The sequence below is a fragment of the Aureimonas sp. AU20 genome (assembly GCF_001442755.1).
Taxonomy (GTDB): domain Bacteria; phylum Pseudomonadota; class Alphaproteobacteria; order Rhizobiales; family Rhizobiaceae; genus Aureimonas.
On record NZ_CP006367.1, the window covers coordinates 2,271,313 to 2,328,754 of the forward strand.

The window sequence follows — 57,442 nt, forward strand, 5'->3', positions numbered from 1 at the left end:
CGAAGACATAGCCGATCGTGGTGAAGATGCCGGCCCAGATGGCGGCGCCAAGGAAGTTCAGGATCAGGAAGCGGGGAACGCTGATCGAGGACAGGCCGAGCGCGATGAGGCCCGGCATTCTCAGGCCGTAGATATAGCGGTTCACGATGACGAAATAGGCCTGAAACCGGTCCACGAGGCGTAGCGCCTTGGTGAATTTCGGCTTGCGCTTCCAGCGCGAAACCCAGTCGCTGTTCGAGAAGTATCGGGCGAACAGGAACACGGCGAGATCGCCGCAGAACGAGCCGATAAAGGCGAGGCTGCTCATTAGCCAAAGCGGGTGGGTTCCGCGATAGGCCAGGAAACCGCCGATGATCGCGAAAACTTCGCCCTCGAAGAACGTGCCCACGAAGACGATGCCAAGACCGAAACGGTCGATCAATGCAAGGATTTCGTTCACGCAAGCTCCGGTGACTCGGCAATCCCGAAGGGATCATCTGAGAGACCGCTCATGGCCTCTCCGCCCTATGTCGGGCGCCCCGCCGAATTTGCAAACGCTAAGTGCGCTCTGTCGCGTTCGGTTCCCGATTTGCCGGTGCGGCTGTTGCCGTCGGGTCCCGGGCGGCGGATAAGGAGCGCGCGAACTGCCTCCTGCAGAGCACCGGGCCCATCTGCCGCCTTCGCGGGCGCTCGCGGAGACCCACTAAGCTCGCAAACCCCTCAAGGAAGGATCGAGCCGTGCCGACCGATCTGCCGCCGCTCACCGACATCGCCAGCGCCTTCGTCTTTGCCGGCGCGCTGTTCGTCCTGCGTTTCCAGCTGGCGCTGCATCGGCTTCGCCGCGAGAGCGGCATGAGGACGGGGTTCGATCTCGCCGATTTCGCCCGCGTGCGGCGCCCGGGCACGTTCGGCGAGGCGCACGAGCCGGAGCGCCGCCATGCCGCGCGGCAGCTCTATGTCGGCTTCGCCTTCCTGGTGATCGGGCTCTGTCTCTTCGCCTGGCATCTCGCCCAGCCGCTTTGGAGCCCGGCGATGCCGGGTGCGGGGCTCGCCTGAGGGCCGTCGCGCATTGCGGGACGGCGGACCATGCGCTATCGCGCGGAGCATGAGCGTTTCCGTCCGTTTCGCCCCGTCTCCGACGGGCTATCTCCATATCGGCAATCTGCGCCCCGCCCTGTTCAACTGGCTGTTCGCCCAGCGCGAGGACGGCCGCTTCGTCCTGCGCTACGACGACACCGACGTCGAGCGGTCCAAGCGCGAATATGCCGACGCCATTCTGGAGGACATCGGCTGGATCGGCATTCGCCCCGATCTCGTCCTTCGTCAGTCCGACCGGATCGCGCTCTACGACGCGGCGGCCGAGCAGCTTCGCGAGAAGGGCGTGCTCTATCCCTGTTTCGAGACGCCGGACGATCTGGAGCGGCGGCGCAAGCGCCGCATGGCGCGCGGCATGCCGCCTATTTACGGTCGCGAAGCGCTGAGCCTCACCGCGGAGGAGCGGGCCGCGTTCGAGGCGGAGGGCCGCCGTCCGCACTGGCGCTTTCTCCTGCCGAACTTTCAGGGCGATCCGCTCGCGCCAGAGCGAACCGAGGTGCATTGGGACGATGTCGTGCGTGGTCGCCAGACCGTCGATCTCGCCTCGCTGTCCGACCCGGTGCTGGTGCGCGAAGACGGGACCTATCTCTACACGCTGCCCTCGGTGGTGGACGATGGCGAGTTAGAGATCAGCCATGTCTTGCGTGGCGACGACCATGTGACCAACACGGGCGTTCAGATCGCTCTGTTCGAAGCGCTCGACTTCGCCGTGCCGGCCTTCGGGCATTTCAATCTCTTGACGACGATCGACGGCGAGGGCCTGTCGAAGCGCACCGGCGCGCTTTCGCTGCGCACGCTGCGGACGGATGGCTACGAGCCGATGTCCGTCGCCTCGCTGGCCGTGCTGACGGGTCTCTCGGGCTCGATCGAGGCGATGTCCGATCTCTCCAGCCTCGGCGGGCGGCTGGATTTCGGCGGCGTGTCGGCGTCGAGCTCTAAGTTCGATCCGGCAGAACTCGATCGGCTGAATTCCGAGCTGGTTCATGCCATGCCGCACGAGGCGGTAGCGGATCGGCTTGCCGAGTGGGATGTGCCGGAAGCCGATCGGGCTGCGTTCTGGAACGCGGTTCGCGGCAATCTGACCAAGGTGTCGGATGCGGCCGCCTGGGCAGCGGTGATCTATCGCGGGCTTGATGCCAAGCCGGCCTTCGCGCCGGAGGACGCCGACGTCCTGCGCGCGGCCTTCGATCTTCTTCCGGCCGAGCCTTATGACCGGGCGACTTGGAAAAGCTGGACCGACGCGGTGAAGGCGTCGACCGGGCGCAAGGGCAAGGGCCTCTTCATGCCGCTGCGCCTCGCACTGACCGGGCTCGACCATGGGCCGGAACTCGCCGAGCTTCTGCCTCTGATCGGCCGCGAGCGGGCCTTGGCGCGCCGCCCCTGAGGGGCGACGCATCGCACCTTTAAATGGCCGGTCGCGTCAGCGACCGGTGTCCGCCTGCTGCACAGCCTGCGCCACGGCGATGGCCGCCATGTTGACGACGCCGCGCGAGGTGACGGACGGCGTCAGGATATGCGCCGGACTCGCCGCGCCGAGCAGGATCGGCCCGACATGCAGCGCGTCGGTCATTACCTTCACGACATTCATCGAGATATTGGCCGCATCGAGGGTCGGGAAGAGCAGAAGGTTCGCCTCTCCCGTCAGCGTCGATTCGGGCATGACGCGCTGGCGCAACGCCTGCGACAGCGCCGCGTCGCCATGCATTTCGCCGTCGATCTCGAGTTCGGGCGCGCGCTGGCGAACCAGGGCCAAGGCCTCACGCAGCTTCAAGGCGTCGGGAAAATCGCTCGTGCCGAAATTGGAGTGCGAGAGCAGGGCGGCGCGCGGCGTAATGCCGAAGCGGCGCACCTCGTTCGCGGCAAGGCAGGCGATCTCGGCCAGCTCCTCGGCGTTCGGGCTTTCCTGGACATAGGTGTCGCCGAAGAAGACCGTGCCATATTGCGAGATGAGAAGGCTGAGGCCCGACAGGCGCTTCACGCCCGGCGCGATGCCGATCACCTGCTTGATGTCGCGGATATGGCGCGAGAACCTGCCGCCCAAGCCGCAGATCAGAATGTCGGCGTCGCCGCGCGACACCGAAACGGCCGCGATGACGGTCGTGTTGGTGCGAACCAGGGCGCGGGCGGTGTCGGGGTTGACGCCGCGACGGCCGACCTTCGAGAAGTAGTGATCGACATAGTCGCGATAGCGCGGATCGTCCTCGGGGTTCACCACCTCGAAATCCTGATCCTGCCGGATGCGCAGCGCAAAACGCTCCAGGCGGGACTGGATGACGCTGGGTCGGCCGACAAGGATGGGCTGGCAAATCTTCTCTTCCAGCAGCACCTGCGCGGCGCGCAGGACGCGCTCGTCCTCGCCATCGGCGAAGATGACGCGCTTGCCGGATTTGCGCGCGATCTGGAAGATCGGCTTCATCACCAGGCCTGAGCGGAAGACGAAGCGGTTCAGCTTGTCGATATAGGCATCCCAATCCGCGATCGGACGCGATGCGACGCCGGAGTCCTCAGCCGCCTTGGCCACCGCCGGCGCGATCTTGAGAATCAGTCGGGGGTCGAAGGGCGAGGGGATGAGATAGTCCGGCCCGAAGACCGGCGTTTCCGAGCCATAGGCCTTGGCGGCGACCTCGGACACTTCCTCGCGCGCCAGAGCGGCGATCGCGTCGACGGTCGCGATCTTCATCTCCTCGTTGATCGTGGTCGCGCCGCAATCCAGCGCGCCGCGGAAGATGAAGGGAAAGCAGAGGACGTTGTTGACCTGGTTCGGGAAATCGGAGCGACCGGTGCAGATGATGGCGTCCGGACGCACCTCGCGGGCGAGGTCGGGCATGATCTCCGGCGTCGGATTGGCGAGCGCCATGATCAGCGGGCGATCGGCCATCTTCTTGAGGAGTTCGGGCTTCAACACGCCGGCGGCGGAAAGGCCGAGGAAGATGTCGGCGCCCTCGATCACGTCGGCCAGCGAGCGGGCCTCGGTCTCCTGCGCATAGACCGCCATCCAGCGGTCCATCCGGCCTTCGCGGCCCTTGTAGACCACGCCGTCCTTGTCGGTGCAGAAGATGTTCTCGACCTTCGCGCCGAGCGAGACGAGGAGGTTGAGGCAGGCGATGGCGGCCGCTCCCGCACCCGAGGTGACGATTTTCACGTCCTCGATGCGCTTGTCGCCGAGCAGCAGCGCGTTGCGCACCGCCGCCGAGACGATGATGGCCGTGCCGTGCTGGTCGTCATGGAAGACCGGGATGCCCATGCGGGCCCGCAGCCGTTCCTCGACCTCGAAACACTCCGGCGCCTTGATGTCTTCGAGGTTGATGCCGCCAAAGGTCGGCTCCAGCGCGGCCACGACATCGACGATCCGGTCGATCTCCTGCGCGTCGATCTCGATGTCGAAAACGTCAATATCGGCGAACTTCTTGAACAGGACGGCCTTGCCTTCCATCACCGGCTTGGAGGCGAGGGGGCCGATATTGCCAAGTCCCAGAACCGCCGTTCCGTTGGAGACGACGGCGACGAGATTGGCCCGGCTGGTGTAGTCGGCGGCGAGATTGGGATCTTCGGCGATGGCAAGGCAGGGAGCGGCGACGCCGGGGGAATAGGCGAGCGCCAAATCGCGCTGGTTGCCGAGGGGCTTGGTCGCCTGGATCGCGAGCTTACCGGGCTTGGGATGGCGGTGATAGAAGAGCGCCTGTTCGTTGAGGTCCGCGGCGGCGGCCTGCCGCTTGGTTTCTTCGGCGCTCATGCTCTCTCCAATCCTCAGGGGCGTTTCCGGCCGGGGCGAGGACCTGGCGGGCGACGCGATCAAAACCAGGACGCTCGCGGGTTTCCGGTCGACCCGGGGCCGCCGAAACGGCGCGAGAGGCGGGCCGGCGGGTGGGCTCGACCCAAGCGTTCGTCCTTTGGAATGCCTGTAGGACAAATGCGGCGCGGAGAGCAATCGCCAAGGCGCACGCCGCGCGGCGTCATACGGCTGCAACAGGGTTAAGGCACATTAAGCCGTATACGGTCGAAGCGACGGACGGCACCCATGGAACAGTGGACGAACACGCGGCATGTGCGGACCTTGTTCCTGTCCGACATCCATCTCGGCTCGCGCGCCGCGCAGGCCGATCTCCTGATCGATTTCCTGCGCTGCCACGACGCCGAGAAGATCTATCTCGTCGGCGACATCGTGGACGGGTGGCGCCTGAAACGCTCCTGGCACTGGCCCCAGTCGCACAACGACGTCGTCCAGAAGCTCCTGCGCAAGGCGCGCAAGGGCACCGAAATTATCTATGTGCCGGGCAATCACGACGATTTCCTGCGCGATTTCGTCGGTTCGCATTTCGGCGGCATCGAGGTTCGTCTGAACGACGTCCACGTCACCGCCAACGGCAAGCGCCTCCTAGTGATGCATGGCGACGAGTTCGACGTCGTGGTGCGCCATGCCAAGCTTATAGCCCATCTCGGTGACTGGGCCTACGACATGGCGATCGCCATCAACGTCGCCTTGAACTGGACCCGCCGTCGCCTCGGCTTCGGATACTGGTCCTTCTCCTCCTGGGCCAAGGGCCGCGTGAAGCGCGCCGTCAACTTCATCGGCGCTTTCGAGGAGGCCCTGTCCGGCGAGGCCAAGCGGCAGGATTGCGAAGGCGTGATCTGCGGCCATATCCACCACCCCAAGATCGGCGACATGGGCGACATGCTCTATGTCAACACGGGCGACTGGGTGGAAAGCTGCTCGGCCATCGTCGAGCGTCACGACGGCACGCTCGAACTCGTCCATTGGACGGCGGTCGAGAAGGTCGATCCCGCGACCGACCCGCGCGTCGGCCTGCGCTTCCTCAAAGGGCGCGAGCGCCTGCCCGAGGCGGCGGAATAGTCCGCCAGGGCCGTTTGCCCGCGCGGAAGCGGTTTGGTAGGGAGGGGCGGTTCAAGCCCCGAAAGCGCCCGCCATGCCCTCGCTCCCGCCGGCCTCTCCCGAATCGAGACGGGCCTTCGACCGGCGCATGTCCTTCGTCTTTGCCGGCAATTTCGTGTCGCTCGGCGTCTTCTACCCGTTCTTTCCGGTCTGGCTCGGCTATCAGGGGCTGGATGGAGACGAGATCGGCCTGATCCTGGCGATCCAGATCGGGCTTCGCGTTCTCGTCTGCCCGCCCGTGCTGCGCCGGGCCGATCGATCCAGCGACCGCGCCCATCTCCTGATCGCCGCCGGCTTCGCCAGTCTCGCCGCCTCCTGCCTGTTCTTCGTCGTGGACGGGATGGCGCAAGTCCTGATCGCGACGCTGATCCTGGCGGCCGTCTGGTGCCCCGCGATTCCCTTGAGCGATGCGATCGCGCTGTCGGGCGTGCGCCGGCTCGGGTCGGACTATGGGCGATCGCGCCTTTGGGGTTCGATCGCCTTTATCGCGGCCAATGTCGCTGGCGGAGCCCTGCTCGGCCGCATCGGCCATGGCGGCTTTCCGATCGTCCTGTCGCTCACCTTCCTCACCGCCGCTCTCGTCACGCTTTTCGCGCCGCGAATGGGGCAGCCGCGTCAGGCATCGCCGCTGCCGCTTTCGCCGACGCAGGAGCCTTGGCTTCCCGCGCGGTCCCTGGCCGACCGGTTCCGCCGCCTCGCGCCGGCTCCCGATCTGCGCCGCTTGCTGCCGTTGCTGCTGGCGATCGCGCTGATCCAGGCGAGCCACGCAATGCTCAACGGTTTCGCCTCGTTGCAATGGGCGCGGCTCGGCTACACTCCGGTCGAGATCGGCGTGTTTTGGGCGATCGGCGTCACGGCGGAGGTGGCCCTGTTCCGGCTGGCGGCCAAGCCGCTGCGTCGCTTCGGCGTGCGCGCCTTCCTGATCGCGGCAGCCGTCACGGCGGCGGCGAGATGGTCGCTTCTATCCACCGATCTCGGGCTCATCGGTTTCGCCATTCTGCAGACCACGCACGCGCTGACCTTCGCCGCGACGCATGTCTCGCTGCAAACGCTGATCGGCTCGTCCGTCGCGGAAAACCGCTTCGGGGCGGCGCAGGGGCTGAGCTTCGCGTTGCAGACGGTGCTGATGGCCGGCGCGACCTTTGGCGGCGGTCTCCTCTACAAGAGCCTGGAGGCCGGCGCCTTCTACGCGATGACGGCCCTGGCCCTGATGGCGCTCGGCCTTCTCCTTGTCGCGCCTCAGCCCCATAGCGCGGGCTCCGGGGGCCAGACAAGCGAGCCCTCGTAGCGCAGGCCGTTCGGCCGGTCCTCGCGCAGCAGAAGCGGCCCGTCGAGATCGACCAGCTCTGCGCCCTGGGCCAGCAGCAGCGCCGGCGCCATGCCGAGCGAGGTGCCGACCATGCAGCCCACCATCACCCCGAACCCAAGCCGACGCGCCTCGGCTAGGAACACAAGCCCTTCCGTCAGCCCGCCGGTCTTGTCGAGCTTGAGGTTCACGTAGTCATAGCGCCCCACCAGCTCGTGCAGGTCGGCGCTGCCATGAACGGATTCGTCGGCGCAGATCGGAACGGGATGCGGGGTGTGCGCCAGGATGGCGTCGTGACCCGCCGGGAGGGGCTGTTCCACGACGAAGGCGCCGACGCCGGCGGCCGCCAGGAGGTTGGCTTTCAGATTGTTCGGCGTCCAACCTTCGTTGGCGTCGATGATGAGCCGCGCTTGCGGAGCCGCCGCGCGCACCGCTTGCATCCGCGCCGGGTCCTCGTCTCCGCGCCCGACCTTCACCTTGAGCACCGCGCGATGCGCAACGGCGCGCGTGGCGGCGGCCATTTCCTCGGGCGAGCCGAGCGAGATCGTGTAGGCGGTTTCCACCGGTTGCAGGGCGCCGATGCCGGCGAGATCGGCCGCGCGCGCGCCCTTTCGCTTGGCTTCCAGGTCCCAACAGGCGCAATCGAGCGCATTGCGCGCCGCGCCCGGCGGCAGCAGCGCCTGGAGGGACGCGCGGTCGAGCCCCGCGTCGATCGCCCCGCGCACGCTTTCGATCGCGCCCACGACGCTGTCCACGCTTTCGCCATAGCGGGCATAGGGGACGCACTCGCCGCGACCCATCATGGTTCCGTCGGCAAGGGTGCAGGCCACGACCACCGCCTCGGTCTTGGCACCGCGAGCGATCGTGAATTGCTTGGCCAGCGAAAAAGCGTCCACTGTGACCGAAAGACGACTCGTCATTTTAATCCCTTACCCGATCTTAACGTCTCTATTCGGCGTCTGGCGCGAAGGCTAGGTGTCAACACGCGAAGTGGAAGAGCCTGGCTGGGCCATTCCCGCTCCATCACGGACTGAAGCACCCGGCATGCTAGACAAACCAAAGCCTGACGAGCGAAGCGGACCGAGAGGCAACGAATCCTCTCCTCCGTCGATCGAGGCCGAAAAGGGCAAAGGCGGGATCATCCTCAAACTGGGGGGCGATTGGCTGGCGCGCACGATCGGCACGATCGAGGACAAGATCGAGGAAACGAGCCGCGCCGACCTCGGCGGCACGGTGACGCTGGACTGTGGCGGCATCGGCCGCATGGACACGTCCGGCGCCTTCCTGATCGAGCGGCTGGCCCGCGAAATGGGCGGCAAGGGCGGCAAGGTCGAGTTCCAGGGCGCCGAGAAGGACCAGACGCTGTTCGAGGCGGTGCGCAAGTCGCTCGACGTCAAGCGTCAGGCGCCGGCTCCCAAATCCACCAACCGTCTAACCGATTTCTTCGCCGCCATCGGCGAAAACATGTTCGCCATAGTCCGCGAAGTCGCGATGGGGCTGAACATCGTCGGTGCCGCGCTTTACGGCGCGGGCCGGCGCATGACCGGCCAGACGCAGATTCGGCCCGCCGCGATCGTCAACCAGATGGACCGCATGGGCGTTCGCGCCGTGCCGATCATCACGCTGATGAGCTTCCTGATCGGCGCTGTCATTGCGCAGCAGGGCGCCTTCCAGCTGCGCAATTTCGGCGCCGAGATCTTCGTGGTCGATCTCGTCGGCATCCTGCAGCTGCGCGAAATCGGCGTTCTTCTGACCGCCATCATGATCGCCGGCCGATCCGGCAGCGCCATCACCGCCGAGATCGGCTCGATGAAGATGCGCGAGGAGGTCGACGCTCTGCACGTCATCGGCCTTAACCCGATCGGCGTCCTGATCTTCCCGCGTCTCGTGGCGCTGGTGATCGTCCTGCCGCTTCTCGCCTTCATCGCCGACATCGCGGGTCTTCTGGGCGCGATCGTCGTCACCTGGATCTATTCCGGCATTCCCCCCGATGCCTTCATCACCCGCCTGCGCGGCGCCGTCGATGTCGCGACCGTCTTCGCCGGTCTCATCAAGGCACCGTTCATGGCCATCGTCATCGGCGTGGTCGCCTCCATGGAGGGCATGAAGGTCGGCGGCAGCGCCGAGAGCCTGGGTAAGCACGTCACGGCGTCCGTCGTGAAGTCCATCTTCCTTGTCATCCTGATGGATGCCGTTTTTGCGATTTTCTATGCCGCCATCGGATACTGACAAGCGCGCTTCGGCCGACGACAAGGACATCATCATCCGCGCCACGGATGTGACGGTTCGCTTCGGCTCGAAGACCATTCTGGAAGGCCTGTCGCTCGACGTTCGGCGCGGCGAAATCCTCGGCTTCGTCGGTGCCTCGGGCACCGGCAAGTCGGTGCTGCTGCGCACGATCCTCGGTCTCAACCCCAAGCAGGGCGGCAAGATCGAGGTGTTCGGCACCGACTACGACAAGGCGAGCGAGGCCGAACGCCTCGCCGTGGAGCAGCGCTGGGGCGTCCTGTTCCAGCAGGGCGCACTCTTCTCGTCGCTGACGGTCCTGGAGAACATTCAGGTTCCCATGCGCGAGTATCTCGACATCTCGCCCAAGCTCATGGAAGAGCTGGCGCGGCTGAAGATCGATCTGGTTGGGCTGGCACCGGATGCGGCGGAGAAGTTCCCCTCCGAGCTTTCGGGAGGCATGATCAAGCGCGCCGCGCTCGCCCGCGCCCTGGCGCTCGATCCCGATATCGTCTTTTTGGACGAGCCCACCTCCGGCCTCGATCCGATCGGCGCCGCCGATTTCGACGAACTCATCATGACGCTGCGCGATACGCTGGGGCTCACCGTCTATATGGTGACCCACGATCTCGACAGCCTTTTCATGGCGTGCGATCGAATCGCGGTGCTCGGCAATAAGAAGGTCCTCGTGGAAGGCCCGCTCGAGACCATGCTCGAGAACGACGATCCCTGGGTGCGCTCCTATTTCCATGGCAAGCGTGCCCGCACCGTCGTGCCGAAGGACGAAAACCCGCATTATGCGGCAAAGGACAGTGATGGAAACTAGAGCGAACTATGTCCTCGTCGGCATCTTCACGGTTGTCGTCCTCGCGTTGAGCTTCGGCTTCGTCTACTGGTCCGCCAATGTCTCCGACCGGGACCAGCGCACGACGCTGTTGATCCGCATCGAGGGTTCGGTCTCCGGCCTCAGTCAGGGCAGCCAGGTCCTGTTCAACGGCCTGAATGTCGGTACGGTGCAGAGCTTGCGCATCGACCCGAACAATCCGCGTGTCGTGATCGCGACGACGCAGGTCGACCGCACGACGCCCATCACCACCTCCACCACCGCGACGATCGGTTTCCAGGGCCTGACGGGCATCGGCTTCATCGGCCTCACCGGCGGCAACGTCAACGATCGCAACATCCTGGCGTCTGCCTCCGAGCAGGGGACCACGCCGGTCATCCGCGCCAATCCGTCCGACGTCACCGACATTCTGGCGACCGCGCGCGATATCGCGGACCGGGCCAACAACATTCTCGGCGAGTTCGAATCGATCGTGCAGGCCGTCGGCCCGTCCGTTCGCACCACGGCCGAGAACGTCGCGCAGACCTCGACCAATGTTCGAACCTTCACGGACAGTCTGGCCGCGAACGCCGACCAGATCGACGACTTCCTCGGCAGCCTGGCGCGCCTGTCCACCAGCGCCAACAATGTCGCCGAGCGCCTGCCGCCGCTGATCGACCGGGTCGGCAATTTCATCGCCGCCCTCAACGTCGGCGCGGTGAACGACTCGATCCAGAACATCGCCGCCATTACGCAGACGGTGCGCGGCCAGACCGACAATGTCGTCACCGCTCTTCAGTCGATCGGCGACACGGCCCGCAGCCTGGGCTCGATCGGCGAAGTGATCCGGCAGAACACGCCGAGCGTCAACGCTTTCCTCGGGCGCCTCGATCCGATCAGCGATTCGGCGAACCGCGTGGCGCAGCGCCTCGACACCACGCTCGAGAACGTCAACCGCATTACGGCGTCGGTGAACCCCGACCAAGTGCGCTCCGTGGTCGACAACGTCTCGGGTTTCGCGGCCGCGCTGAATGGCCAGTCGAGCCGCATCGGCACGGTGGTCGCCGCCACCGACACGGTTCTCGCCACGCTGAACAACGCACTGACGGGCCTCAACGGGACGCGGGCGCGGGTGGATGGCCTCCTTGCGGGCGTGCGCGCCAACGACATCTCGCGTGCGGTCAACAACGTCTCCTCGGCCACGACCAATATTGCGAGCGCGGCGGACTCGGTGCGCGCCGTCGCCGACGACATCGGCAATCGTCGCGAGGATATCAACTCGATCATCACCAACACGCGCGACACGACGTCGAACCTGCGCACGGCTTCGGCCCAGGCGCAGACGCTCATCAGCTCGGTCAACAACCTCGTCAACAGCCCGGACGGGCAGGGCCTGACGGCTGAAGCGCGCGACACGCTGCGCACCATCCGCCAGACAGCGCAAACCATCCAGGCGGCGGTCGGACCCATCTCGTCCAACCTCAACAGCTTTACGGGCCAGGGGCTGCAGGAAGCGCGCAACCTCATCCGCGAAGCGACGCGGGCGGTGACGCGGATCGAGCAGGCGGTTACCGATCTGTCCGCCAACCCGAGCCGCATCATTTTCGGCGGCGACGGCGCCGGTGGCGGCGAGATCCGCCAGTTCGATGGCCGGGCCCGGCGCTGACGCTCCATTCCATAATCGCTCCGCCGGCCGATACGAGTGGTCGGCGGAGCCCTTACCGTTCGAGCGGCACGGCCGCCTCTACCAACTCGCCGAGGATATAGGATGGCAGGCAAGGCCTCTCACAAGTTCGTTTCGGTCTCGCTCCTGGCCGTGCTCCTGTCGGGATGCGCGTCACTGAAGCAGCCGCCCGCGACCTTCGAACTTTCGGCTCCGGCGCCCGCCGTCAGCCGCAGCGCGGCGACGCGCGCTCAGATCCTCATCCCCGAGCCGACCGCCTCCAAGTCGCTCGACAGCCAGCAGATCGTCATCCGCCCGACGCCGCAGACGATCGAGACGCTCGGCGCCAGTCAGTGGAGCGACCGTCTTCCGCGCCTCGTGCAGCTTCGCCTGCTTCAGGCGTTCCAGAACACGGGCCGCGTGGGTGCCGTCGGCGTTCCCGGCCAAGGCCTCGCGATCGACTATCAGGTCGTCACCGAGCTGCGCCGCTTCGAGGTGAGCGTGGAGGGCGGCGGCACGACCGCCGTGGTTGAGATCGCCGTCAAGGCGCTGAACGATCGCACGGGTGTCGTGCGCAGCACGCGCATCTTCCGTGGCACCGCTCCCGTCACCGCCGCCGGCAACCCGGCCTATGTCGCTGCGCTGGATCAGGCCTTCGGACAGGTCGCCGACGAGATCGTCGCCTGGACTTTGAAGCTGATCTGAAAAAACGGAATTCGACATGAAAGAAAAAGCCCGCCTTCATGGCGGGTTTTTTTTGTACCCGGTTGCCGGGCTGATGCTGATTGCGCTGCTCGCCATTCGGACCAAGGCCTCGTTCAGAAGGATGCCGAGCGAGCGTTGGTTCTGGGTGCACCGATGAGTTGTTCGTCGGTCGGATGTTGATCTCCAAGACTCGTCTCAGAGACCGGGGGTCGTTTAGCGCGCCGAACTCCGTCGTCCGGGAGGCCTCGCTTGCAGTGGGTCGATTGTCTCTCGGATAGGCCGGTCAGTCTCCAAGCAGACCGACGTTTGATCCGCATCAGGAGCGAAGCGGTCATCCCGCGTCTTCCGCCGGATCAACGTGGAACACCACCTGTCCAAACGAAAACGGGCGACCTTTCGGCCGCCCGTTCTCATGATTGGTTTAACCTTCGACTTACTCGAAGCGGCCTGAGGCGTGGGCCAGCATCGTGTAGACCTTGCCGGTGTCGGAGGTCAGGTAGCTCTTGCTCTTCGCGTTGTCGGGGTCGTTGCGCGAGGCTTCCTGGAGCAGCATCTCGAAGTCGCCGATATAGCGATCGACCGCCGTCTTAAAGCTCGCGTCGCGCTGATACTTCCGACGAATCTCGTCGAAGGTCTGCTGGCCCTTCATCGTGTAGAGCCGGCGCGTGAAGACGTTGCGCTCGCCGTTGCGATAGCGGTCCCAGAGTTCGACCGAGACGTTGTGGTCGATCGCCCGGGCGATATCCACCGACAGAGAGTTCAGCGAGTCGACAACATGAGCCTGCGAACGCTCCGAACGGATCGGGGCTTCAGTTGCTACTGGGGTAGGGGCAGCGGCGTCGTCCGACGCGGCGTCCTCTTCCTCTTGTGACGCGCGGCGTAGAAGGTCGGAGACCCAGCCGCCCTGACGGTCGGCGTCATTGCCACCGGCATCCGCGCGTTCCGGCGCGGCGGAGGGGCGGAGGGGCGAATGGTCCGTGGCGCGGGGCGCGGGAGCTGGGACAGCGACCCGCGTTTCCACCATGCCGCGCGTGTCGCGGGCGAGATTGCCGTCACTCACGAAACCGCCGGCCATCTGGGCTTCGGTCTCGGTGCGCTGCGGCGCCTGAACCTGCTGCGTAGTGGCGGCAACCGGGGCGCGGGGCGCACGCGCCTCGCTGGAGCGCGCGGTCAGCGCGGCCGCCGAGCGCCCGGCGCCGGCATCCAGGGTGCGAACGTCCAGAGAGCGGCCCGATTGCGTGACGATGTCAGTGAGTTCGCGCAGGGCGCGGATCTGGTCCGACACGGCACGGCGCATGGCACGCGTGCTTTCCTTCGTCTCCTCGGGAAGCTCGAAGACGCCCTTGCGGATTTCCGAACGCGCGTTCTCGAGTTCGCGGCGGATGTCGGCTGCGGCGCGGTGCATGTCCGTCGTCGCGCTGCCGAAGCGCTGGGTCGCCTCTTCCACTACGCCCCGGATCGTCTCGCGAACTTGGCCGGCGGCGGCGGCAGAGCGACGCTCGGTTTCCTCCAGATGACGACCCGCTTCGTCCAGCGACGCGGTGAGTTCGCCGCTGATCGTCTCGACCACCGACTGCGAGCGACGTTCGGCTTCGGCGAAGAGGCGATCCACCACGCCCTCGAAGGAGAGGAGCATGCGACCGACATCGTCGGAGCGCGTCGCCAGACCGCTGGCCAGCTGCTCCAGACCCTCGCGGCGACCTTCCAGCGTTTCCTGCAGGTTGGACTGCGTGGAGTCGAGGAGAACGGCGGCCTCGGTCAGCATGCGCTCATGCTCGCCGAGCTTTTCGCCTAGCGTCGAGAGACGTTCCAGGGCCTGCGCAGTGGTGTCGTCCATGCGCACCACGTTCCGCTCCAGGCGCTCGGACGAGGCGGCGATCTCGCCGCCGACGCGGTCCGCCTCGTCGCGGAAGCGGGCGCCCGTTTCGTTGAGGGCCGATTCGGCGCGGCCCATATTCTTGGCTGCATCGTCCAGCAGGCTGCGCAGCGCCGAGTTGCCGCTTTCCAGACGCTCGGCGATGGCGCCGATGTCGCGGCCGAGAAGCTCGCGGGCATCGGAGATGGAGGAGGTGAGCGAACCGGAGCGATCATCCAGCGCGGCAAGCAAGCCAGAGGACGAGACGCCGAGATGCTCGACCGTCTCCTCGGCGCGGCGAACGAAGTCAGCCACTATCGCGTCGTTCTCGCTGCGCAGACGCTCGGCGACCTGACGCGCCGCGTGTTCCAGCGCTTCCACCGCCTGCGATCCCGTCGCGGAAAGGCGATCCACGATCGGACGGGTTTCGGTGTCGATGAGATGAGCGATCTCGGAGTTGCGGCTGGCCAGCAGTTCGGCCAGCTCGCGGGTGCGGTTGCCCATGGCGTCGCCCACGGCTCCGGCGCGCTCCACCAGATGGTTCTCGGTCTGGCTGACGCGCTGCGCCAGTTCGTTGCCGAAGAGGCTGGTCGATTCCGCGATCTGCTCGCGAATGCGATCGGCTTCCACGCGGATGGCTGTGGCGACGCCCGAAAGGCGCTGCGTGATCTCCGAGCCTTCCGCCATGAGGTTTTCGCGGGCGGCCTGCGCGTCTCGTAGGATGGTGCCCGAGAGCTCCGAAGCGTCGCCGCGCATCGTTCCGGTGACGGAGAGGATCTCGTTGCGGATCAGCTCTGCGGCTTGGGCGATTTCGGCCCGCAGCACCGAAGCCGACTGGGTGAGATCCTCGCGAACGCCATCCGTGGTTCCGTCCAGAACCTGCGACAGCTGAACCGACAGGCCAGCGAGTTCAGCCGCAAAGCGGGCCGCGCGTTCGTCCAGCGTCGAGGACGAGCGGTCCGTCTCGCCGCGAATGAGTGCGGCCGCATCCTGCACGCGGCTCGCGAAGCTCTCGGCATCGCCGGAGAGGCGATTGCGCGCGGCTTCCGCCTGCTCGCTCATTGAGAGGGCGACGGCATCGAGCTCTTCCGACAGACGCAGGGCCTCGGCGGCCAAGCGCTCGCGGGTTTCGCCGGCGCCGGTCTGCAGACGGTCGGTCGCCTGGGCGACCTCCTCGACGATGCGGCGAGCCTGCTCGGCTACTTCCTGCTGCAGACGGTCCGTTTCGCCGCGCATGGCACTGGCCACGGAGCCGACCTGCTCGGCGATCCTGCCCGCGTCTTCCAGGAGAAGGCGGCGCGACGTCTCGCCCGCTTCGTTCAAATGGCCGCTGGCGTTCTGGAATTCGGCGACGATGGCGGCGGCCTGTTCGGCCACCTCGCGGCGCACGACGTCCGAGTTCTCGCGGATCTGGATCGCGGCGCTCGCGACTTCCTCGCGAATCTGGTTGGCGTCGGCGGCGAACTGTTCGCGCGTCTGGTTTCCAACGATGCGCAGCTTGTCGGCCGCCCCTTCGAAGTCGGACGAGAGCGCCACGGCCTGATCGGCCACCACGCGACGAGCCGTTTCGGCGTCCTGGCGAAGCCGCTCGGCCATGTCTTCCAGACCACCGGCGAACTCGTTGGCGACGAGGGCCAGACGCTCGCGGGCGGCTTCGGCTTCGGCCCGCATGGCGAGCGACGCGCCGCCGATCTGCGTGGTGAAGCTGTTGCCTTCCAGAGCCAAGGCCTCACGGACCTCTTCGGCGTCGGTCCGCATGCGACCCGCCACATCGGCAACCGTGCGGCCCAGCGTTTCAGCTTCGCTGGCGAAGCGCTGACGCGCCTCCTCGCTGAGGTTGCGGATGGCCTCGGCGGAGGCGGCGATGCCTTCGGCGACGCGCTCACTCTCGCCCGTCAGCTCGCTGCGAGCCATGGCCGAGACATCCTGCACCGACTGGGAAACGGCGCGGATCCGATCCTCGAACTTCGCGACCTCCTCGGCGAACTGCCCCCGAGCCTCTTCGGAGGAAGCACGGAAAACGCTGCCGAGCTCGCCGATGACGATGGCGATCTTCTGTGTCTCGCTTTCCAGGCCGGAGCGGGCGCGGTCGGCTTCCTCGCCCATCGTGGCCGTCGCGGCGACGATCGAGTCGCGCAGCGTGTCGGCGATGTGGGCGGCGCGGCCGGTCAGGGTGCGCTCCACATTGGCGAGACCCCGCTCGAGGGTGGAGGTCATCGACTCCGTGCGCTCGTCGACGGCGAGCGCCAGCGTGACGACGCCGGCTTCCAGGGCCGCGACGATTTCCTCGCGCTTGGCTTCCAGCGAGCGAGTGACATTGCCCGTGCTCTGTTCCAGCACGCGGCGAACGTCGTCCGCCCGGTCGCCCAGCGTGGCCGCCAGCGAGCTGGCGACGTCTTCGATCGCGGAGGTCAGGTTCTCGCGGCGCTCGTCCATCGCGGCGGCGAGCTGGCCGTCGGATTCCAGGAGGGCTTCGCGCAACGATGCGATGCGCTGGTCGAGGGTCTGGGCGATGGCCGTGTGGCCCTTGTCCAACTCCTCGCCGAAGCGGACGGTGCGGTCCTGCAGATCGGTCAGGAGCGAGGACTGAGAAGCGTCGGCCAGCTCGCGCATGGCGATGACGCGCTCGTCCAGCCCGTCGAGCAGCGCGAGACGCGCGGTCTCGACGCTGTCGCGCAGCTGCGTGCCACGGCCGTCGAGGCCTTCCAGCAGCGAGGACAGGGCATTCTCGACCGCCGTGAGGATGGTCCGAGCGCTCTGGTCGGCCTCGGTGGAGAAAGCGCCACTGCGCTGCTCCAGGCTGCCGACCAAGCTGTCGCGCGAGGCGTCGATAACGCCGCGCAACTCGTCGACACGCGCCTTCAGGTCGTCCGCGATGCGCTCGACCGTGCCTTCGAAAGCGGCCTCGACGCCGGAAGTCTGGAGTTCGAGCCCGGCGAGGAAGGCCTGACGGCGATCGTCACCCATGGTGAGAACCGCTTCCAAGCGGCCGATCACGTCCTCACCGACGCGAGCGGTGTAGAGCTCCAAGGCTTCGGAGAGACGCTCGCCGCTGGCGCGCACGAAGGCCTCGCTCGCCGAAAGGCGGTCGGACAGGCCGGTGGCGATGGCGTTGGACCGTTCGTCAAGATCGTCAAGCAGGCGTGCCGAACGCTCGGCGATCAGATCCTGCAGAGTTGCGGTGCGCTGGTCGAACGAACCGGCGAGACCACGCGAATGCTCGTCTAGCACCACGTTGATCGCGTCGCGCTTCTCGGCGAGCAGGGCGTTGATGCGCGTGAGACGATCGTCGAGATCGGTGCCGAGCAGGGCACGGCCTTCCTCGAGCAGGCGACCGACCTTGTCCGCATGCGTCTCCAGCGACTGGCGGATTTCGATCGCCTTGCCGTCGGCGCTTGCGGCCAAGCGCGTGTCGGCCCCATCCAGGGCGCCTTCGATGCGCGTGACGCTGGTGTCCAGCGCCTGGGTGATGGCGTTGCCACGCTCCTCCAGCGTGGCGGCCAGAGACTGCTGCGCGAAGGCGAGAGACGTGTCGATATCGGCGGCGCGGTCGTTCAGGACCGAGCCGAGCGTACCAATCCGCTGCTCGAACGTGTTGCGAAGTTCGTCCGTCTGCGACTGGAACACCGCATCGACATTGGCGACGGCGTCGCTGGCCGTCCGGGCGATGGTCGCTTGGCCCGAGGCGAAGGCGCGCCCGATCTCGCCGGTGCGCTCGCTGAGCACGTTGGCGAACTCGCCCGTGCGCTCACGCAGAGCTTCGGAGATCCGGTCGGCGGACCGGTCGATCGCCGCAGCGCGATTCTCGATCGACGTGACCAGCGCCGTGCCCTTGCCGGACAGGGCCTCTTCGAGCTGAGCCAAGCGCTCGTCGAACCGGCCGAGAATGTCGGCGTTGCGGTCCGACAGAAGGGCGGTGGCGCGCTCGATGCGGGCGTCGAAACCCTCGTCCATCAGGCCGATGAAACGCTGCGCCTCGTTGGACAGGCGCTCGACGCGATGGTCGAGATTCTCGGCGAGCGAACCCACCAGCGCCTGGCCGTCGGCGCGCATCCGCTCCGAGCGGCTGTCGAGCGTGTCGGCGACGCTTCTGTCGAACTGCGCGCTTTCCATCGTGAGACGCTCGGCGCGCTCCGACAGGACCCGCAGGACCGTCTCGTTGGATTCGGCCAGCCGCGTGCTGGTTTGACCGTTGATGGTGGAGACGTGCTGGAGAAGTTCGGCGGAGCGCGCTTTTAGCGCGTCCATCTGCTCGGCCAGAGACCGAGCAATGTCGTCGCCGGTCTGGCGAAGCTGGCCGGTGGTGGCTTCCGCAGTCTGGCTGATGCGCTCGACGATGTTGATGCTGCTGCCCTGCAGGGCGCCGTCGACCGCGCGGCTGCGCTCGTCGAACATTTCCATCATGGCGCGGCTGCGCTCGTCATAGGCGCGAGCGATCTCGGCGCTGCGATCGTCCAAGAGCGCGTTGAGGCGGGCGGAGGCCTCCTCTACTTGCGACAGGATACGCGTGGAAACGCCGTCCACATCGCCGACGAGCCGGTCATGCGAACCGACGATCGAACTGCGCAGGCGTTCGGCATGCGACAGCATGGCTTCGCGCTCGGAGCCGAGATCGGCCACGAGCGAACGGATCTTCACCTCGTTGTCGGCATAGGCGCGCTCGAGCGAGGAGACCTCGGCGTTCACAAGGCCTTCCAACTCACTCATGCGGGCCAGCGCGCGTTCGACGCCTTCGCCGAGCACCGCGACTTCACGCCGAACGGCCTGTCCGACGCTGGTGACGCGCTCGGAGGCAAGGCTCTCCGGCTCGGCCAGACGTAGGGCGACCTCGGCGAGAGAGCGGCTCATGAGGCGCAGATCCTGCGACCGGCGAACCATGACCGAGAAGCCCATGATGAGCAGCGGCGGAAGAGCGATCGCGGCCGCGAGCGGCGCCAGAAGCGGAACGATATTGGCGGTGAGGCCGGGTTCGCTTGTGAGGAAGGAATACGATGCCGAGGCCGAAAGGGCGGCCCAGCCTGCGGCGATGACGCCGCCGATCACGAGCGGGCGGTTCGACGAGCGGCGGCTGAGAAGCGCGTCCGCCATGACGGCGGCCGAGCGCTGCTCGTCGTTCGCGACATCGCTCTTGAAGTCGCGGGCCGGGCGAGCGGGCGCTTCCGCCAGGGGTGCGGCGGCGGAGCGACGCGCATCGCCGGTGGGCTGCGCCGGGGTGCGCGAGCGCCGCTCGGAACGAAGGCGCGAGCTGGCATCCGCCGCAGCCAGAACGGCCGGCGAGGTGGCCTCGGCAACTTCCGGCGAGACCTCAGCCGCTGCCGCAGGGCGCGACGCGGGCGCTTCGCTGCGAAGACCGGCGTCAGCCTGGCTCAAGGGCGCCTGTGCTACGAAGGGCTCGTCCTCGAAACGGAAATCGTCGAGGTTCGGCATCAGGTCGTCATGGTCGGGTGTCGTTGCGGCGGCCGCAGCTGGTGTGTCCAAGCCGGCGTCCTGACGCAGGGCGCGCGTCGCCTCTTCCACGCTGCGGTCGAAATCGCTCAAGGCGAACTCGATCGAGATGTCCTCGGCCTTGAGGGTCTGCTTCTCGACATGGCCTTCGGCCTTGCCCGACAAGCGATCCGCTTCGCCGTCCGACCGCAGGAAGTCTTCGTTCTGAAGCGCCGCCTCCAGTTCGTTGACCGCTTCCTCGGAAAGCTGTTCGGCCGTCTTGATCTTCGACATCGTGCGCCGCGCCTCGATACTCGTTACATTGGGTTCCTGCGGGCAGGGCGGTCATGTCGGAAACATGTCCTTAGCCTGCCTCAAGAACCACGCCACCCTCCTGCCACCGTTTGGGCGGCCTGAGGGCATGGTCCCTGCTCTTAAAGTAAATAGAGGAGCGTCGGAAGGGAACCGGAAAAGCGGGCGAAACCTACAAGTTTAAACATTTGGTTAACGCCCTTTCATATCTTGATAAACGGAAGTCGGTTTCGGGCTCGAAATTCGACCGGATCTCTCGTTCACGGATCGACCTTGACCAATCCGCGATAAGCTCACCATTCCAAATCCGAACGAATTTTAATTTTCCCCCGCTTTCTCAACACTCTCGCCCCGCATTGGACTGCCCTTCGACCGTGTCTCAGCCTCCTGAAACCTTGCCGGACCTCGATCGCGGGCTTCTTCTTCTCCATTGCGGCGGGGATGAAAGTTTGGCGCGGGAGATCCTCGACTTGATGCTGAGCCAGATCGAAATGGTGCGAAGCGTTCTGCCCGATGCCGATCCGGCCGCGCGCGCCGGCCTCGCCCACGGCCTCAAAGGCGCGGCGCGAAACTGCGGCGCCTCGGCTTTGGCGCAGGCGGCAGGCGAATTGGAAAGCGATCCGTCGAGCGAAACGGCGGTAGCCGGCTTTGCCGCCGAACTCACGACCTTGGAGGGGATCCTTCGCGGCGAAGGCGAGCGAGGAAGCGCCGGCGGTTGACCTCTCGCGCGCACGGGTCTACCCGACAGCCATGACCGCGATCGTATTCATTGCCCATGACGGCACCCGCTACGAGATCGATGCTGCCAACGGTTCGAGCGCAATGGAGAACGCTGTTCGCAACGACGTTCCTGGCATCGACGCCGATTGCGGCGGTGCCTGCGCCTGCGCCACCTGTCACGTCTATGTCGAAGAGGCGTTCCTGCCGCTGCTTCCCCAAATGGAAGCGATGGAGGAGGACATGCTGGATTTCGCGATCGACGTGCGCGCCAATTCGCGCCTCTCTTGCCAAATCCGTGTTCGCCCGGACCTCGATGGGATCACGCTTTGTGTGCCGGAACGACAGCCCTGAGGCTTCGTCCCGGCGAATGGATCGACGTTACCGAGCGGCGAGGCGGCTCATGTTCTCGTCCAGCTTTCGCTTGAGCCGTGCGTCGATCCGCTTCGATTCCGCGGCGTCGAACGCCAGCTGATCAGCATCGTGATGCTTGATCATGGCGCGAATTTCGGCGTTGGCCCGCGACTCCATCAAGCTGCAATTGGCCTCGGCGGGAAGCGAGCGGATCTTATCCTCGATGCGCTTCAGCCAGGATTTGGCGATATGGGCGTGCTCGGCCTCATGGGTCGCGATGTCGTCGCGAAGGGTCTTCCAGAGAACCCGTGTCTCGCGCGTGCTGTTGGAGGGCGCGGACCAGCGAGGGAGCGTCGTGCGAAGATCGAGCTTCACGCGCGCCTGACCGATGCGGCAGCCGCCTGGAACGGCCTTGTAGCTCGTGTCCGACTTGAAGGAGACTTCGGTGGAGCCGGCATGGCGGTCACCTCCGCCGATGTCGGGACCCTTCATGCCGAGCTGGCGGTTCAGCTCGTCGAAGCTTTTGCCGCTCACCATGAAATAGGTTGTGTGCTCTCGAATCTCGCCCGAAAGAGCCGGCCCTGCCGACAGGGCGCCGAATACGATGCATAGGACGAGACTACGTTTCATGCCATGCTCCCAGCTGCTTGAAACTTGCGCGCCCTACGCTATCCGAACATTGACGCGGCACAAGCCGGTTTCGTTAGGAATTTCTTGCGTGTTGTTGATTTCCACTCAGTCCCGGTCTTCCTCGTGATCGATCCTTCAGCCTTCGCGAGTCGAGTCTGGCTGGTGGCGCATGGGCGCCGAATCGAGCTCGGGCCGCGTTCCGTGCTGATGGGCATTCTCAACGTGACACCGGACAGCTTCTCCGACGGCGGTCTTTATCGCGGCGACGTGACGCAGGCGGTGGAGGCGGGGCTGCGGCTGGTGGAGGAGGGAGCGGAGATCATCGACATTGGCGGGGAGTCGACGAGGCCCGGCGCCGTGCCAGTGACGCAAGAAGAAGAGCGGGCCCGTGTCCTGCCGGTGATCGAGGCGCTTGCGAAGCGCTCCGACTGCCTGATCTCCATCGACACCTATCGCAGCACCACGGCCCGGGCCGCCGTGGAACGCGGCGCCCATATCGTGAACGATGTCTGGGGCGCGCAGCGCGACCCTGCAATTGCCGGCGTGGCGGCAGAGACCGGCGCCGGTCTCTGCCTGATGCACACGGGACGCGAGCGGGAGCGGCTGCCGGACGTGATCGCGGACCAGGTGCAATTCCTAGCTACCTCGCTCGCGATCGCCTCCGAGGCAGGTGTCGCCCCGTCTCAGATTGTTCTCGATCCGGGCTTTGGATTTGCGAAGGACGGATCTGAAAATCTGGAGCTGATGATGCGGTTGGAGCAGCTTCGCCGGCTTGGCCATCCGCTTATGGTCGGCACATCGCGCAAACGCTTCGTCAAGGGGACGCTCGTTCACGAGGCGGGCGATGCGGACGTTGCCACGGCGGCGACCAGCGTCCTGCTTCGCGAGCGCGGTGCGGCCATCTTCCGGGTCCATAAAATCGGCCCGACGCGCGATGCCCTAGCGCTAACCGACGCCGCGCTGGCGACCGTTCTGGGAGCGCAATCGTGAGCCAGGCTTGGATCGGGCTTGGTGGCAATCTCGGGGACCCGCTACGCCAAATGGCAGAGGCACTTCGGCGTTTGGATGCAGGCCCGGACGTGTCGGTGGAAATCGTCTCGCCGGTTTATCGAACCCCGCCTTGGGGCAAGACCGATCAGCCGGATTTCCTGAACTGCTGCGCCGGACTGATCACGTCCTTGGACGCGGACAGCTTGCTGACACTGTGCCTTGCGACCGAGCGGGCGCTTCATCGCGAGCGGAACGAGCGCTGGGGGCCTCGAACGATCGACATCGATCTTCTCGATCACGATGGCTCCAGAATGCGCACGGACAGTCTGGAACTGCCGCATCCGCGTCTGACGCAGCGCGCCTTCGTTCTTGTGCCGCTGGCCGAGATCGCGCCCGATCTGCAAATCGCCGGAAGGCGCGTGCAGCATTTGCGCGCCTTAGTGGAAACAGGCGGGATCGATCTGTTCCAGCCCGGCGGGGATTGGTGGCGGCAGGATGAGCCGAGCGTCAGTCGATCGACGCGCGCTTGACGCTTTCGTCGCGCTTCAACTGCATGCCGATCACCGGCACGAGTTCGTTGGCGACCTGCACCGAGATCGTCACCTGGAGCTTTTCCTTATCCTTGCCGTCGAGGCGGGCGACCATCGCGCCCTTGAGCTGCTTGCGGTCGAGCCCGACGACGATTTTGTCGCCCGAAACGTCACCCGACACGATGTCGAGGCCCTTGCCGGCGGAGCCGTCCAGGAACGAGCCCTTGTAGGATGAGCCGCCCTTGATGAAGGTCGCGGTCATCGGCTGCGAGAACATGCCGACCCGGCAGGTCCCGTCGAGCGACATGCCGACGTCTTTGGCGGTCTTGGCGCCGCTGAGGTCGCAGACGAACTTCGTGCCTTTGTACTTGCCGGCGACGATCTCGCCCGGACCGACCCAGCGCCCGAATACACTTTGGAAAAAGGCCTCGTCCTTATCGGCGGCGGATGCCGGGACGGCAACGCCGGACAGAACCAGAAGCGCGAGGCTGGCAGCGAAGGGGCGAACCATGGTGGACCTTCCGGCACGTGCGGGATGCGGATCGATGGTCCTTTTATCACGCCGGAGGGTTAATCAAATCTTTCTCGTAACGGCTCCGCGACGGGATGTTGCGGGAAGGTCTCACCGCCCGCCGAGTCCAGCGGTCGGGGAAAGATCGCGGAGGAAATCGCCGATCTTCGGCCGCTGGACGGACAGGAACGGCAGAGGTCGGCACAAGTCCATGGCTGCAAGACCGACCCGCGCGGTCAGGAGGCCGTTGACGACGCCTTCGCCGAGTTTGGCCGAGAGGCGCGCGGCCAGACCGTGGCCCACCACCTGTTGCACGACGCTGTCGCCCACCGCGATCGAACCGGTCACAGCCAGATGCGCCAGAACGTCGCGCGTCAGGCGAATGAGCCCGATCGTGCCGGGACGCGCCCCGTAGAGTTCTGACACCATGCGGATCAGGCGCAGCGTTTCGAACAGGACGAAGGCGAGATCGACGATGGCGCGCGGGCTCACCGCCGTCACCACGGAGACGCGCTTCGAGGACGCCAGCACCAGCGCCCGCGCCTTGGCGTCGAGAGGAAGCAGCAGCTCGCGTTCGGCAAGGCCGATCAAGTCCCGCCCGTCGATCACATCGTCGGCCGTGGCGCGCATCCGCTCGCGGCCGCTGGCTGTGTCCGGCCGCTCGGAGAGGATGGAGACAAGGCGGGAGACGACGGCGCGCGCCTTACGCTCGTCGTCGGTTCGGAAGGCCTCCATGCCGTCCCGCCGCTCGCGCTCCACGACATTGAGGCGCAACAGCCCCCTGATCTCTCGGCCGACGACGCCGAACAGCCCGAGGAGCGCGGCCGCCGTGAGGCCGAGCGCAACCCAGCCCAGCCAATCCGCTCGCGTGAAGAGATCGCGGATGAAGGCATCGAGCGCCAGACCGAAGGCCAGCGAGACGATGGCACCGAGCGCGCCGAGGAAGAGCTTGCCGAAGGAAAAGCCGGAGCGTCGGCGCGCCGTGGCGGCGGGTGCATCCAGCGCTTCCAGCGCCGCTTCTTCGAGCGCCTCGTCTGGCTCGATCTGGACGCGCGCAAGGTCCGGGATGGCGCGGGGCGCCCGCTCGGGGTCAGCCGGCTTCGTCGGGGCCTGCACCGGCGGCACGTCCAAGCGGAAGGCGGCCGGTCGACGCGGATTGTCCTCGCTCATGCCAGACGATCTCCCAGAAGAAACTGCATCGCCCGATCGAGGCGGATATGAGGCAGCGACAGGGTGAGCCCGTCGTCGGTGCGCTCCAGACGGGGCGGCCGAAACCGCACGAAGGTGACGGGCGGACGACGGGCGCCCTGGCCCTGTGGCTCACGCAGGAGCCGACCGGGATCGCTCGGCAGATCGCCGGGGAAAACGGCGGTTTCGGTCTCGCCATCGAAGCGCTCGTCGCCGATCCGTTCGCCGGCTAGCGGCGTGCCGACGATCACCGGCAGCGTGTCGCCGCGATCCGTCACGCTCGCTTCGCGGGTGGCGCGGATTGCGGCCATGGCGATCACGTCGGTCTCGGCGCCCGAAAAGTCCGCGCGGGCGACGGCATCCTGCACCAGCCGCCGAACGATATTCTCCAGCTTCTGATGATCGCCCCGATGCAGATGATCGGCCTTGGTGGCGGCCACCAGGATTCGGTCGATCCGCCGCGTCAGGAACGAGCCCAGCCAACTGGCGCGCCCGGGCCGAAAACAGGAGAGAATGTCGCTGAGCGCAATCTCCAGATCGCGAACCGCTTCTGGGCCGGCATTGATCGCCTGCAACGCGTCGATCAGAAGAATCTGGCGATCGAGCCTCGCGAAATGTTCGCGAAAAAAGGGCTTCACGACAACCGACTTGTAGGCCTCGTAGCGCCTTGCATGCAACGCGCCGAAGCTGCCCTTCTCGTAGACCGCGCCGGGCTCGACCGGCAGCGGCGCGAAGGTCAGGGCAGGCGAGCCTTCGAGGTCGCCAGGCATGAGGAAGCGCCCCGGCGGGAGGGTCGATAAGGCGGTGCGGTCGGCCCGGCAGGCTCGGAGATAATCCGCGAAACTCGCGGCGAGCCGCACGCTGGTCGGCTCGTCGGCCGCAGCGTTCAAATCGATGCTTTCGACGAGTTGCAGGAAGGGGCGGACCATCTCCGCGCGAGACGGCAGCTTGGCGCGTTCGAGAGACTCGCTGGAGAACTGCTCGAAGCTCTTGTCGATGAGGGGAAGGTCGAGCAGCCATTCGCCGGGATAGTCGACGATATCGAGCGACAGCTTGCCGGCGGAAAAGAAGCGTGACCAGCCGGAGGCCGATTCGTATTCGATGGTAAGCCGCAGTTCGGAGATCGCCCGCGTCGACTGCGGCCAAAGCCGATCTTCCAGAATGGCGCGCAGATGCTCCTCGTACTGGAAGCGGGGCACCGCGTCGTCCGGCTGTTCCTCCAGGTAGGCTCGGCTGATGCGCCCTCCCGCCCGCGCCTGAAACAGCGGGAGACGACCGCCATGCACCAGATTATGGACGAGCGAGGTGATGAACACCGTCTTGCCCGCGCGCGACAAGCCGGCCACGCCCAGCCGCAATGTTGGGTGAAACAGCCCGGCACTCCGATCGGCCAAATTGTCGAGAACGATTCGTGCTTCGTCGGCGAAGGAACTCATAGGCGGAGCAGCGGCCTCGGTGATGATCTGCCGCCTATATAAGAGGGGGATCGTCCCACAAAACCTCGCGAACGGGATGTTTATCGCTGAAACCGGTGATTCTCATGGCGTTGGCGGGAGGCAGGTTCGAAAAGGGCGAGGCGAGGACAACTACAGCCTGTTTCGCGTCGATATCTGCTTTACTTATGATGTGCCTGAAAAAGCGGCGACCGTCTGCTCGATGATCGTTCAAAAGTCGTTGTCTGACGGAAGCTTAGGCGACGCTTGCGCGTTTTCTCGCAAAGGCGCGAAGCGCTTGTTCACAGCCCGAGGCATGGTTATAAGCGCCTCAACTCGGCTTGGAGGTGGCAGATGAGCGAAACCTTACCAATCGGAACCGGCGTTCCCGAGGATGGGCCGTTCATGAACGATCGGCAGAAGGAATATTTCCGTCGCAAGCTTCTGGCCTGGAAGACCGAAATTCTTCGCGAAGCCAAGGAAACACTCGAAGCGCTCGCGACGGAGAACGCCAACCAAGCCGATGCGGCCGATCGGGCTTCGTCGGAAACGGATCGGTCGATCGAATTGCGGGCGCGCGATCGCCAACGCAAGCTGATCGCCAAGATCGACGCCGCGATCGAGCGGATCGACGACGGGACTTATGGATATTGCGAGGAAAGCGGTGAGCCGATCAGCCTGAAGCGGCTGGATGCGCGCCCAATCGCGACCATGACTCTCGAGGCGCAGGAACGGCACGAGCGCCGCGAGAAAGTGTATCGCGACGAGTAGGGAGCCGCTTGTTCTGCGGGCCTTCGAATGGGTGCCGGTTTCATACCGCATCCTCATCGACGGCCGTATGGAAACCTGATGGTAGCGTGAGGGACAGGAAGGGCATCGAGCCCTTATTCCTTGCAGTAAGAGCGCTGGACACAAAACAAAGCGGGCCGCGAAAGCGGCCCGTTTTGTTTTATCAATTTCAGACCATTCGCTGAAGTTTGGGCTCACGCCCTATTGTCAAAACCTCAACGGCGATCCGACACGTCGAGCGTGAAGTCATGGAGCAGGCGTTCCATTTCCTCTTCGAGCGTCATCGGGCGCTCGGACTGATCTGCCTTCGCCTCTTTCTCCACGCTCGGCGCGGCTGCGACCGCAGCGGGCTCCGGCGGCCGCGGAGCCGGTGCGACCGAAATCGCCGGCTCGATCGGCCGAGGCGTCTCCGCCTGCGGTGCCACGGATGCTTCGACTTGCGGAGCGGGAGGAGTCGGTGCGGCCACCGGCGGCACTGGCAGCGGCGTGGTGCGACGAGACTGGATCGCAGAGGCGAAGCTGCGAACCTGCAGAGGCGAGCGGGCATCGCCGTCGCTCTCGGGTGCCGAACGTTCCGATGTGGGAACGGGCGGTTCGTCCGCTTCGGGCTCCATCTCTTGCGTAACTCGAGTGTCGTCAACCTTCGAGGGCGTGGGGACAGTCGGGGCGACGGGTGCAGCTGCCGGTTCCATACGTGGCGGCGAAACGGGCGCGCTCCCGGCGGCGAACGGGGCGGGCGACCAAAGCGCGCGAGCGCTAGTCGGCAGGGCCGGCTCGGGCGGGCGCGGCTGAGGCGCGGCGACAGGCGCGGTGGGAGCCTGAACCGGCGGCGCGATGGGCGGAGCGGGGCGTGCCGGCGAGGGCAGTGTCGGCGTGGCCATGGAGCGCGGCGCGACGACGGCACCAGTCGGCAATCCCATCGGAGCGGCGACGGGAGGCGCTGGCTGCGGTGCAGAGCGAGCAGGATCGCGGGACTCCGCTGCGTCGTCCGTCAGAGCGAAACCAACGATCGGCTCCGGCTGCTGCGGGGGGGCGGATACCGGTATTGCAACGCGCGGCTCGGGCGTGTGGGAAACAGCCGGCGTCTCAGCGACGGCAGGTTCGGGGGTGGGAGCAACCCGAGAAACCGGTGTTGGGATCGGTGCGGGCAAAGGCGCAGCGACAGGAGCGCGCGCCGGCTCGGCTCGGCTCGGCTCGGCTTTTGGAGGCGTAGGCTGACGCTGAGGCGGAATGACCGGTGCGGGTGAGAGGGGCGGCTCAATCGCGCGTTGCGGTTCGACCGGCCGGGGCGGCTCCACGGCTGCACGCGGCGGCTCGACCGCAGCACGCGCGGACTCGGTCGGGCGAGTCACCGGCGGCGCTTGGCGCGGCGGTTCGGAGGTGACGGCCGCACGGCGCGGCGGCTCCACCTGAGCGGACAGTTGCGGCTCAAGGAACGGCTCGGCGCGCGGGGCGGGCGCCGCACGCGGCGCCTCGACCACGGGATCGGCCGCGCGCGCATTCTGAATGGCCGGCGGAACTTCGGGAACGAACGGCTCGTCCAAGTCCGCGCGAACCGGTTCCGGGGCTGGTCGTACGGGAGCCTGCGGGGGTACGCGGCGATGCGGGAGTGGGCCGGTGGAGGAGGGGCGATCGGCGCCGCCGAGTTCCGGCTCCTGACGAACGGCGCCAGGCGGGCCGCGACGCGCGCCCGGGCCGCGATAGATGCCCTGTTCCACCACGAGGTCGTTCGAACCGCCGATCAGGATCAGATGCTCCGCCTCGTCGCGGCGCACGAGCACCAGCTTGCGGCGTTGGTCCACCGGCACGACGTCCAGAACTGCGAGACGTGGCGCCCGGCCTCGGCTTCCGAGGCCTCCGGTTCCGGCGAACACCCGCTTGGCCAAGCCGACAAGCAGCAGGACCAGGAGAATGACCACCGCGGCGGCCAAAACCACCGAAACGATCGGCGCCAGACTCTCTCCAACCACGCCGGTCAACCAATCACGCATTTACCATACCTCCGCGATGACGACGGTCCCGATCGTCGTTGACGTTTCGAGACCGCTATCGGTATTCGGTTCTTATGTCGCCACTCGCCCCGATCCAGTGTCAGGTCAGCTACGACCCATACTGCCGTGCCATCATGACGAACGGCAATGACGGGCGCAAATTCGACAGAATCTCGTGCGCTTCGCGCCAAACGGTCGTAACCTTTCCAGCCCGTTATCGGAAGGGCCGATGCTGATGCATGGAGCATCCCCTGTGGAACAGACCGCGCCGGTTCACCCCAGCCCGACCGAGAAGCCGTTGATCGATCGCCATCCTGATTCGTCGGGCGTACGCCGCATCCTGTTTCTCGCCGGGTTTCTGTTCGTCTTCGCCGCGACGCTGGCGCTGTTCGGTCATGTTTATGGGGCCATCGCGCTTCTCGGTATTTTCGGCCTTCTCGCCATGGTCGGCGTCGCAGCCGTGTTCGGGCTGGCGCTCGGCCTCCTGCAGTTCGGCTTCCGCCGCGCGGAGCAGGGGATCGCAAAAGCTTTTCTGGACGATCTGCCCACCGGTACACTGGTTACGGACCGAAAAGGCCGCGTCGTCTACGCCAACCGCGCCTATGGCGAGCGCACCGGCGCGCATTCCGCCGGCGAGGTGCGCACGCTGGAGCGTCTTCTTTCGCGTGAGCCGGAAGCCTCCGAGGCCATCTACCGCCTCGCCAACCTGTCGCGCGAAAATCTGGTCGGCCAGGAGGAGTTCCGCCTGACGCGCGAACTCGGCAGCCGCACCGCCGACGCATCGCCGCGCTGGTATCGCGCGTCCGTGCGCCCGCTCGGAACCGACAAAGGCACGCTGCAGGTCTGGCAGATCGCCGATATCACGCGTGAGCGGGAGGAGCAGGAAAGCTTCTTCCGCGACCTGCAGCACGCGATCGACTATCTCGACCATGCGCCCGCCGGCTTCTTCGCTGCCGACGAAGCCGGGCGCCTCGGCTATATCAACGCCACGCTGGCCGACTGGCTGCGGATCGATCTGGCCTCGTTCAAGCCCTATGCGCATTCGATCTTCGACTATATGCGCGAGGAAGACGCGGCGCTTCTGCGCCGTTCCAAGCGCGTGGCCGACGAGAACGACATCAGTTCGGTGGATCTCGACCTCGTGACGGCAACGGGTCAGCGCCTGCCGGTCCGCCTTCTGCGCAATTTCGCGCCGGCAGGCGAGCGCATGAAGGGCGTGACGCGCACGCTCGTGCTGAACCGGGTCGGCACGGGCGAACAGGAACAGGCGTTGCGCGCCGCCGAAGTGCGCTTCACCCGCTTCTTCAATTCCTCGCCCATGGCCATCGCCGCGCTCGACGCGAACGGCCGCGTGGCGCGGGCCAATGGCGCGTTCGGCCGCCTGTTCGGAGAAAACGCCGCGATCGGCGCGCAGCCAATTACCGATTGCGTGCGCGAGGAAAACCGCGAGGCGATCCGCCAGGCGCTCGCCGCCGCCTCGCGCGGCCAAGCCGACATACCTTCCGTCGACGCGGAGCTTCCGACCGAACCCATGCGCTCGGCCCGGCTCTATGTCAGCGCCAATGCCGACATGCAGGACGGCACGAGCGAGGTGGCGATTCTCTACGGCGTGGACATCACGCAGCAGCGCACGCTCGAAGACCAGTTCGCCAAGAGTCAGAAGATGCAGGCGATCGGCAATCTCGCCGGCGGCATCGCGCACGACTTCAACAACGTCCTCACCATCATCACCGCCTCGGTGGATTTCCTTCTGCTCAACCATCGCTCGGGCGATCCGTCCTTCCAAGACCTGCTTCTCATCAAACAGAGCGCCAACCGCGCGGCCTCGCTGGTGCGACAGCTTCTGGCCTATTCCCGCCGCCAGACCATGCGTCCCAAGATGCTGAACCTGACGGACGTGATCGCCGATATGCATCTGCTCCTGAAGCGGATTTCCGGCGATCTGGTGAAGCTGGAGCGACACCACGCCCGCGATCTCTGGCCCGTTATGGCCGATATCGGCCAGTTCGAGCAGGTTGTGACCAATCTCGTGCAGAACGCCCGGGACGCAATGTCCACGCAAGGGACGGTCACGATCTCCACTCGCAACGTGTCGGAAGCCGAGGCGGCCGCATTCGCCTATTCCGAGCTCATCTCCGGCGAATACGTCCTCATGGAGGTCGCCGACACCGGCTCGGGCATGCCAGCCGACGTCGCGGAGCGCATCTTCGAGCCCTTCTTCACCACCAAGGAGATCGGCAAGGGAACGGGCCTCGGCTTGTCCATGGTCTATGGCATCGTGAAGCAGTCCGGCGGCTTCATTTTCGTGGAGTCCAAGCCCGGCGAGGGTACGGTGTTCCGCATCTTCCTGCCGCGGCACATCCCGGCCGAGGTCGCCGCGCCGCGCGTCGAGCAGGCGGGCACGCAGGCCGCCAATGCCAAGATGGACCTTTCCGGCACAGCTTCGATTCTGCTGGTCGAGGACGAGGACAATGTGCGCGCGGGCAATGTGCGCGCGCTCAAAATGCGGGGCTACGAGGTGCACGAGGCGTCGTCCGGCATCGAGGCTTTGGACGTGATGGAAGAACTCGACGGCAAGGTCGATCTCGTCGTGTCGGACGTCGTCATGCCGGAGATGGACGGGCCAACCCTCCTGCGCGAGATGCGCAAGGTGCGGCCCGACCTCAAGTTCATCTTCGTGTCCGGCTATGCCGAAGACGCCTTCGCCAAGAACCTGCCGGAGGGCGAGAAGTTCGGCTTCCTGCCCAAGCCCTTCTCGCTTCGCGACCTCGCCGTGGCGGTTAAGGATGCCCTGGAAGAGTAGGACCAAGCGCCGGAACGTTGACTGACAGCTTGTCCGGACCGGCGCCCTCAACCTTATCGCGGAGCGCCTCACGATCGATGGCGCTCCGCTTAGATTTTTGTCGAACAGTCTTCGATCAAAATTCGAGTCTATGTGCAGTCAGGACTTCGGGCGCTTGGCCAGCGCGACACCGATGTGAGCTGCAAGACGCGCGTTGGACTGCACGAGATCGATATTGGTCGCGAGCGAGCGGCCGTCACTGAGCTCGAAAATCCGCTGCAGCAGGAAGGGCGTCGTCGCCTTGCCCTGGATGCCCTGTGCCTCGGCGTCGCTTAGCGCAGCGTCGATCCATGTGCCGATCGTGGCGCCGTCGATCTCCAACTCTTCCGAAAGCGGATTGGCGATCAGCATGCCGCCGGCGATCTCCAGCTTCTCGCGAACCCGCTGGAAGTCGGCGATGGCGTCGGCGCTGTCCATGCGGATGGGTGCGGCGATGCCGGAGCGGCGCGACCAGAAGGCCGGCAGCTCATCGACGCCATAGCCGATCACCGGAACCCCCTTGGTTTCCAACACTTCGAAGGTCTTCTTCAGGTCGAGGATCGCCTTGGCGCCAGCCGACACGACGATCACCGACGTCTGCGCGAGTTCATCAAGGTCGGCCGAGATGTCGAAGCTCGTTTCCGCGCCCTTGTGGACGCCGCCGATCCCACCCGTCGCGAAGACCTCGATCCCGGCGAGTTTGGCGGCGATCATCGTCGCGGCGACGGTGGTCGATCCGGTTCGCCCGGCGGCGACGGCATATGCGAGGTCGGCGCGAGACAGCTTCAGCGCGCCTTGCGTCTGTGCCAGGGCTTCGAGCTGGGCGTCGGTGAGGCCGACATGCAGCTTGCCGTCGATCACGGCGATCGTCGCCGGCTCGGCGCCCTCCTCGCGAATGAGCGCTTCCACCTGACGCGCCATCTCAAGATTCCGCGGCCAGGGCATGCCATGGGTGATGATGGTGGATTCGAGTGCCACGACGGCGCGGCCGAAGCGCAAGGCTTCGGACACGGCGGGCGAAAGCTGGATCAAGTCGTTCATGAGGTCATGCCTTACGCAAGGGGTGTGGCGGGAGGAAGCGAAGCGGCGCGAAGGCGGCAGCGCAGAAGGGAATCGACGGGAAGCTCGGCCTCGATATGGAATGAGGACGCCGCCATGCCCACCCGAACGGCCGACACGAAATCCGCCCCGTGGAGCAACTCGAACGCGGCTCCAGCCGCCAGCGTGTCGCCGGCCCCGGTCACGTCCCGAATGGATGAAATCTGAGGCGTCGATTGAAGGTGGCGCGCCGAACCGTCGAGAATCAACGCAGGGTTCGGCCCATCCGTGATCGCCGCACGCCGAAGGCCCGCGCTGAAGAGTCCCTCCGCGAGATCGGGAAGAGGCGTGTCCTTGCTGAGGCCAAGCAGCGAGGCCGCTTCCGTTCGCGACAGGAACAGCGCCGAAAGCGCGGGCAGACAAGCCCGAAAGCGCAGGACCTTGACCGGGGAAACGGCGATGCCGAAGACGGGGCGCCCGCTCGCCGCGCCCGCGAAATGCGCCAGGCTGACGTCCGGTAGATTGGCGTCGAGAATCCAAGCGTCGGCCGAAGCGAGCTTGTCCCTCAGGTGCGAGCGTCGAAAAGACCGGGGCGAGAGAAGGTCGTAAATCTCCATGTCGGCGATCGCCGCCCGCAACTCGCCGGTCTCGTCCAGGATAGCGGTGTAGCTGGCCGAGCGCCGATCGAGCCAGGTTAGGGAACCATCGCCGATCCCCTCGCTTTCCAAAGCACTCTCCACGGCAATTCCGATCCCGTCTCCGCCCCTGGCGCTGACGAGATGGGTCTGCGCACCGAAGCGTGCGAGGGCGCGAGCGGCGTTGAAGGCGGCGCCGCCGACACTCTCGCGGCTTCGGCCGGGGTTGGAGGCGCGCGGCACGAAGGACACGCCGGAGCGGGCCACGCGGTCGAGATGCGCTCCGCCGACAAGGACGATCTTGGGCCGGACAGGATCGGTCGTCATGGGCAATCGAAAGCCGAAAACTGCGCGCTGGAAATCAGAAACAAAGCAGGAACGCGCCTTGAAAAATGAGAACAAAAAGGGTACATGTCCGTCACAGCCAAGCGCATTGCACCCCGTCTCGCCCCGTGGAATAAGGTTTCACCTTCATGGCCCAGAGCCCACTCCGTCTCGTTGAGGATACTTCGGTGGACAAGAACAAGGCGCTCGATGCAGCGCTTTCGCAGATCGAACGGGCCTTCGGCAAGGGCTCCATCATGCGACTCGGCCAGACCGAGAAGCTGGATATCGAAACCGTTTCGACCGGCTCGCTCGGCCTCGACATCGCGCTCGGCATCGGCGGCTTGCCGAAAGGGCGTATCGTCGAGATCTACGGGCCGGAATCGTCGGGTAAGACCACGCTCGCGCTTCACACCGTGGCCGAGGCTCAGAAAAGCGGCGGCGTCTGCGCCTTCGTGGATGCTGAGCACGCGCTCGACCCGGTCTATGCCCGCAAGCTTGGCGTCGATCTCGACAATCTCCTGATCTCGCAGCCCGACACGGGCGAGCAGGCGCTGGAGATCGTGGACACGCTGGTTCGCTCCGGCGCGATCGACGTGCTGGTCATCGATTCGGTGGCGGCCCTGACGCCGCGCGCCGAAATCGAGGGCGAGATGGGCGACTCGCTGCCCGGCATGCAGGCTCGCCTGATGAGCCAGGCGCTGCGCAAGCTCACCGGCTCGATCTCGCGCTCCAAGTGCATGGTCATCTTCATCAACCAGATCCGCATGAAGATCGGTGTCATGTTCGGCTCGCCCGAGACGACGACGGGCGGCAATGCGCTGAAGTTCTATGCCTCCGTGCGCCTCGACATCCGCCGCATCGGCTCGATCAAGGATCGCGAGGAGGTCACGGGCAATCAGACCCGCGTCAAGGTCGTGAAGAACAAGCTGGCCCCGCCGTTCAAGCAGGTCGAGTTCGACATCATGTATGGCGAGGGCGTGTCGAAGGTCGGCGAGCTCGTCGATCTCGGCGTGAAGTCCGGGATCGTCGAGAAGTCGGGCGCCTGGTTCTCCTACAATTCCCAGCGCCTCGGCCAGGGACGTGAGAATTCCAAGCAGACGCTGCGCGACAATCCGGCACTTTTGGCCGAGATCGAGGCGGCGATCCGACAGAATGCCGGCCTTATCGCCGAGAAACTGCTGGACTCCGGCCCGTCCGAGGACGACGGCGAGGGGGATGGCGAGGCCTGAGACCCGCTTCTCAATAGATGACGACGCCCGCCGCATCGGCGGGCGTTTCCGTTTCCGGCCCTCGGCAGCGCCATCGTCCCGATGCGGCATAGACAGGATTTTCCCTCGCCGCTAAAAGGCTTGCGCGGAGCGGTTCCCATGCCCCGGCCGCGTCTCCCCAGTTGAAGGTTTTTCCATGAGCGGCGTGAACGAGATCCGGTCGACCTTTCTTCAATACTTCGCGAAGAACGGGCATGAGCCGGTCGCCTCTTCGCCGCTCGTGCCGCGCAACGATCCGACCCTGATGTTCACGAACGCCGGCATGGTGCAGTTCAAGAACGTCTTTACCGGGCTGGAGAAGCGCGACTACACCCGCGCCACCACGGCGCAGAAGGTGGTTCGGGCCGGCGGCAAGCACAACGATCTCGACAATGTCGGCTACACCGCCCGGCACCACACGTTCTTCGAGATGCTCGGCAACTTCTCTTTCGGCGACTATTTCAAGGAAGAGGCGATCAGCCTCGCCTGGAACCTTGTCACCAAGGAATTTTCGCTCGACAAGAGCCGACTGCTCGTCACCGTTTACTCCGAGGATGAGGAGGCCGCGCGGCTCTGGAAAAGCATTGCGGGCTTCTCGGAGGATCGGATCATCCGCATCCCGACCTCTGACAATTTCTGGACCATGGGCGAGACCGGCCCCTGCGGCCCGTGCTCCGAAATCTTCTACGACCAAGGTGAGAGCGTCTTCGGCGGCCCTCCGGGCTCGCCGGACGAGGACGGCGACCGGTTCCTCGAATTCTGGAACCTCGTCTTCATGCAGTTCGAGCAGGTTTCGCCGGGCGAGCGGGTGGCTCTGCCGCGCCCGTCGATCGACACCGGCATGGGCCTGGAGCGCATGGCCGCCATCCTGCAGGGCGTGACCTCCAACTACGAGATCGATCTGTTCCGCCGGCTGATCGCGGCGGTGGAGGAGGCGATCGGCTCGCGCGCCGAGGGCGATGCGCTCGCCAGCCACCGCGTCATCGCCGACCATCTTCGTGCCACCGCCTTCCTGATCGCCGATGGCGTTCTGCCATCGAACGAAGGGCGCGGCTATGTGCTTCGCCGTATCATGCGCCGCGCCATGCGCCACGCCAAGCTGCTGGGCGCGCGTGAGCCGGTTCTCTTCAAGCTGCTTCCGGTGCTGGTGTCCGAGATGGGCCGCGCCTATCCAGAACTGGTGCGGGCCGAGGCGCTGATTTCTGAAACGCTGAAGCTGGAGGAGAAGCGCTTCCTCACGACGCTCGATCGCGGCCTTATCCTGCTCAACGACGCCTCGCAGAGCCTCGGTCAGGGCGACAGTCTCGACGGCGAGGTCGCCTTCAAACTCTACGACACCTATGGCTTCCCGCTCGACCTGACGCAGGACGCGCTGCGCGCGCGCGGCGTCGGCGTCGATCTTTCGTCCTTCCAGGCGGCCATGGAACGCCAGAAGGCCGAGGCTCGCGCCAGCTGGGTCGGATCGGGCGAGGCGGCGGCGGAAACGGTCTGGTTCGCTATCCGTGAGCGCGAGGGCGCGACCGAGTTCCTGGGCTACGACACCGAAACGGCCGAGGGCGAGGTTCGCTCGATCGTGCAGGGCGGCGCAGAGGTGCCGGAGATCACCGCCGGTCAGCAGGCCACGATCGTCCTCAACCAGACGCCTTTCTATGCGCAGTCCGGCGGCCAGGTGGGCGACACCGGCATTCTCAAGGGCGACGGCATCCGCTTCGAGGTCGAAGACACGCAGAAGGTCGCCAACGGCCTGTTCATCCATCGCGGCAAGCTCGTCGAGGGCACGCTGAAGGTGGGAACGCCTCTGGAACTGGTGGTCGATCACGCGCGCCGCACAAAGATCCGCGCCAATCATTCGGCGACGCATCTGCTGCACGAGGGACTGCGGGAGATCCTCGGGACGCATGTCGCCCAGAAGGGCTCGGAAGTTTCGGCCGATCGCCTCCGCTTCGACTTCTCGCACCCCAAGCCTCTTGAGGCTGCGGAACTCGCGAAGGTCGAGGAACTCGCCAACGCCGTGATCCTTCAGAACACGCCGATCGAAACCCGTCTCATGGCGGTGGACGACGCCATCGCACTCGGCGCCATGGCACTGTTCGGCGAGAAGTATGGCGACGAGGTTCGCGTCGTCGCGATGGGCGAAGCCAAGGGCGGAAAGTCCGCCTATTCGATCGAACTTTGCGGCGGCACCCACGCTCGCGCGACCGGCGACATTGGTCTGGTCCATGTCGTGTCCGAAGGGGCCGTGGGCGCCGGCGTGCGCCGCGTGGAAGCGCTGACGGGCGTTGCCGCGCGCGACTATCTCCTTGAGCAGGACGCCCGCGTGAAGCGCATCGCATCCACTCTCAAGGTGGCGCCGGCGGAACTGGCCGAGCGCGTCGAGGCGCTGGCCGAAGAGCGCCGCCGCCTGGAGCGCGAGCTGACCGAAGCCAAAAAGAAGCTGGCGTTGGCCGGCGACGGCACGGCCTCGTCCTCGGCACCGAAGGAGATCGGCGGCGTGTCCTTCGTCGGCCGCGTGCTGGACGGCGTCGCGCCGAAAGACCTCAAGGGTCTTGTGGACGAGGTGAAATCGGGTCTCGGCTCCGGCATCGTCGCCTTCGTCGGCGTGGCGGATGGCAAGGCCAGTGTGGTGGTCGGCGTCACCGACGATCTGACCGCCCGTTTCAGCGCCGTGGAACTTGTTCGCGCTGCCTCCGAGGCCATCGGCGGCAAGGGTGGCGGCGGCCGTCCCGACATGGCGCAGGCTGGCGGGCCGGATGCGGCCAATGCCGACGCCGCCATTGCGGCGGTCGAGGCCAAGCTCGCGGCTTGATGATCTTGACGACTGAGACAGAAAAGGGGCGCCCGGAGCGCCCTTTTTTTTTGCGCGAGACTTACGAGTTCCAGGCCGGCATGGCGGCCAAGTCCGACGCACTGCTGCGCAGCGAAAGAATGCCGTCCGCGAGCGTGAACTGCTCCAGCGGGATGGCTGTCTTTCCCTGGCGATAGCCTTCGACGCCGGTGAAATCGACCACGGCAGCGGCCGGGCTGCTTCGATCGGCTCCAAGGATCTCGCCCACCTTCCCGACCTCGGCGCCGGTGGGGCCGAGAACCTTCATGTTTGTCGCCATACCGGCGGTGGTGTTCCAGCCAGCGAGCGCTGCGTCCTTTCGAACCTCGACCCAGGAAGCCGACTGGGCGGAAACGGACGGAATAGCCACCATCGCACAAAGCGAAAGGGCGGTGATGGTCGTGAGAGCGAGGCTCCTGATCGACATGACAGACTCCATGATCGGGTATGATTGGAGAATGCCCCGTTCGATCAATGGTTTCTTTTGCAGCATGACAATTTATTGAACGAACTGTTTTCGCGAGATCGGATTTGGCGAAAACGAAAAAGCCCGGCCAGATGGCCGGGCTTTCTCTCGTGCGTTCGATGGTGGAGGACGCGTCAGGCGACCGACATCGCCTTCTGAAGGTTCTCGTCGATCTTGTCGAGGAAGCCGGTGGTCGAGAGCCAGGGCTGATCCGGGCCGATGAGAAGGGCCAGATCCTTCGTCATGTGGCCGGCCTCGACCGTGTCGATGCAGACCTTCTCCAGCGTCTCGGAGAAGCGCTTCAGCTCTTCGTTGCCGTCGAGCTTGGCGCGATGCGCGAGACCGCGTGTCCAGGCGAAGATCGAGGCGATCGAGTTGGTCGAGGTCTCCTGACCCTTCTGATGCTGGCGGTAGTGGCGCGTCACGGTGCCGTGCGCAGCTTCCGCCTCGACCGTCTTGCCGTCCGGCGTCATCAGGACCGAGGTCATGAGGCCGAGCGAGCCGAAACCCTGGGCTACGATGTCGGACTGCACGTCGCCGTCGTAGTTCTTGCAGGCCCAGACATAGCCGCCCGACCACTTCAGCGCCGAGGCGACCATGTCGTCGATCAGGCGGTGCTCGTAGGTGAGCTTGCGCTTGTCGAACTCGGTCTTGAACTCCGCGTCGAACACTTCCTGAAAAATGTCCTTGAAGCGGCCGTCATAGGCCTTGAGGATCGTGTTCTTGGTCGAGAGATAGACGGGGAAGTTGCGCAGAAGGCCGTAGTTGAACGAGGCACGGGCGAACTCGCGGATCGACTCGTCCAGATTGTACATGGCCATCGCGACGCCGGCGGAGGGCGCCTGATAGACCTCGTGCTCGATCACCTGGCCGTCTTCGCCGACGAACTTGATCGACAGCGTGCCCTTGCCGGGGAACTTGAAGTCGGTCGCGCGGTACTGGTCGCCGAAGGCATGGCGGCCGACGACGATCGGCTGCGTCCAGCCCGGCACGAGGCGCGGCACGTTCTTCATGATGATCGGCTCGCGGAAGATCACGCCGCCGAGAATGTTGCGGATCGTGCCGTTGGGCGACTTCCACATCTTCTTGAGCTTGAACTCTTCGACACGCTGCTCGTCCGGCGTGATCGTCGCGCATTTGACGCCGACGCCGTGCTTCTTGATGGCATTGGCCGAATCGATCGTCACCTGATCGCCCGTGGCGTCGCGGTTCTCGACCGAGAGGTCGTAATATTCGAGATCGATGTCCAGGTAGGGGTGGATCAGCTTGTCCTTGATCGCCTGCCAGATGATCCGGGTCATCTCGTCGCCGTCCAGCTCCACGACCGGATTTTGGACCTTGATCTTCGCCATATGCTGCTTTCCCCAAGAGGCCCCCGGCCAAGGCAGCCGGAGCGTTGTTGGACAGAGGGCGGAAATGCCCCCGGCGTGATGGCCGCGCTATAACACCCGGTTTCCTCGCCGCAAAGCCGTCGAACCGCAAGGCTAAGGGTTTGCGCGGCTTATGAGCCGCGCTAAGGGCAGGCGAGGCGAAATTTCAGGAAAGGGCGCGCCTTGGCCGGCACGAACCGCACCGACGAGAACCTGACCGAAGGACCCGCGATCATTCTGGTCGAGCCGCAGCTCGGCGAGAATATCGGCATGGTGGCGCGCGCCATGGCGAATTTCGGGCTGGCGGACCTGCGTCTGGTGAACCCGCGCGACGGTTGGCCCAACGAGAAGGCCCGCGCCAGCGCCTCGCGCGCCGACCATGTGATCGACGCGGTGACGCTCTACGACACGGTCGAGGCGGCCGCCGCCGACGCGACCTATCTCCTGGCGACGACAGCGCGGCCGCGCTATTCCGTCAAGCCCGTGCGCGGGCCGGACGATGCGGCCGGGCAGCTGCGCACGCGCATCAGCGGGGGTCAGAAGGCCGGCATCCTCTTCGGGCGCGAGCGCTTCGGCCTGTCGAACGAGGAGGTCGACCTTGCCGACGAGATCGTGACCTTCCCGGTCAATCCCGCCTTCGCCTCGCTCAACATCGCGCAAGCCGTGCTGCTCATGAGCTACGAGTGGATGAAGTCGGGTCTGGGCGAGGGTGCCGCGCCGCGCTTCACCGCGCCGGAGATCGTCCCTGCAGAGAAGGAGATCCTCTACCGCTTCTTCGCGCATCTGGAAGGATCGCTGGACGGAGCGGGCTATTTCTTCCCGCCGGAAAAGCGGGAGGTCATGGTTCACAACCTGCGGATCATGCTGACCCGCGCTGGCTTCAGCGGTCCCGAACTCAGCACTCTGCATGGCGTACTGCGTTCCTTCGAGCGCCAGATCCGCATCGCTTCCGAGAAATCCTCCACCGAGGACGGGGAATGAGCGACCGGCCCATTCTCCTATTCGACTCGGGTCTCGGCGGGCTGACCGTGCTGCGCGAGGCGCGCGTGCTGATGCCGGAGCGGCGCTTTCTCTATGTCGCAGACAATGCGGCGTTTCCCTATGGAGACTGGGAGGAGGAAGCACTGCGCGCGCGGATCGTGGAGCTGTTCGGGCGATTGATCGCCGAGCACGATCCGCTCCTGTGCATGATTCCCTGCAACACGGCCTCGACGCTGGCGCTGGGCGACCTTCGCGCCGCGTTCCCGGCAATGAATTTCGTGGGAACTGTTCCCGCGATCAAGCCCGCCGCCGAGCGCACGCAGTCCGGCCTCGTCAGCGTTCTCGCGACACCCGGCACGGTGAAGCGTCAATACACGCGCGATCTCATCACCCAATGGGCCTCGAAATGCGAGGTGAACCTCGTCGGCAGCGTTCGTCTGGCGGCGCTGGCGGAGGATTATCTTCGCCACGGCTTCGTCGACGAGCAGGCCGTGCAGGCCGAGACGGCGCCTTGTTTCATCGAGCGCGACGGGCGGCGGACCGATATCGTGGTGCTGGCCTGTACGCACTATCCCTTTCTCGCCAACCGGATGCGCAAGACGGCGCCTTGGCCGGTGGACTGGCTGGACCCGGCCGAAGCCATCGCCCGGCGCGCGCTATCGCTTCTGCCGCCCGATGGAGCGCCCGTACCGGACGAGCGGGACCGGGCGATCTTCACGGCGGGCGAGCCGGATGCCGCCACCCGCTCGCTCATTCGCGGGTTCGGCCTGCGCGCCTGACGGTTAGAACTAGCTGCGGCTTAGCGAGACGTTGGATGTCGTGCGCGATTGTCCGTCTACCTGGTCCGTCACCGTCAGGGTGAAGCGTCCGTTGCCGCTGTTGCGGATCGTCATAACCGCGTTGCGATCGCCATGCACAGGCTGGGGATAGACGAGATCGAGCGTCAGCGTGTCGCCGCGCAGCCGCCCGTTGCGGAGTTGCGCAGGGCCGCGACTTGAGCCGGTATAGGTGCCGGTGAAACGCTGCGAGGCGGGATCGTAGCGAATGTCGGCGCCGATCTCGCGGCGCACGATGATGGCCGCGCGGCAGGAGCCGTCGATGCGCAGCCGATTGGCGGAGGGTGCCGCGCCTGTCAGCGAACAGGATACGCGGCGGGGTGAGCTGTCCTGTTCGCGCTGGACGGTGCCGTTTCCCGAGAACGATCCAGCGAAACGCTGGAAGTAGGAAGCGTCCGCCAGGGCGGGCGCCGAGAGGGCGCCAAGCAGCGCGGCCGTCAGGGCGCCGAGAAGGCTGGGCTTGAGCATGAGTCCTGTCCTTGATCTATCGCCTGCGAGGCGCGGCCGCGAATGAACCGCACTTGAGAGCGTTGGAGGACGAGGAACGAGCGGGGCGCTCGAACGTTCAGGGCTCATCGAGACGTGAACGGGCGTTCCATGGACCTGATCAAAATCATTTTCGCCATTCTCCTTCCGCCGCTCGGCGTGTTCATGGAGGTTGGCCTCGGCAAGCAGTTCTGGATCAACATCATCCTGACCCTTCTTGGCTATATTCCCGGCATCGTTCACGCCGTCTGGGTCATCGCTCGCAAATAGGCGCAACGCCTCCCAAGCCTTGACGATTTGTGACGGATCGATTAAGCGGCATGCATCGGCGGATCGAAAGGTCCGCCGTTTCTTTACGTGTCCCGTGGGATGGTCGCGCTTGTCGTGGCATTCCTGTCGGCTCGCCGCAGGGCGAGCAAAGGAGGGCGCGTTTCCTCGGCCGGATGGAATGGTCCGCCGGTCTTGTCTTTAGGAAATGCGATGTCTAAGCGCGAAGCCGCTAAATACAAAATCGATCGCCGCATGGGCGAGAACATCTGGGGCCGTCCGAAGTCCCCGGTGAATCGTCGCCAGTACGGCCCGGGCCAGCATGGCCAGCGCCGCAAGGGCAAGATGTCCGACTTCGGTACGCAGCTGCGTGCCAAGCAGAAGCTCAAGGGCTACTACGGCGATCTGTCCGAGAAGCAGTTCCGCAAGATCTACGAAGAGGCCGCCCGTCGTCGTGGCGACACCTCCGAGAACCTGATCGGCCTGCTCGAGTCCCGCCTGGACGCGATCGTGTACCGCGCGAAGCTCGTTCCCACGATCTTCGCCGCGCGTCAGTTCGTCAACCACGGCCATGTCACGGTTAACGGCGTGCGCACCAACATCGGTTCGTTCCGCTGCAAGCAGGGCGATGTGATCGAGGTTCGTCAGAAGTCCAAGCAGCTGACCGTGGTCATCGAAGCCACCCAGCTCGCCGAACGTGACGTTCCCGACTATCTCGAAGTCGATCACGGCAAGATGGTCGTCACCTACCAGCGCGTTCCCGGTCTGCACGACGTTCCGTATCCGGTCGTCATGGAGCCGAACCTCGTCGTCGAGTTCTACTCGCGCTGATCGGTCGCCCTTCGGGACAGACCTTTTCGAAAGGCCGCCTTCGGGCGGCCTTTTGTTTTTGAGCCCTGGTTGCTACTGCGGGTTTCGAAGGAGCTGCTATCCATGCTGGACGACGACAGGCATAGCGCGACGGACGCGGCTGACACCGAGTCCGAAGGCGGCGAGGGCGCCCATCCGTTGTTTCGCGACGCCCCCGGCTCCGTCGGCTTCAAGAAGCTTCGTAAGCGTCTGCTGCGTCAAGCGCGCGACACGATGCAGACCTACGCCATGGTTCGGCCCGGCGCGCGTTGGCTGGTCGGCCTGTCGGGTGGCAAGGACTCCTACACGCTGCTGGCGCTGCTGCTCGACCTGCAATGGCGGGGCCTGCTCCCGGTCGAGTTGCTCGCTTGCAATCTTGATCAGGGTCAGCCGAACTTCCCAAAGCATATTTTGCCGGACTTCCTCACGCGCTACGGCATCGCGCATCGCATCGAATATCGCGACACCTATTCGGTGGTGAAGGAGAAGGTGCCCGAGGGCGCTACGACCTGCGCCCTGTGCTCGCGCCTTCGACGCGGCAATCTCTATCGCATCGCGCGCGAAGAGGGCTGCGAGGCGCTGGTGCTCGGCCACCATCTCGACGATTCGATCGAGACCTTCTTCCTCAACATGCTCCATGGCGGCAAGCTCTCGGCTATGCCGGGAAAGCTCCTGAACGATGAAGGCGACCTCACCGTGCTGCGGCCGCTGATCCGCTCGGCCGAAGAGGACATCGCCCGCTTCGCCGAAGCCATGCGTTTTCCCATCATTCCCTGCGATCTGTGCGGCAGCCAGGAAGGCCTGCAGCGCAGCGCGCTCAAAGGCTTCCTCGGCGATCTCGAGCGCCGCTTTCCCGGCCGCAAGGAGACGATCGCCCGCTCGCTCTCGACCGTGAAGCCGAGCCATCTCCTCGACCCCAATCTCTTCGACTTCGCACAGCTTCAGCCTCATTCCAGAACGGACCCGACGCCGTGACCCTGCCGATCGACAAACTCGCCACCATTCTGCGCGACGCCGCCAAGGCCGAAATCCTGCCGCGCTTCCGGCGCCTGGGCGAAGGCGACATTCGCGAAAAGACCTCGGCGGTCGATCTCGTGACTGAGGCCGACGAAGCGGCCGAGCGCTTCATCAAGCGCGAATGCGCGGCGCTTCTGCCGGATGCGCTGTTCGTCGGCGAGGAGGGCGTCGCGGCCGACCCGGCTTTGCTCGCCCAGATCGGCGACGCCGACCTTTCGATCATCGTCGACCCGATCGACGGCACGGCGAACTTCGCCGCAGGCGCGCCGCTTTTCGGAGTCATGGCCGCCGTGGTGTCGAAGGGCGAGACGGTCGCCGGCCTGATCTACGATCCGCTGGGCGACGACTGGATGATCGCTGAAAAGGGCGCCGGCGCTTTCCTGGTGCGGCCGGACGGCGAACGCGTACGCCTTCGCACCGCCGAGCCGGTCGGCATCGCCGATATGATCGGCGTCGCGTCCTCGTCCATGCTGCCCAAGGACCAGCGCAGGGCGCTTCTGACTCGGCTCGCCGACACGCGCATTCTCGCCAATTACCGCACGGCCGCGCACGAGTACCGCCTCACGGCCTCCGGCGCTTTGCACTACCAGTTCTATGTGAAGCTGATGCCGTGGGATCATCTCGCCGGCACGCTCCTTCTGGAGGAGGCCGGCGGCTATGTCCGCAAGTGGAACGGCGAGCCCTATCGCCCGACCGACATCGAGGGCGGGCTGCTGACCGCGACCGACTCGGAAAGCTGGCAGGCGCTGCGCGCGCTGATCGGCGACGACATTCTTCGCGCTTGAAACGCAACGCTATCTCAAACAAAAACGCCGGCCTTTGGGCCGGCGTTTTTCGTTATTCAGCCGCCGCTGCGGCTGGGTGCGTGACGATCGGGTCTTCGTAGTCCACGGTCCGATCAGGCCGGAAGAGTTGTCCGTTCTCGGCCACCAGCGCGCAGACGACCGCCCCGATCGACAGGAAAACAAAGCCCGACAAGATCGGCATCAGCGTTCCGTTGTAGAGATAGCCGATGGCCGCGCCGAGCACGCCGCCGCCGAAGGTCTGCATGAAGCCCAGCACGGAAGACGCCGTGCCGGCGACATGGCCGAGCGGCTCCATGGCCAGCGCGTTGAAATTCGTGCCGATGAAGCCGAACAGGCAGAGCGTCGCGATGATCCCAACGAAGAAGACCGGAAAGGGTGGCACGCCACCCGACAGGAGCGCGACGCTCAGATGCAGGATGTTAAACGCCAGAAACAGGCAGAGCGCGCCATGCGACAGGCGACGCATGCCGAAACGCTCCACCAACCGGGAATTGGTGAAGGACGCCACTGCCATGAAGACGGCGCCGGCGGAGAAGTAGAGCGTGAAGGCCGGACCCAGGGCGTAGATCGTGCCGTAGATCTGTTCCGCCTGGTTGATGAAAGCGAAGAGCACGCCGAAGATCAGCGCGGTCGAAAGGGTGTAGGCGAAGGCCCGGCGGTTGGTCAGCACCAGCCGGAAGGCGCCGACGACACGGCTGACTGTGAGCGGTAGCCGATCCTCGGGATGCAGCGTCTCGGGCAAACGGACATAGGTCCAAACGCCGACGAAGGTCCCGAACACGGCGATGGCAATAAAGATCTCGTGCCAGTCTCCGAACAGGAGAACGAGCTGGCCGATATTGGGTGCGATCACCGGGATCGCCATGAAGATCATCATGACGAGGGACATGACGCTCGCCATGCGCGCGCCCCCGAAGCAGTCCCGAACCACGGAAACGGCGATGACGCGAGTCGCCGCCGCGCCGACGCCCTGGAGGGCGCGCAACGCGAGCAGCACGCCGAAGGTCGGTGAGAAGATCGCGGCGACGGAAGCGACGACATAGACGGCGAGGCCCGCGAGCAGCACCGGGCGTCGCCCAAAGCGATCCGACAGCGTGCCATAGGCGATCTGCGCAATGCCGAAGCCCATCACGTAGGACGAGATGACGAACTGCGCCTGGTTCGGATTGGCGAGCTGCAGAGACGTCGCGATGCCCGTCAACGCGGGAATGAAGATATCGATGGCGGCGGCGTTCAGCGCCATGATGCAGGCAATGAGAGTGACGAGTTCCCAATAGGGAATCCCGCGCGTGGGATGCGACGCGTCGGACATGGTCTCAAATCTTTCCTGGTGCGTCTCTCGTCTACACGCTCCCCCGTCAATTGCAAGGGAGACTGATAGTTCGGCGCCTCGTAGCAAAGCTCCGTGACTGAACGAAGAAGGCCCGCTTCGGTTCGAAGCGGGCCTTCAGACGAATGGCTCTTTGCGGGCTCGCGCGTTACTGCGCCGCAGCGGCGCCCTTGGCTTCCACGCCGCGTTCGGAGAAGAAGTCCTGCAACTCGCCGGCCTGGAACATCTCCCGGAGAATGTCGCAACCGCCGACGAACTCGCCCTTCACATAGACCTGCGGAATCGTCGGCCAGGAGCCGTATTCCTTGATCCCTGTGCGAAGTTCGTCCGAAGACAGGACGTTGACGCCCTTATAGTCGACGCCGAGATAGTTCAGGATCTGAACGACCTGACCGGAAAAGCCGCATTGCGGAAAGTCCGGCGTGCCCTTCATGAAGACGACCACGTCGTTCGCCTTCACCTCGTTGTCGATCCAGTCGATGATGCCGCTCATGGTCGGGTCCGTTTCAGGGTTGGCCTGCGCCGCGAGGCGATGGCGAAAAGAGTGGGGTCGCGACCTCTCGGCTTGCCGCTATCGGACGCGTCACTTGCGCAAATATTACTTCGGCGCGCTGGTTTGAAGGGCGAGGGCGTGAAGAACGCCGCCCATGTTTCCCTGCAGCGCCTGGTACACCATCTGGTGCTGCTGAACCCGCGACTTGCCGCGAAAGCTCTCCGCCACGACTTCGGCCGCGTAATGATCACCATCGCCCGCCAGATCGCGGATCGTCACCACGGCGTCGGGGATCGCCTCTTTGATCATGGTTTCGATGTCGCGGGCGTTCATCGGCATGCGGTCGATCTCCTGGCTGGGCGCGACCAAACCGGTCGCGTCTCCCCGAAGCGAAGATAGGCGCTTCGGGGGAGGCTCGCAACGCGGTTCAGGCCGCGCTGGCGTCTACGACGCCGGCCATGAAGTTGGGGAACCAGCTTTCATGCGCGACGGTCAGCCGCTCGACCTCGATCGAAAGCGCGCCGTTCACGACCAGCGCCGTGCCGCCGACCGTGCCGAGCTCGCGCATGGGAATGCTTCCCGCCTCTGTCTCGATCGCCGATGCGTCTTTCGACGCGACGGCAACGACATAACGGGCCTGATCCTCGCCGAAGAGCGGGCCATGCAGGGCGCCGCCGCCGACATTGACCTTGGCCCCTTTGCCAGCGGCCATGCACATTTCGGCCAGCGCGATGCCGAGCCCGCCGTCCGAAAGATCGTGGCAGGCGGTGACGCGGCCCGAGCGGATCAGCCCGCGTACGAAATCGCCATGGCGCTTCTCGGCTTCGAGATCGACCGGCGGCGGGGCGCCGTCTTCGCGGCCCTCGACCTCGCGCAGATAGATCGAGCTGCCGAGATGCTGCCCGTCCTGGCCTAGCAAGAACAGGACATCGCCTTCCTGCATGCCGCCGATCGTCGCCGTGTGCCGGCGATCGTCGATCAGCCCGACACCGCCGATCGTGGGCGTCGGCAGGATCGCGCGACCATGCGTCTCGTTGTAGAGCGAGACATTGCCCGACACGATCGGGAAGTCGAGCGCGCGGCAGGCGGCGCCGATGCCTTCGACGGCTTTCACGAACTGGCCCATGATCTCGGGCTTCTCGGGATTGCCGAAATTCAGATTGTCGGTCGCGGCCAGCGGCTCGGCGCCGACGGCCGTCAGGTTGCGCCAGCATTCGGCCACAGCCTGCGCGCCGCCCTGCCAGGGATCGGCCTCGCAGAAGCGCGGCGTCACGTCGGAGGAGAAGGCCAGCGCCTTGGTCGCGTGGCCGTCGACGCGCACCACGCCGGCGTCGCCGCCCGGGCGCTGCAGCGAGTTGCCCTGGATCAGCGTGTCGTACTGCTCGAAGACCCAACGGCGCGAGGCGATGTCGGGCGAGCCGAGAACCTTGAGCAGCGCCTTCGCGTAGTCGCGCGGCTCCGGCACGTCGGAAAGATGCACGACCTTGGCTGGCTTGGGCTCGGTCCAGGGACGATCATACTCCGGCGCCTGATCGCCGAGATCCTTGATCGGGAGGTTCGCGACTTCGCGGCCATCGAACAGGATGCGGAAGCGCAGGTCGTTCGTGGTCTTGCCGACCACGGCGAAGTCGAGGCCCCATTTGCGGAAGATCGCTTCGGCCACCTCCTGCTTGGACGGCTCCAGCACCATGAGCATGCGCTCTTGGCTTTCCGAGAGCATCATCTCGTAGGGTGTCATGCGCTCTTCGCGAACCGGGACCCTGTTGAGATCGAGCTCGATGCCGAGGTCGCCCTTGGCGCCCATCTCGACCGCCGAGCAGGTGAGGCCCGCGGCGCCCATATCCTGGATCGCGATCACCGCGCCGGTCTGCATGAGTTCGAGGCAGGCTTCGAGCAGGCATTTCTCGGTGAAGGGGTCACCGACCTGCACGGTCGGGCGCTTCTCCTCGATCTTGTCGTCAAATTCGGCCGAGGCCATAGTCGCGCCGCCGACGCCGTCGCGGCCCGTCTTGGCGCCGAGATAGACGACCGGCAGGCCTACGCCCTTGGCCTCGGACAGGAAGATAGCGTCCGTTTTGGCGAGCCCCGCCGCGAAGGCGTTGACCAGGCAATTGCCGTTGTAGCGAGGATGGAAGTTCACCTCGCCGCCCACCGTCGGCACACCGAAGGAATTGCCGTAGCCACCGACGCCGGCCACAACGCCGGCCACGAGATGGCGCGTCTTGGGATGGTCCGGTGCGCCGAAGCGCAGCGCGTTCATCGCCGCGATCGGCCGTGCGCCCATGGTGAAGACATCGCGAAGGATGCCGCCGACGCCGGTCGCCGCGCCCTGATAGGGCTCGATGTAAGAGGGGTGGTTGTGCGACTCCATCTTGAAGACGACGCAGTCGCCATCGCCGATGTCCACGACGCCCGCGTTCTCGCCCGGGCCCTGGATGACGCGCGGCCCTTTGGTCGGCAGCGTGCGAAGCCAGCGCTTGGAGGATTTGTACGAGCAATGCTCGTTCCACATGGCCGAGAAGATGCCAAGCTCGGTGATGGTCGGCTCGCGGCCGATCAGGTCGAGAATGCGCTGGTACTCGTCCGGCTTCAGCCCGTGGCTGGCGATGAGGTCGGGCGTGATGGCGATGTCGGTCATGGAGCCTCCGGGCGAGAGGAGAAAAACGCGCTCGGCCGTCCTTCGCATTGGCGAAGGTCGATCACAAGCGGAAAGCGGACAGTTTTCACCGGGCGTCCACCCAGTCGGAACGGTTGCGACAAAGGCCGACATCGGCGGCGGCGCGAACGATCTGCACGTCGTCCTCCACCTGGCTGACAGCACCTTCGATCCGGCGTTGAAGAATCAGGAGCGTGTGGTCCTGCCTGCCGTCACGCATCGGTGCGCGCAGGCAAAGAGCGAAGCCGCGCGCTGGATCTGCGAAGACGAAACCTTGCGTGCGCTGGAAGGGGCGGCCACGATAAATGGCGCGTCCGGTATCCCTCGCATAGCGTGCTTCCGCGCCGTTTGGTGCGCCGAACTCGCTTGCTCGGGCGACTGTCACCGGGCCACCGGACGACTGACATCCAGCCAAAGCGGCGAGGGCGATCACGGCGGCGAAGCGGACGAGCGGCGAAGCTTGCATGTCAGGCGGAACAATCACCCGAACCAGCCGACCAGCGGGCGAGATCGCCTTCGAGACGCGCACGCAGGGGCGACTGAAGCAGCGGGCCGTAGGTGTCGACCTCCGCGGAGCCGCTTCGCCCTTCCACCACGAGGAGCGGGCGCTCTTCCGGCCGGTTCTTCGGAACCAGGAGGAAGCGCGGGCGACCGGAGAAGGAGGAGAGTTCGGGCGCCAGCGAATAGCCTGTGAATGCGGGATCGCGCGACTTGAACCAGCAGCGATTGACCGTCAACGCCAGCCGCTCCATCCGATCGAGGCCAGTGTCGATTTTGCGCACAGGAGCCTGCTTCGTCGGAGGCACCACGGGCGGCGTCGCACAGCTGGCGAGAAAGGTCAGGAGCAGGCCGGTGCTGGCAGCAGCCAGACCCGAGGCCGCGCCGAGCAGCCCCAGGACCACGGCCGCCGCACCGAAACTCACGCCGACAAGCGCAAAGACCGCCGGCGAGAGAACGAGCAGAACCGGCAGCAGCCCGAGGATCAGAAAGAAACGGACGAGGGGTTGGCGGCTCACGCAGCCAGACCGCGCGGAACGAGGCCGAGGGCGCTTTCGAAAAGGCCGCGACCATCCGTGCCGCCGTGCTCCGGCTCGATCAGGTTCTCGGGATGCGGCATGAGGCCGAGGACATTGCCTTCGGCGCTGACAATGCCGGCAATGTCGTTGATCGCGCCGTTCGGGTTCGTGCCCTCAGCGTAGCGGAAGGCAACCTGACCCTCACCCTCGATCCGCGCGAGCGTCTCCGAGTCCGCGAAGTAATTGCCGTCGTGATGGGCGACCGGGCAGCGGATGACCTGGCCCTGCCGATAGGCGCTGGTGAACCGCGTCGATGCGTTCGCCACTTCCAGCTTCACCTCGCGGCAAACGAACTTGAGGCTCGTGTTGCGCATGAGCGCGCCGGGCAGGAGCCCGGTCTCGCACAGGATCTGGAAGCCGTTGCAGACGCCGAGCACCGTAACGCCCTTGCGCGCCTTCTCGGCCACGGCCTGCATGACGGGCGAGCGTGCGGCAATGGCGCCGCAGCGCAGATAGTCGCCGAACGAGAAGCCGCCCGGCACGACAATCAGGTCTACATCGGGAATGTCCGTGTCCGTCTGCCAGACGGTCACAGGCGCGGTTCCCGAGATCTTGGTCAAGGCCGCGATCATGTCGCGGTCGCGGTTGAGGCCGGGAAGAAGGACGACGGCGGATTTCATGGCGGCCCGACCTCAGACGATCTGAATGGCGTAGTTCTCGATGACCGTGTTGGCGAGGAGCTGTTCGCACATCGCCTTCAGGTCGGCTTCGGCCTTGCCTGTATCGACGCCATCGATCTCCACGTCGAAGACCTTGCCCTGACGGACGGCGCCGACGCCGCCGAAGCCGAGCGTTCCGAGCGCTCCTTCGATCGCCTTGCCCTGCGGGTCCAGAACGCCGTTCTTGAGGGTGACGACGATGCGAGCCTTGATCACGGAATAAGCCTGCCTTGCGAATGAACCAGTCTGAGAGCCGGCGCCGGTTGCGACGCCGGCAGGGGCGTCACTTGACCAACACCGGCCCGGAAGGGCGGGGCGGCTCGTTTTCGTTCATGATGCCGAGCCGGCGGGCGACTTCCTGATAGGCTTCGACCAGACCGCCCATGTCACGCCGGAAGCGATCCTTGTCGAGCTTGTCCTGCGTCTGCACGTCCCAAAGGCGGCAGGAGTCGGGCGAGATCTCGTCGGCCACGACGATGCGCATCATGTCACCTTCGAACAGGCGGCCCGTCTCGATCTTGAAGTCGACGAGTTGGATGCCGACGCCGAGGAAAAGGCCGGACAGGAAGTCGTTGACGCGAATGGCGAGCGCCATGATGTCGTCGATTTCCTGCGGGCTGGCCCAGCCGAAGGCCGTGATGTGCTCTTCCGAGACCATCGGGTCGTCGAGCTGGTCGGCCTTGTAGTAGAATTCGATGATCGAGCGCGGAAGAACCGTGCCTTCCTCGATGCCGAGGCGCTTTGCCAGCGAGCCGGCCGCGACATTGCGCACGACGACCTCGAGCGGAATGATCTCCACTTCCTTGATCAGCTGCTCGCGCATGTTCAACCGACGAATGAAATGCGTCGGGATGCCGATCCGGTTCAGGTGCGTGAAGATATACTCGGAAATCCGATTGTTCAGGACGCCCTTGCCGTCCACGACCTCGTGCTTCTTCTTGTTGAAGGCGGTCGCGTCGTCCTTGAAGAACTGGACGAGGGTGCCGGGCTCGGGGCCTTCATAAAGGATCTTCCCCTTGCCTTCGTAGATACGGCGGCGACGTGTCATGGACATTGCTCGATCGTGAGTTAGGAAGCGAGTCGTTGGAAAACTCGCGAAGAACCGCATGCTTAAGCCGGCTCATTATCCCAAACGCGGGTTCTAAACAATCGCTTCCCCGAAATTCCAGCATCCGCGCCCCGTGCAAGAGGCTCGCGGGCTTGCTAAACGGCACCGGAGGGTCTGGTCTCACCGGACGCGATGGGAGGACGAGGTCGTGACGGTCGGAAAACTTCGAGAGATGTTGGGCAGCCCGGACGTGGCGCTTTCGGCCTGGGCGGGACTCGGGGACCCCGTGGTCCATGAAGCGCTCCTGGCCGCCTTCGACGTCATCACCTTCGACGTTCAGCATGGCCTGCAGAGCATCGAGGAGATTCGCGAAGGCTGCGCGCGGGCGGTGTTCCTCGGCAAGCCGGCGCTCGTGCGGGTGCCGATCGGCGATCTCGCGCTGGCCGGCCGCGTGCTCGACTTCGGTGCGACGGGCGTGATCCTGCCCATGGTGGACAATGCGGCGGAGGCCGAGCGCTTCGCCCGCGCGCTGCGCTACCCGCCGCTGGGAATGCGCTCCTTCGGGCCCGCTCGCGCGCTTTCGCTCTTCGGAATGAATTCGGCGGAAGCCTATATCGAGGAGGCGAACAAGGGGATCGTGTCTCTCGCGATGATCGAGACAGCCGGCGCCTTCCGCGAGATCGACGCGATTCTCGCCGTGCCGGAACTCGGCGGCGTGTTCGTCGGCCCGTCCGATCTCTCGCTGGCTCTCGGCGGCAAGCTCGATCCGAACGGATCGGCCAGCGACGAGGCCGCCCATCTGATCTGCCGGCAGGCCAAAAGCGCAGGCAAGATCGCCGCCGTCTATGCCGCGAATGCTGCCGACGCCCGGCGCTACCGCGACATGGGCTACGACCTGATCTGCGTTGCCTCCGACATCGGTCTTCTGAAGCAGGCCTCGCTCGCGATCTGCGCCGAGATCCGCCGCAAGGACTAAGCGGCGGGCAGTCGCGCCAGGAACTTGCCGAAGGTGAGGAGGCCTTCCGGCCACGGGCCATGGCCGCTGTCGCCGTTTAGATGGCCCGATTCTCCAGCATCGATGAAGAGCGAGCCCCAGGCGCCGGCCGCATCCTCCGCCGCCTCGAAGCGGGAATAGGGATCGTTGCGGCTGGCGACCACCACCGATGGGAAGGGCAGCGGCTCGCGCGGATAGGGGCCGAAGGTGGTGAGGTGCTTCGGCCGGATCGTCATGTCCGCGACGTCCGGCGGGGCCACAAAGAAAGCTCCTGCGACCTGCTTTCTGAACAGCGGAACGGCCTGCACCACGGCGGCGACGCCGAGCGAATGGGCCACGATCACCGGCGGCCGCTCGGCGGCATTCACCGCCTCGGCGACGGTGCGCACCCAATCCTCGCGGACCGGCTTCGACCATTCCACCTGCTGGACGCGGCGGGCCGTGGACAGCTTCTGCTCCCAGCGGGACTGCCAGTGGTTTTCGTCCGCTCCCTTGTAGCCGGGAACGATGAGGATATCGGCTTCTGAAACGCGCATGCGCGGCAGATGCGAGCGCAAGGCCGGCTTGTCAAGGAAGGATCACAGAAGAGGCGAGATCAGGCGGGTGACATTTTCGGTCAGCTGCACGAAGAAGCCGCGCCGCGACCACTCCTCCAGCCGCAGCCGATGGCTTTTGAAGCGGTAGTCGTCCTCGATGGCGCGGAGATCGCGCACGACGTCCTCGCTATAGGCGATCAGCGTCACTTCGGAATTCAGCTCGAAGGACCGGCGGTCCATATTGGCCGAGCCGATAATGGCGATGTCGTCGTCGATCGACAGATGCTTGGCGTGCAGGAAGCGCTCGCGATAGAGCATGACCTCGACCCCGGCCTCCAGAAGCTCGTCGTAATAGGACTGCTGGGCCCGGTCGATCAGCCAGCTATTGGTGGTGGAAGTGACGAACAGCGTCACCCGCACACCCTTCGACACGGCCGTGCGCATGGCGAGCAGCAGCGGCTCGTTGGGAATGAAATAGGGCGTCGCCAGCACGACGCGTCGGCGCGCGCTGTAGATCAGGTCGGTGAAAAGAATGTCGACGCCGGCATCGGGATAGTCCGGGCCACTCGGCAGGACCTGCGCGGTCGCTGTGCGCTCCAGCGAGTGGGGCAGGGGCTCGGGCATCAGGTCGGGCGAGGCGATGTCCTCCTCCGTTTCCAGATACCAGTCGCCGATGAAGATCGCCTGCAGTTCGAGAACCACGGGGCCTTCGACGCGCGCCATAAGCTCGCGATAGAAGGTCTTGGGCTCGTATTCGATGCGGTGCATGTTCTGTGAGCCGACCCATCCGACACGCCCGTCCACCACCACGATCTTGCGATGGTTGCGAAGATCGAAGCGCGTCGCTTGGTTCCAGAAGCGCAGGGGCAGAATCAGCCGAAGCTCGACCCCGGTTCCCTCCAGCCGCTTGGCGATGGCGCGCCGATCGCGCGAGGAGCCGACGGCGTCGATCAGCAGGCGGCACTTGACGCCCCGTCGCGACGCCCGCTCCAGCGCGCTGAGGATGCGGTTTCCCGCCTGATCGTTCTGGAGGATGTAGACCATGACATGGGCATGGTGCCGAGCCTGATCGATATCGGTGGCGATCCGGTCCACCACGCGGTTGTAGTCGGCGTCCAACACGATGCGATTGTCCGGCAGGACGGGAAAGCGCCCGATCCGGTGGACGAGGCGGCCGGTCAACTGATGGTGCGGCCGAAGCGCGCGCAGCCCGCCCATGGCGCGGAGCGAGATGTGCTCGATCGCCTTGCGTATGATGTCCGGCATGGCCTCCAGCCGGTCGCGCCGCCACTTGGGATGCCGCGCGTTGCCGACCGCGAGATAGAGCAACAGCGCGGCCCAGGGCATGAAGAAGAACAGGAGGAGCCAGGCTTGGGCGGCGACGGGCGAGCGGCGAAACGGAATGTAGACGACGGCGCCAACCAGAATCGACCAGCTCATGACGGCGATCACAAGCGGCCAGATCGTCCCGTCCAGAAATTGGCTCATTCCGCCCCGATCCCGCCACGCCCTGGGTCCAAGACAGGGCACCCGAGGGGCCCCGACTTGCCGGACGCTCTGCCCGAGGATATGGGCACTGGCAAGATCGGGTCCAGCGGCCGGCTTCCCCTTCTTGAGGGTTTGTGATCGCGTGCGCCCGGGCAGCGGCGACGAATGGGCCTGGCGCTCGTTCGGAAAGCCGCAGCCGTTGCCGGGCGGAACCAATCGACGGTCGGCGTCTTCAAACGCCACGTCGAAGAGGGGAAGAAAGCGGAACGAGCATGCTGCGCATCGTCTACGCCAATCTCGGCTATTCCCGCGACATCGACGGTTCGCTCGGGCACCATGTCCGCCGCGTCCATCATCATGTCTTCACCACCAAGCGCGTGCAGCTGCGAAGCCTGCAGCATGTGCGCGATCGGCTGCGCGATCTTCAGCCCGATCTCAGCTGCTTCGTGGAAATCGACCGGGGTTCGCTCACCAACGGCTTCTTCGACCAGAGCCGGGCGCTGGTGGAGGCCCACCACACGACCGTGCGGATCGACAACAAATACAGCGCCGAGCGGCAGTTCCGGCGTCTTTCGGTATCGCGTGGCAAGTCCAACGCCTTTCTCGCTTCGCGGCCGGTCACATATGTCGCGCGCTACCTCTCGGCGGGCAAGAAACGGCTCGTCTACGATCTGGAAATGGCGGGCATTCGGGTGCTCGTCGCGCATCTTTCGCTGCGCTACCGCATTCGATGCGTGCAGCTGGCTGAGCTGGCGCGCTGGGTCGAGGAGCGCGACGGGCCGACCGTGGTGATGGGCGATTTCAACGTGTTCCGGGGCTCGGGCGAGCTGGCGCCGCTCCTAGCCGGCGGGCGCATGGTGCATGCCAATGCCGATTCCGGCCCGACCTTCCGCTTCGGTCCCTATCAGGCGACGCTCGACACCTGCCTCATCTCGCGTGACCTGACGGACCATTGCACAGTCCATATTCTAGACCAGCCCTATTCCGATCATCAGATGATCCAGCTCGACATCAAGGGCTTCGAGCAGAGGGAAGCGCCGCCCCTGGCGACGCCCCTTCTCGTGTCGGCCGAGGCCGAACCAGCCTGAACGTCAGGCCGCGCCGAAGACCCGCGCGAAGATCGTGTCGACATGCTTGGTGTGGTAGCCGAGATCGAACTTCTCGCGGATCTGGTCTTCCGACAGAGCGGCCGTCACGTCCTTGTCCGACAGAAGCTCGGTCAGGAAGTCGGCACCCTGTTCCCACACCTTCATGGCGTTGCGCTGCACAAGGCGATAGGCGTCCTCGCGGCTGACGCCGGCCTGGGTCAGGGCCAGCAGCACGCGCTGCGAATGGACGAGACCCTTGAACTGATTGAGGTTCTTGTCCATCCGCTCGGGGTAGACGAGCAGCTTGTCCACGACGCCGGTGAGGCGGGCGAGGGCGAAGTCGAGCGTCACCGTCGCGTCGGGGCCGATATAGCGTTCGACCGAGGAGTGCGAGATGTCCCGCTCGTGCCAGAGGGCGACATTCTCCATCGCAGGGATCGCGAAGGCGCGCACCATGCGAGCCAGACCCGTCAGGTTTTCCGTCAGAACCGGATTGCGCTTGTGCGGCATGGCCGAGGAGCCCTTCTGGCCGGGCGAGAAATATTCCTCGACCTCCAGAACCTCGGTGCGCTGCAGATGGCGGATTTCGGTCGCCAGCCGCTCGATCGACGAGGCGACGACGCCGAGCGTCGCGAAATACATGGCGTGCCGGTCGCGCGGAATGACCTGGGTCGATACCGGCTCGGGCTGGA

52 protein-coding genes (2 of these 52 running past the window's edge) are annotated in these 57,442 nt (G+C 65.5%); 26 read left to right on the forward strand and 26 right to left on the reverse strand.

The window, feature by feature from the left end; genetic code table 11:
• Positions 1-439, reverse strand: partial view of a DedA family protein gene (locus tag M673_RS10025; protein WP_061975844.1) — the 5' portion only. 248 nt of this gene lie to the left of the window's left edge; 439 of the gene's 687 nt are visible here — the first part of the coding sequence; it begins with the start codon at positions 437-439; the stop codon falls past the left edge of the window.
• A gap of 278 nt (positions 440-717) precedes the next feature.
• Between M673_RS10025 and M673_RS10030 the strand changes: the two genes are divergently transcribed.
• Positions 718-1,035 (forward strand): hypothetical protein, encoded by a 318-nt coding sequence (locus M673_RS10030; protein WP_061975846.1) that lies wholly within the window; start codon positions 718-720, stop codon positions 1,033-1,035.
• 49 nt (positions 1,036-1,084) lie between these two features.
• Positions 1,085-2,458 carry a glutamate--tRNA ligase gene (gene gltX, locus M673_RS10035; RefSeq protein ID WP_061975848.1) on the forward strand — a complete coding sequence of 458 codons (1,374 nt, stop codon included), beginning with the start codon at positions 1,085-1,087 and terminating at the stop codon, positions 2,456-2,458.
• A 36-nt stretch (positions 2,459-2,494) separates the two neighbouring features.
• Here gltX and M673_RS10040 read toward each other — a convergent pair whose 3' ends face one another.
• Complete coding sequence (locus M673_RS10040) at positions 2,495-4,807, reverse strand: NADP-dependent malic enzyme (protein ID WP_061975850.1); 2,313 nt, start codon at positions 4,805-4,807, stop codon at positions 2,495-2,497.
• Positions 4,808-5,092: 285 nt separating this feature from the next.
• Between M673_RS10040 and M673_RS10045 the strand changes: the two genes are divergently transcribed.
• Both M673_RS10045 and M673_RS10050 read left to right on the forward strand, forming a co-directional pair.
• Positions 5,093-5,926 (forward strand): UDP-2,3-diacylglucosamine diphosphatase, encoded by an 834-nt coding sequence (locus tag M673_RS10045; RefSeq protein ID WP_061975852.1) that lies wholly within the window; start codon positions 5,093-5,095, stop codon positions 5,924-5,926.
• A 73-nt stretch (positions 5,927-5,999) separates the two neighbouring features.
• Positions 6,000-7,253, forward strand: coding sequence for an MFS transporter (locus tag M673_RS10050; RefSeq protein WP_061975854.1), 1,254 nt, complete (start codon positions 6,000-6,002; stop codon positions 7,251-7,253).
• Here M673_RS10050 and dgcA read toward each other — a convergent pair.
• Positions 7,205-8,191: an N-acetyl-D-Glu racemase DgcA gene (dgcA, locus tag M673_RS10055; protein WP_061975855.1), complete on the reverse strand. Its 987-nt coding sequence runs from the start codon at positions 8,189-8,191 to the stop codon at positions 7,205-7,207. The two genes, M673_RS10050 and dgcA, sit on opposite strands and share 49 nt — an antisense overlap.
• Before the next feature lie 124 nt (positions 8,192-8,315).
• Between dgcA and M673_RS10060 the strand changes: the two genes are divergently transcribed.
• From M673_RS10060 to M673_RS24610, 5 genes are all read left to right on the forward strand, one after another.
• Positions 8,316-9,500, forward strand: a complete 1,185-nt coding sequence (locus M673_RS10060; protein ID WP_061975857.1) for an ABC transporter permease — start codon at positions 8,316-8,318, stop codon at positions 9,498-9,500.
• Complete coding sequence (locus M673_RS10065) at positions 9,481-10,323, forward strand: ABC transporter ATP-binding protein (protein WP_061975859.1); 843 nt, start codon at positions 9,481-9,483, stop codon at positions 10,321-10,323. Before M673_RS10060 ends, M673_RS10065 begins: the two co-directional genes overlap by 20 nt.
• Entirely contained in the window at positions 10,313-11,986 is a 1,674-nt protein-coding gene (locus M673_RS10070; RefSeq protein WP_061975860.1) for an MlaD family protein, read from the forward strand. The genes M673_RS10065 and M673_RS10070 overlap by 11 nt, the downstream gene beginning before the upstream one ends.
• A gap of 102 nt (positions 11,987-12,088) precedes the next feature.
• A complete protein-coding gene (locus M673_RS10075) occupies positions 12,089-12,688 on the forward strand; it encodes an ABC-type transport auxiliary lipoprotein family protein (protein ID WP_061975862.1) in 600 nt (199 codons plus the stop codon).
• 16 nt (positions 12,689-12,704) lie between these two features.
• Positions 12,705-12,845 carry a hypothetical protein gene (locus M673_RS24610; protein WP_156421113.1) on the forward strand — a complete coding sequence of 47 codons (141 nt, stop codon included), beginning with the start codon at positions 12,705-12,707 and terminating at the stop codon, positions 12,843-12,845.
• 276 nt (positions 12,846-13,121) lie between these two features.
• Here the strand turns inward: M673_RS24610 and M673_RS10080 are convergent, their stop codons facing one another.
• Positions 13,122-20,261 carry a hypothetical protein gene (locus M673_RS10080; RefSeq protein ID WP_061975864.1) on the reverse strand — a complete coding sequence of 2,380 codons (7,140 nt, stop codon included), beginning with the start codon at positions 20,259-20,261 and terminating at the stop codon, positions 13,122-13,124.
• 206 nt (positions 20,262-20,467) lie between these two features.
• Between M673_RS10080 and M673_RS24165 the strand changes: the two genes are divergently transcribed.
• On the forward strand, positions 20,468-20,998 hold the full coding sequence (locus M673_RS24165) for an Hpt domain-containing protein (RefSeq protein WP_148640017.1): 531 nt from the start codon (positions 20,468-20,470) through the stop codon (positions 20,996-20,998).
• Positions 20,999-21,029: 31 nt separating this feature from the next.
• Entirely contained in the window at positions 21,030-21,350 is a 321-nt protein-coding gene (locus M673_RS10090; RefSeq protein ID WP_061975867.1) for a 2Fe-2S iron-sulfur cluster-binding protein, read from the forward strand.
• A 27-nt stretch (positions 21,351-21,377) separates the two neighbouring features.
• Here the strand turns inward: M673_RS10090 and M673_RS10095 are convergent, their stop codons facing one another.
• Positions 21,378-21,980 carry a DUF922 domain-containing Zn-dependent protease gene (locus tag M673_RS10095; RefSeq protein ID WP_082639323.1) on the reverse strand — a complete coding sequence of 201 codons (603 nt, stop codon included), beginning with the start codon at positions 21,978-21,980 and terminating at the stop codon, positions 21,378-21,380.
• Positions 21,981-22,142: 162 nt separating this feature from the next.
• On the opposite strand from M673_RS10095, the gene folP reads away from it, so the two are divergent.
• Both folP and folK read left to right on the forward strand, forming a co-directional pair.
• On the forward strand, positions 22,143-22,970 hold the full coding sequence (folP, locus tag M673_RS10100; RefSeq protein ID WP_443111184.1) for a dihydropteroate synthase: 828 nt from the start codon (positions 22,143-22,145) through the stop codon (positions 22,968-22,970).
• The gene (folK, locus tag M673_RS10105; protein ID WP_061975871.1) at positions 22,967-23,500 is read left to right on the forward strand and encodes a 2-amino-4-hydroxy-6-hydroxymethyldihydropteridine diphosphokinase; all 534 of its coding nucleotides are present in this window, start codon (positions 22,967-22,969) and stop codon (positions 23,498-23,500) included. The genes folP and folK overlap by 4 nt, the downstream gene beginning before the upstream one ends.
• Here the strand turns inward: folK and M673_RS10110 are convergent.
• The 3 genes from M673_RS10110 to M673_RS10120 all read right to left on the reverse strand — a co-directional run bounded on the left by M673_RS10110 (position 23,478) and on the right by M673_RS10120 (position 26,635).
• A complete protein-coding gene (locus M673_RS10110) occupies positions 23,478-24,011 on the reverse strand; it encodes a hypothetical protein (protein ID WP_061975873.1) in 534 nt (177 codons plus the stop codon). The two genes, folK and M673_RS10110, sit on opposite strands and share 23 nt — an antisense overlap.
• A gap of 111 nt (positions 24,012-24,122) precedes the next feature.
• A complete protein-coding gene (locus M673_RS10115) occupies positions 24,123-25,181 on the reverse strand; it encodes a YcjF family protein (protein WP_061975874.1) in 1,059 nt (352 codons plus the stop codon).
• On the reverse strand, positions 25,178-26,635 hold the full coding sequence (locus M673_RS10120) for a YcjX family protein (protein WP_061975876.1): 1,458 nt from the start codon (positions 26,633-26,635) through the stop codon (positions 25,178-25,180). The genes M673_RS10115 and M673_RS10120 overlap by 4 nt, the downstream gene beginning before the upstream one ends.
• A gap of 351 nt (positions 26,636-26,986) precedes the next feature.
• Here M673_RS10120 and dksA point away from each other — a divergent pair, with 351 nt between their 5' ends.
• On the forward strand, positions 26,987-27,403 hold the full coding sequence (gene dksA / locus M673_RS10125) for an RNA polymerase-binding protein DksA (protein WP_061975878.1): 417 nt from the start codon (positions 26,987-26,989) through the stop codon (positions 27,401-27,403).
• Positions 27,404-27,636: 233 nt separating this feature from the next.
• Here dksA and M673_RS24900 read toward each other — a convergent pair whose 3' ends face one another.
• Positions 27,637-28,035, reverse strand: a complete 399-nt coding sequence (locus tag M673_RS24900) for a hypothetical protein (protein ID WP_061975880.1) — start codon at positions 28,033-28,035, stop codon at positions 27,637-27,639.
• Between the two features lie 807 nt (positions 28,036-28,842).
• Here M673_RS24900 and M673_RS24905 point away from each other — a divergent pair.
• The gene (locus M673_RS24905; RefSeq protein ID WP_244493143.1) at positions 28,843-29,454 is read left to right on the forward strand and encodes a hypothetical protein; all 612 of its coding nucleotides are present in this window, start codon (positions 28,843-28,845) and stop codon (positions 29,452-29,454) included.
• Between the two features lie 193 nt (positions 29,455-29,647).
• Positions 29,648-32,215, forward strand: a complete 2,568-nt coding sequence (gene cckA / locus M673_RS10140; RefSeq protein WP_061977776.1) for a cell cycle histidine kinase CckA — start codon at positions 29,648-29,650, stop codon at positions 32,213-32,215.
• Between the two features lie 138 nt (positions 32,216-32,353).
• On the opposite strand, the gene M673_RS10145 is transcribed toward cckA, so the two are convergent.
• Positions 32,354-33,274 (reverse strand): pseudouridine-5'-phosphate glycosidase, encoded by a 921-nt coding sequence (locus M673_RS10145; protein WP_061975884.1) that lies wholly within the window; start codon positions 33,272-33,274, stop codon positions 32,354-32,356.
• 11 nt (positions 33,275-33,285) lie between these two features.
• Positions 33,286-34,233 (reverse strand): PfkB family carbohydrate kinase, encoded by a 948-nt coding sequence (locus tag M673_RS10150; RefSeq protein WP_061975885.1) that lies wholly within the window; start codon positions 34,231-34,233, stop codon positions 33,286-33,288.
• Positions 34,234-34,379: 146 nt separating this feature from the next.
• Between M673_RS10150 and recA the strand changes: the two genes are divergently transcribed.
• A complete protein-coding gene (recA, locus tag M673_RS10155) occupies positions 34,380-35,462 on the forward strand; it encodes a recombinase RecA (protein WP_061975887.1) in 1,083 nt (360 codons plus the stop codon).
• 175 nt (positions 35,463-35,637) lie between these two features.
• Positions 35,638-38,286, forward strand: a complete 2,649-nt coding sequence (alaS, locus tag M673_RS10160; RefSeq protein ID WP_061975889.1) for an alanine--tRNA ligase — start codon at positions 35,638-35,640, stop codon at positions 38,284-38,286.
• Positions 38,287-38,347: 61 nt separating this feature from the next.
• On the opposite strand, the gene M673_RS24170 is transcribed toward alaS, so the two are convergent.
• Together M673_RS24170 and M673_RS10175 are read right to left on the reverse strand one after the other, a co-directional pair.
• Entirely contained in the window at positions 38,348-38,797 is a 450-nt protein-coding gene (locus tag M673_RS24170) for a M20 family dipeptidase (protein ID WP_148640018.1), read from the reverse strand.
• A 107-nt stretch (positions 38,798-38,904) separates the two neighbouring features.
• The gene (locus tag M673_RS10175) at positions 38,905-40,122 is read right to left on the reverse strand and encodes an NADP-dependent isocitrate dehydrogenase (RefSeq protein ID WP_061975896.1); all 1,218 of its coding nucleotides are present in this window, start codon (positions 40,120-40,122) and stop codon (positions 38,905-38,907) included.
• Between the two features lie 201 nt (positions 40,123-40,323).
• On the opposite strand from M673_RS10175, the gene M673_RS10180 reads away from it, so the two are divergent.
• Both M673_RS10180 and murI read left to right on the forward strand, forming a co-directional pair.
• Entirely contained in the window at positions 40,324-41,121 is a 798-nt protein-coding gene (locus M673_RS10180) for an RNA methyltransferase (protein ID WP_061975898.1), read from the forward strand.
• The gene (murI, locus tag M673_RS10185; RefSeq protein WP_061975899.1) at positions 41,118-41,900 is read left to right on the forward strand and encodes a glutamate racemase; all 783 of its coding nucleotides are present in this window, start codon (positions 41,118-41,120) and stop codon (positions 41,898-41,900) included. Before M673_RS10180 ends, murI begins: the two co-directional genes overlap by 4 nt.
• A gap of 9 nt (positions 41,901-41,909) precedes the next feature.
• On the opposite strand, the gene M673_RS10190 is transcribed toward murI, so the two are convergent.
• The gene (locus M673_RS10190) at positions 41,910-42,425 is read right to left on the reverse strand and encodes a hypothetical protein (RefSeq protein ID WP_061975901.1); all 516 of its coding nucleotides are present in this window, start codon (positions 42,423-42,425) and stop codon (positions 41,910-41,912) included.
• 129 nt (positions 42,426-42,554) lie between these two features.
• On the opposite strand from M673_RS10190, the gene M673_RS23655 reads away from it, so the two are divergent.
• From M673_RS23655 to M673_RS10205, 4 genes are all read left to right on the forward strand, one after another.
• Positions 42,555-42,713 carry a YqaE/Pmp3 family membrane protein gene (locus M673_RS23655; RefSeq protein ID WP_082639326.1) on the forward strand — a complete coding sequence of 53 codons (159 nt, stop codon included), beginning with the start codon at positions 42,555-42,557 and terminating at the stop codon, positions 42,711-42,713.
• Positions 42,714-42,923: 210 nt separating this feature from the next.
• Positions 42,924-43,541 (forward strand): 30S ribosomal protein S4, encoded by a 618-nt coding sequence (gene rpsD, locus M673_RS10195; protein ID WP_061975903.1) that lies wholly within the window; start codon positions 42,924-42,926, stop codon positions 43,539-43,541.
• Between the two features lie 102 nt (positions 43,542-43,643).
• The gene (gene ttcA, locus M673_RS10200) at positions 43,644-44,534 is read left to right on the forward strand and encodes a tRNA 2-thiocytidine(32) synthetase TtcA (protein ID WP_061975905.1); all 891 of its coding nucleotides are present in this window, start codon (positions 43,644-43,646) and stop codon (positions 44,532-44,534) included.
• Positions 44,531-45,361, forward strand: a complete 831-nt coding sequence (locus M673_RS10205; protein WP_061975907.1) for an inositol monophosphatase family protein — start codon at positions 44,531-44,533, stop codon at positions 45,359-45,361. The genes ttcA and M673_RS10205 overlap by 4 nt, the downstream gene beginning before the upstream one ends.
• A gap of 52 nt (positions 45,362-45,413) precedes the next feature.
• Here the strand turns inward: M673_RS10205 and M673_RS10210 are convergent, their stop codons facing one another.
• The 9 genes from M673_RS10210 to purC form a co-directional block, all read right to left on the reverse strand.
• Entirely contained in the window at positions 45,414-46,694 is a 1,281-nt protein-coding gene (locus M673_RS10210) for a multidrug effflux MFS transporter (protein WP_061975909.1), read from the reverse strand.
• A 166-nt stretch (positions 46,695-46,860) separates the two neighbouring features.
• On the reverse strand, positions 46,861-47,205 hold the full coding sequence (grxD, locus tag M673_RS10215) for a Grx4 family monothiol glutaredoxin (protein WP_061975911.1): 345 nt from the start codon (positions 47,203-47,205) through the stop codon (positions 46,861-46,863).
• 105 nt (positions 47,206-47,310) lie between these two features.
• Positions 47,311-47,544, reverse strand: a complete 234-nt coding sequence (locus M673_RS10220; protein WP_061977777.1) for a BolA/IbaG family iron-sulfur metabolism protein — start codon at positions 47,542-47,544, stop codon at positions 47,311-47,313.
• A gap of 88 nt (positions 47,545-47,632) precedes the next feature.
• Entirely contained in the window at positions 47,633-49,843 is a 2,211-nt protein-coding gene (gene purL / locus M673_RS10225; protein ID WP_061977778.1) for a phosphoribosylformylglycinamidine synthase subunit PurL, read from the reverse strand.
• A gap of 85 nt (positions 49,844-49,928) precedes the next feature.
• On the reverse strand, positions 49,929-50,390 hold the full coding sequence (locus M673_RS10230; RefSeq protein ID WP_187301248.1) for a hypothetical protein: 462 nt from the start codon (positions 50,388-50,390) through the stop codon (positions 49,929-49,931).
• Positions 50,329-50,730: a hypothetical protein gene (locus M673_RS10235; protein ID WP_082639681.1), complete on the reverse strand. Its 402-nt coding sequence runs from the start codon at positions 50,728-50,730 to the stop codon at positions 50,329-50,331. Before M673_RS10235 ends, M673_RS10230 begins: the two co-directional genes overlap by 62 nt.
• Positions 50,731-50,873: 143 nt before the next feature.
• A complete protein-coding gene (gene purQ / locus M673_RS10240) occupies positions 50,874-51,557 on the reverse strand; it encodes a phosphoribosylformylglycinamidine synthase subunit PurQ (RefSeq protein WP_061975915.1) in 684 nt (227 codons plus the stop codon).
• 12 nt (positions 51,558-51,569) lie between these two features.
• On the reverse strand, positions 51,570-51,812 hold the full coding sequence (gene purS, locus M673_RS10245; protein WP_061975917.1) for a phosphoribosylformylglycinamidine synthase subunit PurS: 243 nt from the start codon (positions 51,810-51,812) through the stop codon (positions 51,570-51,572).
• Between the two features lie 67 nt (positions 51,813-51,879).
• Positions 51,880-52,644, reverse strand: coding sequence for a phosphoribosylaminoimidazolesuccinocarboxamide synthase (purC, locus tag M673_RS10250; protein ID WP_061975919.1), 765 nt, complete (start codon positions 52,642-52,644; stop codon positions 51,880-51,882).
• A 208-nt stretch (positions 52,645-52,852) separates the two neighbouring features.
• Here purC and M673_RS10255 point away from each other — a divergent pair, with 208 nt between their 5' ends.
• Positions 52,853-53,620, forward strand: a complete 768-nt coding sequence (locus tag M673_RS10255) for an HpcH/HpaI aldolase family protein (protein WP_148640019.1) — start codon at positions 52,853-52,855, stop codon at positions 53,618-53,620.
• Here the strand turns inward: M673_RS10255 and M673_RS10260 are convergent.
• Entirely contained in the window at positions 53,617-54,174 is a 558-nt protein-coding gene (locus M673_RS10260; RefSeq protein WP_061977780.1) for an RBBP9/YdeN family alpha/beta hydrolase, read from the reverse strand. The genes M673_RS10255 and M673_RS10260 overlap by 4 nt on opposite strands.
• 42 nt (positions 54,175-54,216) lie before the next feature.
• On the reverse strand, positions 54,217-55,662 hold the full coding sequence (cls, locus tag M673_RS10265) for a cardiolipin synthase (RefSeq protein ID WP_061975922.1): 1,446 nt from the start codon (positions 55,660-55,662) through the stop codon (positions 54,217-54,219).
• 272 nt (positions 55,663-55,934) lie between these two features.
• Between cls and M673_RS10270 the strand changes: the two genes are divergently transcribed.
• The gene (locus M673_RS10270) at positions 55,935-56,750 is read left to right on the forward strand and encodes an endonuclease/exonuclease/phosphatase family protein (RefSeq protein ID WP_061975924.1); all 816 of its coding nucleotides are present in this window, start codon (positions 55,935-55,937) and stop codon (positions 56,748-56,750) included.
• A gap of 3 nt (positions 56,751-56,753) precedes the next feature.
• On the opposite strand, the gene purB is transcribed toward M673_RS10270, so the two are convergent.
• Positions 56,754-57,442, reverse strand: partial view of an adenylosuccinate lyase gene (purB, locus tag M673_RS10275; protein ID WP_061975926.1) — the 3' portion only. It continues 619 nt past the right edge of the window; the window shows 689 of its 1,308 coding nt (coding positions 620-1,308); the start codon falls outside the window, past its right edge — the gene reads right to left on this strand; the stop codon is at positions 56,754-56,756.

Coding starts and splice junctions, on each gene's coding strand:
- gltX (WP_061975848.1), top strand. CDS start 1,085: ATGAGCGTTTCCGTCCGTTTCGCCCCGTCTCCGACGGGCTATCTCCAT.
- M673_RS10040 (WP_061975850.1), bottom strand. CDS start 4,807: ATGAGCGCCGAAGAAACCAAGCGGCAGGCCGCCGCCGCGGACCTCAAC.
- M673_RS10045 (WP_061975852.1), top strand. CDS start 5,093: ATGGAACAGTGGACGAACACGCGGCATGTGCGGACCTTGTTCCTGTCC.
- M673_RS10050 (WP_061975854.1), top strand. CDS start 6,000: ATGCCCTCGCTCCCGCCGGCCTCTCCCGAATCGAGACGGGCCTTCGAC.
- dgcA (WP_061975855.1), bottom strand. CDS start 8,191: ATGACGAGTCGTCTTTCGGTCACAGTGGACGCTTTTTCGCTGGCCAAG.
- M673_RS10060 (WP_061975857.1), top strand. CDS start 8,316: ATGCTAGACAAACCAAAGCCTGACGAGCGAAGCGGACCGAGAGGCAAC.
- M673_RS10065 (WP_061975859.1), top strand. CDS start 9,481: ATGCCGCCATCGGATACTGACAAGCGCGCTTCGGCCGACGACAAGGAC.
- M673_RS10070 (WP_061975860.1), top strand. CDS start 10,313: ATGGAAACTAGAGCGAACTATGTCCTCGTCGGCATCTTCACGGTTGTC.
- M673_RS10075 (WP_061975862.1), top strand. CDS start 12,089: ATGGCAGGCAAGGCCTCTCACAAGTTCGTTTCGGTCTCGCTCCTGGCC.
- M673_RS24610 (WP_156421113.1), top strand. CDS start 12,705: ATGAAAGAAAAAGCCCGCCTTCATGGCGGGTTTTTTTTGTACCCGGTT.
- M673_RS10080 (WP_061975864.1), bottom strand. CDS start 20,261: ATGTCGAAGATCAAGACGGCCGAACAGCTTTCCGAGGAAGCGGTCAAC.
- M673_RS10090 (WP_061975867.1), top strand. CDS start 21,030: ATGACCGCGATCGTATTCATTGCCCATGACGGCACCCGCTACGAGATC.
- M673_RS10095 (WP_082639323.1), bottom strand. CDS start 21,980: ATGAAACGTAGTCTCGTCCTATGCATCGTATTCGGCGCCCTGTCGGCA.
- M673_RS10110 (WP_061975873.1), bottom strand. CDS start 24,011: ATGGTTCGCCCCTTCGCTGCCAGCCTCGCGCTTCTGGTTCTGTCCGGC.
- M673_RS10115 (WP_061975874.1), bottom strand. CDS start 25,181: ATGAGCGAGGACAATCCGCGTCGACCGGCCGCCTTCCGCTTGGACGTG.
- M673_RS10120 (WP_061975876.1), bottom strand. CDS start 26,635: ATGAGTTCCTTCGCCGACGAAGCACGAATCGTTCTCGACAATTTGGCC.
- dksA (WP_061975878.1), top strand. CDS start 26,987: ATGAGCGAAACCTTACCAATCGGAACCGGCGTTCCCGAGGATGGGCCG.
- M673_RS24900 (WP_061975880.1), bottom strand. CDS start 28,035: ATGGAGCCCGAAGCGGACGAACCGCCCGTTCCCACATCGGAACGTTCG.
- cckA (WP_061977776.1), top strand. CDS start 29,648: ATGCATGGAGCATCCCCTGTGGAACAGACCGCGCCGGTTCACCCCAGC.
- M673_RS10145 (WP_061975884.1), bottom strand. CDS start 33,274: ATGAACGACTTGATCCAGCTTTCGCCCGCCGTGTCCGAAGCCTTGCGC.
- M673_RS10150 (WP_061975885.1), bottom strand. CDS start 34,233: ATGACGACCGATCCTGTCCGGCCCAAGATCGTCCTTGTCGGCGGAGCG.
- recA (WP_061975887.1), top strand. CDS start 34,380: ATGGCCCAGAGCCCACTCCGTCTCGTTGAGGATACTTCGGTGGACAAG.
- alaS (WP_061975889.1), top strand. CDS start 35,638: ATGAGCGGCGTGAACGAGATCCGGTCGACCTTTCTTCAATACTTCGCG.
- M673_RS24170 (WP_148640018.1), bottom strand. CDS start 38,797: ATGCTGCAAAAGAAACCATTGATCGAACGGGGCATTCTCCAATCATAC.
- M673_RS10175 (WP_061975896.1), bottom strand. CDS start 40,122: ATGGCGAAGATCAAGGTCCAAAATCCGGTCGTGGAGCTGGACGGCGAC.
- murI (WP_061975899.1), top strand. CDS start 41,118: ATGAGCGACCGGCCCATTCTCCTATTCGACTCGGGTCTCGGCGGGCTG.
- M673_RS10190 (WP_061975901.1), bottom strand. CDS start 42,425: ATGCTCAAGCCCAGCCTTCTCGGCGCCCTGACGGCCGCGCTGCTTGGC.
- M673_RS23655 (WP_082639326.1), top strand. CDS start 42,555: ATGGACCTGATCAAAATCATTTTCGCCATTCTCCTTCCGCCGCTCGGC.
- rpsD (WP_061975903.1), top strand. CDS start 42,924: ATGTCTAAGCGCGAAGCCGCTAAATACAAAATCGATCGCCGCATGGGC.
- ttcA (WP_061975905.1), top strand. CDS start 43,644: ATGCTGGACGACGACAGGCATAGCGCGACGGACGCGGCTGACACCGAG.
- M673_RS10210 (WP_061975909.1), bottom strand. CDS start 46,694: ATGTCCGACGCGTCGCATCCCACGCGCGGGATTCCCTATTGGGAACTC.
- grxD (WP_061975911.1), bottom strand. CDS start 47,205: ATGAGCGGCATCATCGACTGGATCGACAACGAGGTGAAGGCGAACGAC.
- M673_RS10220 (WP_061977777.1), bottom strand. CDS start 47,544: ATGCCGATGAACGCCCGCGACATCGAAACCATGATCAAAGAGGCGATC.
- purL (WP_061977778.1), bottom strand. CDS start 49,843: ATGACCGACATCGCCATCACGCCCGACCTCATCGCCAGCCACGGGCTG.
- purQ (WP_061975915.1), bottom strand. CDS start 51,557: ATGAAATCCGCCGTCGTCCTTCTTCCCGGCCTCAACCGCGACCGCGAC.
- purC (WP_061975919.1), bottom strand. CDS start 52,644: ATGACACGTCGCCGCCGTATCTACGAAGGCAAGGGGAAGATCCTTTAT.
- M673_RS10260 (WP_061977780.1), bottom strand. CDS start 54,174: ATGCGCGTTTCAGAAGCCGATATCCTCATCGTTCCCGGCTACAAGGGA.
- cls (WP_061975922.1), bottom strand. CDS start 55,662: ATGAGCCAATTTCTGGACGGGACGATCTGGCCGCTTGTGATCGCCGTC.
- M673_RS10270 (WP_061975924.1), top strand. CDS start 55,935: ATGCTGCGCATCGTCTACGCCAATCTCGGCTATTCCCGCGACATCGAC.